We start from the raw sequence: 56302 nt of genomic DNA on the forward strand, positions 1-56302 counted from the left end.
CCCCCTCCCTCATGCCGTCAGGCCCTCACTGGCCGAGCAGCCCGTTGCCGCCGGGCCGTTCGCCCGGCCGGCCGTCGTCCTCCCCGGGCTGGGGCGGCAGCTCCGGGCTCGTGGGAGGCGTGGTGGGAGGCGGGCTGGTGGTCGGCGGTGCGGGCGTGGTCGGGGTCTCGCTCGGCGTCGTCTCGCTCGGCGTCTCGGAGGGCGTGTCGGAGGGAGTGGGCTCCTCGGACTCGCTGGGCTCCTCCGAGGGCGTCTCGGTGGGCGTCGGCGGGGCGGGGACCTCGCCGCGCTCCACGTCCTGGAGGTCGAACGTCTTGCCGGACCCGCCGCCGAGGGCGCCGAGGGTGTAGTCGGCCCAGATTCTCGCCGGGAAGCCGCTGCCGCTGGCGCGGCCGGAATTGGCCGTACCGGTCAGGGAGACCTGCTTGCGGCCGCCGTCGCCCTCGCCGAAGAGGGCCACGACCGTCGCTAGCTCCGGGGTGTATCCGGCGAACCAGGCCGACTTGTTGTCCTCGGAGGTGCCGGTCTTGGCCGCCGCGTCGTAAGCGGGACTGTTGGCCGCGCCGCCGGAACCGGCGTCGACGACCCCGGTGAGTCCCTTGGTCACGGTGTCGGCCGAGGCGCGGCTGATGACCTGCTCCCGCTTGGGCTTCTCGGCGTTGACCGTACGGTCGCGGTGCTCGGCGGACTGGACGATGTGCGGGGTGACCTTCTGGCCGTGGTTGTCGAGCGTGGCGTACACGCCGGCCATGTCCCAGGTCGAGGCGTTCATGGTGCCGAGGGTGACGGCGGGGCGTTCGGGGAAGTTCTTGTCCGGTACGCCGAGGTCGAGCGCGGTCTCCTTGACGGCGGAGGGCGTCACGTCGACGATCATCTGCGCGAAGACGGAGTTGACCGAGCTGTTCAAGGCCTTCTGGACGGAGACCGGACCGTAACTGCGGTCGTCCTGGTTCTGCGGGGCGAACGGGGTGTCGCTGCCGACGACGGGCCGCTTGCTGGTGCCGTCGTAGACGGTGTTGAGCCCGATGAGGCTGCCGTCCTGCGTCGTCGACTCGTTCTCCAGGGCGGAGGCGAGCACCAGCGGCTTGAAGGTGGAGGCGGGCTGGTAGTCCTGGCGGGTGGCGTTGCTGATGTAGTGCTTGATGTAGTCCTCGCCGCCGTACAGCGCGACGACCTTGCCGGTCTTCGGGTCGACGGAGGTGGCGCCGGCCTGGACGGTGGCGTCGACCTTGTTGCCCTCGCGGTCGAGCTTGGACTCCAGCTGGTCGTCCACCGACTTCTCCAGCGCCTGCTGGCGCTTCTTGTCGACGGTGAGGGTGAAGGTCCAGCCGCCCGCGTCGCGGTCCTCGGCGGAGACGCCCTGCTTCTCCAGCTCCTTGTTGGCCGCCTCGACGAGGTAGCCGGTCTGGCCCTCCATGCCCGCGGCGGGCTTCGGCTTCTGCGGGCGGGCGAACTCCAGCTTCGCCTTCTCGGACTCGGTCAGCCAGTCCATCTCGACCATGTTGCGCAGGGTGTAGGCCCAGCGCTCCTTGACCAGCTTCTTGCCGGTGTCGGTGGCGGTCGCCCAGTCGTACTGGCTGGGGGCCTGGAGGAGGGAGGCGAGGTAGGCGCCCTGGGAGACGTTCAGGTCCTTGGCGTCGATGCCGTAGTAGGCCTGGGCGGCGGCCTGGATGCCGCTGGCGCCGCGCCCGTAGTAGGCGGTGTTGATGTACCCGGCGAGGATCTCGTCCTTGGACTTCTTCTGGTCGACCTTGAGCGAGATCACCAGCTCCTTGAGCTTGCGGCTCACGGTGGCGTCCTGCGTCAGGTAGTAGTTCTTCACGTACTGCTGGGTGATGGTCGAGCCACCCTGCTTGCCCTTGCCGCTGAGCGTGTTGAGGAGACCGCGGGTGGTGCCCTTCAGGTCGACGCCCTGGTCCTTGTAGAAGGTCTTGTTCTCGGCGGCGACGAAGGCGTGCTGGACCTTCTTCGGCACCTCGTCCAGGTCGACGATCTGGCGGTTGACGCCCTTGCCGGTCCGGGCGAGGACGGTGCCGTCGCTGTACTGGTAGACGTTGCTCTGCCGCTCCGCCATGGAGTTGGCGGCGGGGACGTCGACGTACAGGTAGAGCGCGCCGAAGGCGCCCATGCCCAGCAGGACGATCCCGAAGAACGTGCCCAGCAGCTTCTTCCACGTGAAGAGTCTGCGTATGCCGCCGCTCTTCGGGGCCCGGCGCGACTCCTGCGCCTGGGCTCGTCGCGCATCCGCTCGACCCATTGGTGTGTTGCTCCCGCTTCTCTGCTCGACCGGTTCGCTCGGTTTCCTCAGTTCGCTCAGACCTGCCAGCTAACACCGACGACAGGGACAAAAGACAAGCGATCCGGTCTTTTACGGACGTGAGAATCAGCACCCGCTCCCTAGGAACCGACTCCCCAGGGGTGGACAAGGTTGCGAGAATCGATAATGTGTAAGCACATTGCTAGCGCGGTGCGATACCGCGCCGAACGGGGGACCCCATGACCGGACAGCACGAGAACCACCACCCGGACGCCCCGGCGGCGGATCTTTCCATCGACGCTCCCGACATGCCCGCACCGCAGGTCAGGGAGATACTCGCGCACGCGATCCCGGGCGGCCTGGGGCTGCTGGCCACGGTGCTCGGGGTGATCGCGGGGGTCGGCCTCGCCATCGTCGGCGGCGTGGTCGGGCCGGACGGGAACAATGCGGTCGGCGTCCCGCTCTTCATCTTCGGGGTGCTCCTCGTGATCATCTCGTTCTTCTGCATGAGCGGTGTGAAGATGGTCGCTCCGGGCGAGGCCCGGGTGATCCAGCTCTTCGGCCGGTACGTCGGCACCATCCGCGCCGACGGGCTCCGCTGGGTCAACCCGCTGACCTCCAGCCAGAAGATCTCCACCCGGGTCCGCAACCACGAGACCGCCGTCCTCAAGGTCAACGACGCCTACGGCAACCCGATCGAGCTGGCCGCGATCGTCGTGTGGAAGGTCGAGGACACCGCGCAGGCGCTTTTCGAGGTCGACGACTTCCTGGAGTTCGTCTCCACCCAGACCGAGGCGGCCGTCCGGCACATCGCCATCGAGTACCCGTACGACGCCCACGAGGAGGACGGCCTCTCGCTGCGCGGCAACGCGGAGGAGATCACCGAGAAGCTGGCCGCCGAGCTGACCGCCCGGGTGCAGGCCGCGGGCGTCCGCATCATCGAGTCCCGCTTCAGCCACCTCGCGTACGCCCCCGAGATCGCCTCCGCGATGCTCCAGCGCCAGCAGGCCGGCGCGGTCGTCGCGGCCCGCCAGCAGATCGTCGAGGGCGCGGTGGGCATGGTCGAGATGGCCCTGACCCGGATCGCCGAGCAGGACATCGTGGAGCTGGACTCCGAGCGGAAGGCCGCCATGGTCAGCAATCTCATGGTCGTGCTGTGCGGTGACCGCGCGGCCCAGCCGGTCCTCAACACGGGCTCCCTCTACCAGTGACCGACCGAACGCCTCCCCGGCGGACACCGGCGGCCCGGTCGCGGCAGCGCAAGCAGATGCTGCTGCGGCTGGACCCCGCGGTGCACGACGCACTCGCCCGCTGGGCCTCCGACGAACTGCGCAGCGCCAACGCGCAGATCGAGTTCCTGCTGCGGCGGGCGCTCGCGGAGGCGGGCCGGCTGCCGGGGTCCGCACGGCCGATCGCCCGGCGGGGGCGACCGCCCGGACAGCCGCCGGAGGAGCCGGAGACCCCGCCCACGGCGGGCGATCAGGACACCCCGTAGCCCTCTCTCCCACCCCGGCGACACAGCGACCCCGGCCCGCTCCATAGGCCGGGGTCGCCTTTCGGACGCGTATACATCAAGGGTATACACCCCGTGTACAGTGCTCCTCATGTCTATCGGTCACACCCTCCTCGGGCTCCTGGAGTCCGGCCCCCGACACGGCTACGACCTGAAGCGGACCTTCGACGAGAAGTTCGGCCAGGACCGCCCGCTCCACTACGGCCAGGTCTACTCGACGATGTCCCGGCTCCTGAAGAACGGGCTCGTCGAGGTCGACGGCGTCGAGAGCGAAGGAGGCCCCGAGCGCAAGCGGTACGCCATCACCGACGCCGGGATCACGGATGTCTCGCAGTGGCTGGCGCAGCCCGAGAAGCCCGAGCCCTACCTCCAGTCGACGCTCTACACCAAGGTCGTCCTCGCGCTGCTCACCGACCGCAGCGCGGCCGATCTGCTGGACACCCAGCGCTCGGCGCACCTGCGGATGATGCGCATCCTCACCGACCGCAAGCGCAAGGGCGATCTGGCCGACCAGCTGATCTGCGACCACGCCCTGTTCCACCTCGAAGCCGATCTGCGCTGGCTGGAACTGACCGCCGCCCGGCTCGACCAGCTCGCCAAGGTGGTGGCTCCGTGATTCCCGAAGGCTCCCTGCTCGCCGCGCACGAGCTGCGCAAGACCTACGGCTCCACGCCGGCCCTGGACGGCGCGTCGTTCTCCGTGCATCCCGGCGAGGTCGTCGCCGTGATGGGCCCCTCCGGCTCCGGCAAGTCGACCCTGCTGCACTGCCTGGCCGGGATCATCACGCCCGACTCCGGCACCATCACCTACGCGGGCCGCGAGCTGTCCGCGATGTCGGACGCCGAGCGCAGCGCCCTGCGGCGCAGCGACTTCGGCTTCGTCTTCCAGTTCGGCCAGCTCGTCCCGGAGCTGACCTGCGTGGAGAACGTCGCCCTGCCGTTGCGGCTGAACGGCGTGAAGCGCAAGGCCGCCGAGCGCACCGCCCGCGCGTGGATGGAGCGCCTGGAGGTCGACGACGTCGGGGCCAAGCGCCCCGGCGAGGTCTCCGGCGGCCAGGGCCAGCGGGTCGCCGTGGCCCGCGCCCTGGCCGCGTCGCCGAAGGTGATCTTCGCGGACGAGCCGACCGGCGCGCTGGACTCCCTCAACGGCGAGCGGGTCATGGAGCTGCTCACCGAGGCCGCCCGCTCCGCCAACGTCGCCGTGGTCCTGGTGACCCACGAGGCCCGGGTCGCCGCCTACTCCGACCGCGACGTCACCGTGCGCGACGGCCGGGCCCGCGATCTGGAGCACGCCGTATGACCCTGCTCGACGAGAAGCGGGCCGCGGCTCCCCCGCGTCCCGCGCCACCCTCGCGGGGCGCGGCGACCCTCCGCGATCTCGGCCTCGGCATCCGGTTCGCCGCCGCCGGCGGCCGCGAGGGCTGGATCCGTACGCTGCTGACCGCCGTCGGCGTCGGCCTCGGCGTCGCGCTGCTGCTGCTCGCCTCCTCCGTACCGCATCTGCTCGACGAGCAGAGCGCGCGCGAGCAGGCCCGCGGCGAGACCCGGATCTCCGACTCGCCCGACGCGAACGCCACGAAGACGGACACCTCGGTGGTGCGGATCAACGCCACCTCCGAGTACCGCGACCGGACCGTCGCGGGGTATCTGATGCGCCCGGACGGTTCACGTCCCGTCGTGCCGCCGGGAGTCGACCGCTTCCCCGGGGCGGACACGATGGTGGTCTCCCCCGCGCTGAAGGAGCTGCTCACCACCCCGGGCAACGAGCTGCTGCGCGAGCGGCTGCCGTACGAGATCACCGGCACGATTCGAGACGCCGGGCTGCGCTCCCCGGGCGAACTCCTCTACTACGCGGGCAGCGACACCCTGACGACCGCCAAGGGCGGCCACCGCCTCGCCGGGTACGGGGACGAGCGCGCGGGCGACCCCCTTCCGCCGCTGCTGATCGTGCTCGTCGTCATGGTCTGCGTCGTGCTGCTGGTGCCCGTCGCGATCTTCATCGCCACCGCCGTGCGCTTCGGCGGCGACCGCCGCGACCGCCGGCTGGCCGCACTGCGCCTGGTCGGCGCGGACATCCGGACGACCCGGCGGATCGCCGCCGGGGAGGCCCTGTTCGGGGCGGTGCTCGGGCTGCTGATCGGATGGATGCTCTTCCTGGTGGGCCGGGAGTTCGTCGGCTCGGTGGAGATCTGGGACGTCAGCGCGTTCCCCGCCGACCTGGTGCCCGCGCCCGCGCTGGCGCTGCTGATCGCCGTCGCGGTGCCGCTCACCGCCGTGCTCGTCACGCTGGTCGCGATGCGGTCCGTGGTGATCGAGCCGCTCGGCGTCGTACGCCGGGGGCGTGCGCGGGGCCGCCGGCTCTGGTGGCGGCTGCTGATGCCGGCGTCCGGTCTGGCGGTGCTCGCCTCGACCGGACGCACCAACGGGTACGAGCCGGTGAACCCGGTCGCCATAGCCTCGGGCGCGGTGCTCACGCTGGTCGGTCTCGCGCTGCTGCTGCCGTGGCTGGTCGAGGCCTGTGTGAACCGGCTGCGCGGCGGCCCGGTGCCCTGGCAGCTCGCCACCCGCCGGCTCCAGCTGAGCAGCGGGGCCGCGTCCCGCGCGGTCAGCGGTGTGACGGTCGCGGTGGCGGGGGCGATCGCTCTCCAGATGCTGTTCGCCGCGATGAACGCCGACTTCCACCGGGTGACGGGCCAGGACCCCTCGCGGGCCCAGTTCGCCGCGTACTCCGAGGACGTCACCGGCGAGGCCGCCACCTCCGCCATCGAGCGGTTCCGCGCCACTCGGGGCGTCGAGTTGGTGATCGGCTCGGTGGAGGCGTACGCGACGAAGCCCGGGACGTACACGGACGACGAGATCCAGCCCACCACCTCGCTGACCGTGGGCACCTGCGCGACCCTGCGCGAACTGGCCCGGATCGACGCCTGCGAGGACGGCGACGCCTTCGTCGTGCACCCCCCGGGCGACCAGGGGCAGGCCGACTGGGTGGACGAGACCGCGCGCAAGGGCAGGACGGTCCTGATCGGCGAGGGCATGGGCCGCAAGCCGTTCCGGTGGACGCTGCCCGCCGACACCCCGACCGTGACCGGCCGCGAGGACCCGACGGGCGAGGTCCACTGGGGGATCATGGCGACCACCGGGGCGCTGGACGCGGGCAAGCTGCCCGGCGCCACGATCGTCGCGCAGATCCGGGTCGACGAGAGCGTGCCGGACGTCGCCGAGCACGTACGCAACACGGCGATCGCGATCGATCCCGGGATGCGCTTCGTCGAGCTCAACTCGGTGGCGCGCGACCGCCAGTACGACAGCGTGCAGACCGGCCTCCGGGTCGGGGCGACCGTGGTGCTGCTGCTGATCGCCGCCTCGATGCTGGTCTCCCAGCTGGAGCAGTTGCGCGAGCGCAGACGGCTGCTGTCGGTGCTGGTCGCCTTCGGCACCCGGCGCTCCACGCTGGGCTGGTCGGTGCTGTGGCAGACCGCCGTGCCGGTGGCGCTCGGCCTCGCGGTCGCGGTCGCGGGCGGCCTGGGTCTCGGCGGGACGCTCGCCTGGATGATCGGCAAGTCGGTCGCCGACTGGTGGCTGTTCTGGCCGATGGTGGGCGCGGGGGGCGCGCTGATCGTGCTGGTCACCCTGCTGTCGCTGCCGCCGCTGTGGCGCATGATGCGCCCGGAGGGGCTGCGCACCGAGTGACACCCGCGTGATCCCCGTACGCGGCCGGGGCCCGGAAGGACCGGGTCCCGGCCGCGTACGTCTCAGTCCCCGTCGGGGTGGTCCATCACCCGCACCGGCAGCGGCTTCATCGCCTCGCGCAGGGCGGCCGCGAACTCCTCGAACTCGCCGCCCCGCGCCGACCCGGTCCGCATCGCCAGCGCAACCCGCCGGGTGGGCGCCGGGTCCGCGAAGTACCCGGTGGCCAGCGCCTCGTTGCGGCCGGTCTCCACCGTCACCGCGGTGCGCGGGAGCAGCGTCACCCCGAGCCCTCCGGCGACCAGCTGGACCAGGGTGGAGAGCCCGGCGGCGGTCGTGGTGACCGGCGCGCCCCGGGTGCGGCCGGCCTCGCGGCAGATGTCCAGGGCCTGGTCGCGCAGGCAGTGCCCCTCGTCGAGCAGCAGCAGCGGCAGCTCGCGCAACGCGTCGCGGGGGATGTCCGAGCGGCCGCCGAGCCAGTGGTCCTGCTCCATGACCAGCACGAAGTCCTCGTCGAAGAGCGGGATCTCGGTGACCCCCGGCATCCCGAGCGGCACGGCGAGCAGCAGCAGGTCCAGCCGCCCGGCGGCGAGCCCTTCGAGCAGCGAGGAGGTCTGCTCCTCGTGGACCTGGAGGTCGAGGTCCGGGTAGCGATCGTGGACGAGGCGGAGCACGGTGGGCAGCAGATACGGGGCGACGGTCGGGATCACGCCGAGCCGGAGGACCCCGGTGAACGGGGCCCGGAACGCCTCCGCCTCCTCCGTCAGCGCGGCGACGGCCTCCAGCACCGCTCCGGCCCGGACCGCGAGCCGCTCCCCCGCGGGCGAGAGCAGGACCTTGCGCGTCGTACGCTCGATGAGCTGGACACCCAGTGCCTCCTCCAGGGTGGAGACCGCTCCGGAGAGTGCGGGCTGACTCATCCCGATTGCTGCCGCGGCGTCCCGGAAGTGCAGATGCTCCGCCACGGCCGCGAAGGCGCGCAGCTGCGACAGGCTGGGCTGCTTGGCGGGCGACTTACCGGACTGCTTGGGGCGTAGGCCCTGATTTACCTGCACCACTGATAGGCACCTCCGATCATCTGGACCGAGTGTAGCTATTTCCGTGATCAATGCACTCTGTGCCAAGGTGGAGCCCGTCCAACCCTCAGGAAGACCCTCAAAAGGGGAATTCCAGACGTTGCAAGGAGAGCGCGTGCTCACTGTCGGTGACAAGTTCCCCGAGTTCGACCTGACTGCTTGTGTCTCGCTGGAGAGCGGCAAGGAGTTCGAGCAGATCAACCACAAGACCTACGAGGGCAAGTGGAAGATCGTCTTCGCGTGGCCGAAGGACTTCACCTTCGTGTGCCCCACCGAGATCGCCGCCTTCGGCAAGCTGAACGAGGAGTTCGCCGACCGCGACGCCCAGGTCCTCGGCTTCTCCGGTGACTCCGAGTTCGTGCACCACGCCTGGCGCAAGGACCACCCGGACCTGACCGACCTGCCCTTCCCGATGCTGGCCGACTCGAAGCACGAGCTCATGCGTGACCTCGGCATCGAGGGCGAGGACGGCTTCGCCCAGCGCGCCGTCTTCATCGTCGACCAGAACAACGAGATCCAGTTCACGATGGTGACCGCCGGTTCCGTGGGCCGTAACCCCAAGGAGGTCCTGCGGGTCCTCGACGCCCTGCAGACCGACGAGCTGTGCCCGTGCAACTGGACCAAGGGCGAGAACACCCTCGACCCGGTCGCGCTCCTCTCGGGCGAGTGAGCTGATACCGACATGGCTCTCGACGAACTGAAGTCCGCCGTACCCGACTTCGCCAAGGACCTGAAGCTGAACCTCGGCTCGGTCATCGGCAACAGCGACCTCCCGCAGCAGCAGCTGTGGGGCACCGTGCTGGCGTGCGCGATCGCCTCGCGCTCGCCGAAGGTGCTGCGCGAGCTGGAGCCCGAGGCGAAGGCCAACCTGTCGCCGGAGGCGTACACCGCGGCGAAGTCGGCGGCCGCCGTCATGGCGATGAACAACGTCTTCTACCGGACCCGGCACCTGCTGTCGGACCCGGAGTACGGCACGCTCCGCGCGGGCCTGCGGATGAACGTCATCGGCAACCCGGGCGTGGAGAAGGTCGACTTCGAGCTGTGGTCGCTCGCCGTCTCCGCGATCAACGGCTGCGGCCAGTGCCTGGACTCCCACGAGCAGGTGCTCCGCAAGGCCGGCGTGGACCGTGAGACCATTCAGGAAGCCGTCAAGGTCGCTTCGGTGATCCAGGCGGTCGGTGTGACCCTCGACGCCGAGGCCGTACTCGCCGAGCAGTGACACCGCGCCACCCCTGATACGAGAAGAGCCCCGAGGACGACCGACCGTCCCCGGGGCTCTTCTTTTTGTTCCGTTCCGTGCCGTGCCGGCCGTTCCGGCTACTCCTGCGGCGGCGGCCGGTTCTCCGGCGCGCGTTCGACCGGGGCGTCAGCGGGCCCCGCCGCCGGACCGGGTGGCGTCGGCGCGGGCCCGGCGTACGCCGGGGTCATCGACAGGGCGGTGGCCCCATGATGACCGCCCCGTTCGCCGGGCTCCCCGTACGACCGCAGATAGCCGACCACCGTGTTGATCACGGCGACCAGCGGTACGGCGACCACCGCGCCGCCGATGCCCGCGACCAGACCGCCGGTCGCCACCGCGAGGACCACCGCGAGCGGATGGACCCGGACGGCGCGGCCGAGGATGAACGGCTGCAGGATGTGGCCCTCGATCTGCTGCACCGCCAGGACCACCACCAGCGCCCACAGCGCGGTCCACACCCCCTCGGTGACCAGCGCGACGACCACCGCGAGCGCCCCGGAGACCACGGCGCCGACGAGCGGGATGAAGGCGAACAGGAAGATGAAGACGGCCAGCGGCACCGCGAGCGGCACATTGAGCACGTAGAGGCCGAAGCCGATGAAGATGGCGTCGATCAGGGCGACGAGCACCGTGCCGCGCACGTACGCGGTCAGGGTGCGCCAGGCGCGCGGTCCGGCTCCGGCGACGCCGGGGCGGGCGGCGGCGGGCACCAGCTTGAGCGACCACTCCCAGATGCGCCGGCCGTCGTAGAGCAGGAACAGCGTGGAGAACATCGCCAGCAGCAGCCCGGTGAGGAACTCCACCATCACGGTGACGCCCTGGAGCCCGGCGGAGGTGATCTCCTCGGTGTTGGTGCCGATGGTGTCGTTGAGGTTCTTGGCGAGGTCGTTGATCTGCGACTCGGTGACGTGGAAGGGACTGTCGAGCGCCCAGCGCTTCAACTCGTCGACGCCGTCACGGACGCGGTCGGAGAGCGTGTCGAGGTTCTCCATCACCTGCCACACCACGAACCAGCCGACCAGGCCGATGACGACGAACCCGAGAACGGCGGTCACGGCGGTCGCGAGCCCGTGCGGCAGCCCGAACCGCTTGAGCCGGACCACGGTCGGCTGGAGCATCGCGGTGACGAGCAGCGCGGCGGCGAAGGCCAGCACCACGAGTTCGACCGCGCTGATCACCCGCATCAGCACCCAGAGCGTCCCGGCGAGGACGAGCAGGCGCCAGCCGGCCTCCGCGGCGACCCGCATCCCCCACGGGATCGCCGCCACCGGATCCGGCTTGGCGGCGACCGAGGGGGCGTACGAGGGAGGCGCGGGCACCTGCCCGGGGTCGTCGGCCCCGGGGGCGGCCCCCTTCGCCGTGAAGGGCTCGTCATCGGCGGCGGCCCTCGCGCGGCGCTCGTCCAGTCGCGCGCCCAGCGCGGTCAGTTCGGACCCGAAGCGGCCCAGCCAGCCCGGTAGTTTCGACATGCCTGCTTTCCTTCCCCCATCTTCGCCTTCCAGCGCCCCGCGACGCTTCTCGGCGCCTTCTCTGCGCACCGCTCGACGTGCTCCGGGACCGCCGGGATGCGACCGTACACGCGCGAGGCCCCCCACCGTCTGGACGGTGGGGGGCCTCGCGAGGTTGAGAGGGCGGTCCGTGGACTTCCGCCCGCTCCCTCTAATACCAGTTGTTGGCCTGCCAGAAGGACCAGGCGCCGCACGGGCTGCCGTAACGGCCGTCCATGTAGCTGAGGCCCCACTTGATCTGGGTGGCCGGGTTGGTCTGCCAGTCGGCGCCGGCGGACGACATCTTGTGGCCGGGGAGCGCCTGCATCAGACCGTACGCCCCGGAGGACGGGTTGGTCGCGCGGTAGTTCCAGGTCGACTCGTGGTTCACGATGTTGCTGAAGCACTGGAACTGGTCCGCGGGGACCATCTGACGGGCCATCGCCTGGACTTCGGCCACGCTGTAGGAACCCTGCGCGGAGAACGAGGAGGCGTCGCGGACGGAGGAACGGCTGGCGCGCTCGGCGTCTTCCTTCTTCTCCTGCTCCGCCTTGCGCTCGGCCTCGATCCGGTCCTCGGCCGCCTGCTTCTTGGACTTGGCGTCCTTGGCGGCCTGGATGCGGGCCGATTCCTCGGCCGACTTCTTCGCGGAGGCGTCGGCTGCGGACGCCTGGGCGTCGGCCTGCTGCGTCAGCGAAGCGGTCTGGACCTGGGCCTGCTGGCCCGCGGGGATGTCTGCGAGCAGCGTGGTGTCGGCTGCGGCCGCCTCGAAGTTGTTGTCGTCGGCGGCAGGTGTGCCGCCCGCAGCAACGCCTACGACGGCGCCTACGGTGGTGACCGCGGTGGCGGATGCCACGGCGAACCCCCGGACCGAGATCCGGCTCACATGGTGTCCTTCCAGCATCGTCCGCTTAGGTGACCTCGCGGGCGCGTTCGTGCCCCTGGCACTGGCCTCCCTACTGCGTGGGTCACGGGAGGCACGGGCCCGATGGGCAACCCCGGTGAGGAGGCTGCCGCGTGGTGCTCGCGGGCGGCATACGGGCGTCTCGTGTTGAGTTGTGTGGTGCGTGGCGCCTCTGGAGGTGCCCAAGTGCCGTATGCGGGGCCTGACGGAAGCAAGACTCTGCCGGACGGGGACACCGCGAGGCAATTCTGTGTTGCGTGGGAAAGGTCACACCCCGTTTGGCCCTCCGGTTTTGCGGAAATGACGGCGCAGCACAATGCCGCCCGGCTAAGCTCCTTGGCTCGCCGGGCGGCATCAATGGGGCATGCAGGTCAGATGTGGCCTTCCTCCAGCATTTCGGTCACCAGCGCGGCGATCTGCGAACGCTCCGACCGCGTGAGCGTGACGTGCGCGAACAGCGGATGGCCCTTCAGTTTCTCGACGACGGCGACGACTCCGTCGTACCGGCCGACCCGGAGGTTGTCCCGCTGGGCCACGTCGTGGGTGAGCACGACACGCGAATTCGCCCCGATGCGGGACAACACGGTCAGCAGGACGTTCCGTTCGAGCGACTGCGCCTCGTCGACGATCACGAAGGCGTCGTGCAGCGACCGGCCGCGGATGTGGGTGAGCGGCAGGACCTCCAGCATCCCGCGCCCGAGCACCTCCTCGATGACCTCGCGCCCGGCGACCGCCGAGAGCGTGTCGAAGACCGCCTGCGCCCAGGGGCTCATCTTCTCGGCCTCGCTGCCGGGGAGATAGCCGAGCTCCTGCCCGCCCACCGCGTACAGCGGGCGGAAGACCATCACCTTCTTGTGCTGCCGGCGCTCCAGCACCGCCTCCAGGCCCGCGCAGAGGGCCAGCGCCGACTTGCCGGTGCCCGCGCGTCCGCCGAGCGACACGATGCCGACGTCCGCGTCCAGGAGGAGGTCGAGCGCGATGCGCTGCTCGGCGCTGCGCCCGTGGATGCCGAACGCCTCCCGGTCGCCCCGCACGAGCCGCACGTTGCCCTCGGCCGTCACCCGGCCGAGCGCCTTGCCGCGCTCCGACTGGAGGACCAGGCCGGTGTGGACGGGCAGCTCGGCGGCTTCGGGGACGTACAGCGTCTCCTCGCTGAACAGCAGGTCGATCTGTTCCCCGGCGAGGGACAGTTCGCTCATACCGGTCCAGCCGGAGTCCGTGATGGCCAGCTCCGCGCGGTACTCCTCGGCGAGGAGGCCGACGGAGGACGCCTTGATGCGGAGCGGCAGGTCCTTGGAGACGACCGTGACGTCGTACCCCTCGGCCTGGAGACTGCGGGCGACCGCGAGGATCCGTGAGTCGTTGTCCCCCAACCGGTAGCCGGCGGGCAGGACGCCGGGATCGGAGTGGTTCAGCTCGACGCGGAGCGTCCCGCCCAGATCCCCGAGCGGGATCGGGGCGTCCAGCCGGCCGTACCGGACCCGGAAGTCGTCCAGCAGGCGCAGGGCCTGCCGGGCGAAGTAGCCGAGCTCGGGATGGTGCCGTTTGGCCTCCAGCTCCGTGACCACGACGATCGGCAGCACGACTTCGTGCTCGTCGAAGCGGGCCATGGCACCGGGATCGGCCAGCAGGACGCTGGTGTCGAGAACGTATGTGCGCCGGTCGGGCATGCGGCGCTTGCTACTGGTCACCACGGAAGGACGTACCCCCTCGGACGAGGTCGGGGAGTGCGACAGACGGTCGCGGAGCTTCCCGAAGGGAGAGGACGGACCGGGATCGGGCCCCGTGCACGGGCCGGACCACGGCCACCGCGTCGGCCGCAGACTGTCTACGGTCCTTCGTGTGCAAAGGGCCTCCCGGGCGAGCGGTCTTGGCACCGCTCACTTGGATGCGACATCCGCCTGGTTGATGACCGGACGTCGACCTGACAGGGGTATTCCCTTTTCCGTGCGAAGCCATGCCGCTGCATATGACACGGTGCGGCGAAGTCCCGGTGGACGCGCGATGACCCCGGACATACGCGATGGCCCCCCTATAAGAGGGGAGCCATCGGGCAACACGTGCGACAGGGGCGCTCAGGCCCCGTAGCGGCGGTGGCGGGCGGCGTAGTCGCGCAGCGCCCGGAGGAAGTCGACCTTCCGGAAGGCCGGCCAGAAAACTTCGCAGAAGTAGTACTCCGAATGGGCGCTCTGCCACAGCATGAAGCCCGAGAGCCGCTGCTCGCCGCTCGTCCGGATCACCAGGTCGGGATCGGGCTGGCCCCGGGTGTAGAGGTGCTCGGAGATCAGGTCGGTGGAGACGACCTCGGCCAGCTCCTCGAAGGTCGTGCCCTTCTCCGAGTGCTCCAGGAGCAGGGAGCGCACCGCGTCCGCGATCTCCTGACGGCCGCCGTAGCCGACCGCGACGTTGACGATTATCCCGTCGATGCCGGACGTCGACTCCTCGGCCTCCTTCAGCACCGTCTGCGTCTCCGCCGGGAGCAGGTCGAGCGTGCCGACGTGGTGGACGCGCCAGCGCCCGTCCGCGGCCAGGTTGCGCACGGTGTTCTCGATGATGCCGAGCAGCGGCTTCAGCTCGTGCTCGGGCCGGTCGAAGTTGTCCGTGGACAGCATCCACAGGGTGACGACCTCGACATCGGTCTCGTCGCACCAGCCGAGCAGCTCGGAGATCTTGTCCGCACCGGCCTGGTGGCCCTGCACGGCCGATCCGCCGGACGCCTTGGCCCACCGCCGGTTGCCGTCGAGGATGACCCCGATGTGCTTCGGCACCTGGTCGTGGTCCAGGCGGCCTTCCACCCGGCGCGCGTAGAGCCTGTACACCAGGTCGCGGAAGTTCACTGCGTTCACCCTCTCGGTTCCGTACGGGCCCGGGGCCCGCCCTCCCCGTCGCCGGGGGTCCGGGGGCCGTCCCCCGCAGGGGATCGCCACACGGCCTGCGCCGCCCGCACGACCCCTCGGCGGTCCGCACCCCTACCACTGGTACGGGCCGCGCGGGCCATCGCCGCGCCGCACACCGGCATTCCCCGAAGCGGCCACATTACTGCGACCGGGTCACGGGGGCCCAACCCGGTCTGTCACAACTCCGTGATAAGGAGTGAAACGTGACTGATTACCTCTCCCCCGACCTGTACCACCGCGCCGCCGATTCGCGCTACGACTCCATGGAGTACCGCCGGACCGGGCGCAGCGGCCTCAAGCTGCCCGCCCTCTCGCTGGGCCTGTGGCACAACTTCGGCGACGACCGGGCCCTGGACTCCCAGCGGGCGATCCTGCGCCGGGCCTTCGACCTCGGCGTCACCCACTTCGATCTGGCCAATAACTACGGTCCGCCGCCCGGCTCGGCCGAGCTGAACTTCGGCAAGCTCTTCGCCCAGGACTTCGCTCCGTACCGTGACGAACTGGTCATTTCCACCAAGGCCGGTTATCTGATGCACCCCGGCCCGTACGGCGAGTGGGGCTCGCGGAAGTACCTGCTGTCCTCGCTCGACGCCTCCCTGAAGCGGATGGGCCTCGACCACGTCGACGTCTTCTACTCGCACCGCTTCGACCCGCACACCCCGCTGGAGGAGACGATGGGCGCCCTCGCGTCGGCCGTCCAGCAGGGCAAGGCGCTGTACGTGGGCGTCTCCTCGTACAACGCGGAGCAGACCGCCGAGGCGGCCGGGCTGCTCAAGGAGATGGGCGTGCCGGCGCTGATCCACCAGCCGTCCTACTCCATGATCAACCGCTGGATCGAGGACGACGGGCTGCTCGACACCCTGGAGGCGGCCGGCATGGGCTGCATCTCCTTCGTGCCGCTCGCCCAGGGCCTGCTCACGAACAAGTACCTGCAGGGCATCCCGGAGGGCTCGCGCGCCACCCAGGGCAAGTCGCTGGACCCGGGTCTCCTCTCCGACGAGGTGGTCCGCCGGCTCAACGGGCTCAACGACATCGCGCGGGGCCGCGGCCAGTCGCTGGCCCAGCTCGCCATCGCGTGGGTGCTGCGCGACAGCCGCATGACCTCGGCACTGATCGGCGCGTCGAGCGTGAAGCAGCTGGAGGAGAACGTGGCCGCCCTCGCGGGTCCCGCGCTGACCGCCGAGGAACTGAAGGAGATCGACGCCTTCGCCGTGGACACGGCGGGCACCAACATCTGGGCCGGCCGCAGCTGACGTCGGCTCAACGGGGCCCGCGCACAAGATTCAGCGGGGGCGCACCGGGGCCGAACGGCAGCGCCCGCGCCGGCCCATAAAAAACGGGCCGGTCCGTGGGGGGGGATACGGACCGGCCCGAGGGGGGGGTTCCACCATAACCCTTCGTAAGCGCCGACGCGTGCCACGCCACTCCACCATTACTCTCCGGATGCGCCGGACTGCGTTCCGAGCAGGACGCGCCCCCCATCCGCGCTCTCTTCGGAGCCCCTCCGCGGCCCTTGCGCGGCCCGATATCGACCTCCGTATCGAGGGGTCGCCGGGCGCCGCCGCCTTGACGCCAGGGTCCGGAAGAGGACAGAAGCTGACCTCAAAGGGCTCTAGGTTCGGGGCATGACGACACGATCCCCTGTGCCCGCACCTGCGACGGCAACCGTGACCTGGGCCGGGGCGAACGCCCGGCGGCTGGTCCGCCAGCACCTCCACCCGGATGCCGCCGCCACCGCGTCGCCCTTCGCGTCCGCCGGCGACGCGGTGGCCGCGATGCTCGGGGCGCACGCCCAGGTGCTGTCGGCGGCCGAGCTGTCCGTGGGGCTGCGCGGGGACGGGCTGACCCGCGAGGACGTCCGTACGGCCCTGTGGACCGACCGGACCCTGGTGAAGACGTTCGGACCGCGCGGCACGGTCCACCTGCTGCCCGCGGCGGACCTGCCCCTGTGGACCGGGGCCCTGTCCGCCGTGCCGACGGGCCCGAACCCCTTCACCAAGGACGCCCGGATGACCCCGGACCAGGTGGAGGCGGTCGTCGCAGCCGTCGGGGAGGCGCTGACCGGGGCGGAGCTGACGATCGACGAGCTCTCCGACGAGGTCGTCGCACGGACCGGGCCGTGGGCCGGGGACCTGGTGATGCCCGGGTTCCAGGCGATGTGGCCGCGCTGGCGTCAGGTCCTGCACCTGGCGGGCCACCGGGGCGTCCTCGCCTACGCCCCGAACCGGGGCCGGAAGGCGACGTACACCAACCCCGGGTGCACGGCGCTGCCCGGCGCCGACGCCCTGGCGGCCCTCATCGAGCGGTACCTGCACGCCTACGGGCCGGCCACCCCCGCGCATTTCGCCCGGTGGCTCGCGGCACCGAAGCGCTGGGCGGCCGAGCAGTTCGCCGCCCTGGCCGAGGCGGGGGCGATCGAGGAGGTGGCGTTCGCGGAGGAGGGCCCGGCGTGGGTGGTCGCGGGCGACACGGACTTCCCGGCGGCGAAGGTGCGGGGCGTGCGCCTGCTTCCGTACTTCGACGCGTTCGCCATCGCCTCCTGGCCCCGGGAGCGGCTGTTCCCGGGGGCGGCGGAGGAGCGGGCTCTCGCGGGCGGGCAGGCGGGGAACTTCCCGGTGCTGCTGGTGGACGGCACGGTGGCCGGCGTCTGGCACCAGCGCCGCTCGGGCCGCCGGATCGCGGTGACGGTGGAACCGCTGAAGCCGCTGTCCGCGACCCGGCTGCGGGCGCTGGAGGAGCAGGTGGAGCGGGTCGCCGCGATCATGGAGGGTTCGGCGGAACTGACGGTCGGCCCGGTGACGGTGGGGCCGCACGCGTAGGCACGGAGGTGCGTGCGGATAAGGCGCGGGCGTACCGGGTGGCGGGGAGCGTACGGGCAGGGCGCGCCGCGCACGGGTCAGGGCACGTACCAGGCAGGACTTGGCGTACGGGTCAGGGGCGGGGGCCGTACCAGGCAGGACAGGGCGTACGGGTCAGGGGCGGGGGGCGAAGCGGATCGTCATCGTGTCCCCGGCGACCACCACGAAGTCCCCTTCCTCGCACCGGATGACGGCTTGGAGCACCTCCCCGTCGGCGTCCCTGAGCTCCTGGGTGCCCACGACCGTCCACGCTCCCCCGTACGGCACCGGCGGCAGGAGGGCGGGCGGGGCCTGCTGCCACTGGCTCGCCGGTACGCACCAGTCGGGCAGCCTCGGCCAGGTGCCCGCGGTGACCCGCAGCGTCCGGTCGGAGGCGCAGGTCAGCAGGACCGACTGGTCCTCGGCGAGGACGAACTCGACGGCCTCCGGCTCGCCAGCCCGGCCCTCGGGCCGGTAGTAGACGCCGAGAACGGCGGTGATCCTGGCCCCCGTGAGCCAGTCGGCGTTGCCGTGCCGCGCGCGCCCGGTGGGCCCCGCACAGTCTTCCCTCTCCACGGTCATGACCGCTCCCACTCCTTCACTGTGCGTGCCTCCCGAGGGATAGGACGGCCGCCCGCGCGATCCCGTTGCCTCCGAGACGGGGCTGAACGGGCGTACGGAGTAAGCAGGTTGACGGACAGGGCGAGATCCGGCCACCGTCACCGGGGCTTGCGGGCCTCGATCAGGAAGCGGGCCGTGCGGGCGAGGAACGGCCCTTCCGCCTCGATCTGCCGGTGCAGCGCGGCCAGCTGGGGCCGGTACTGCTCGACGGTGAATCCGGGCACCATCCAGATCACCTTGCGCAGGAAGTAGACGACCGCGCCGATGTCGCGGAACTCGGTGCGCAGGGTCTCGGAGCGCAGGTCCACCACATCCAGACCCGCCGCCGTCGCGGCTGCCCGCGCGTCCTCGGGGTGCCGCCCCCGGCGGACCTCGGGCGGCTGCGGACCGAGGAAGTACTCCACGAGTTCGAAGACGCTGGCCGGTCCGACCTGCTGGGAGAAGTACGTACCGCCGGGGGCGAGCACGCGCGCGATCTCCTCCCACCACGTGGTGACGGGATGACGGCTGACCACGAGGTCGAAGGCGGCGTCGCCGAAGGGCAGCGGCGGCTCGTCCTCGTCGGCGACGACGACCGCCCCGAGCGGGTGCAGGAGGGCGGTGGCGCGGGCGATGTTGGGCGGCCAGGCCTCCGTGGCCACGGTCACCGGCGGGAGCTTCGGCGCGGCGGCCAGCACCTCGCCGCCCCCGGTCTGGAGGTCGAGCGCGGCGCGGGCCCGGCCGAGCCGGTCGGCCATCGCGCGGGCGTACCCCCAGGAGGGGCGCTCCTCGGTCGCGCGGCCCTCCAGCCAGGAGAAGTCCCACCCGTCCACGGAAACGGCGTCGGCCTCGGCCACGAGGGCCTCGAACCGGTCGCGGGAGGCCGCGGAGTCGAAGGGGAGGTCGGCGGAGGTGGATGGTTCGGGCATACCGGAATCGTGTCAGGCGGGCCCGGTGCGCGCGAATGGATTCCGGCCCGGCCCCTGGGGAAGGGCACCCCTCCCCACGGGACGGGGCGTCTCCTCACCCGGCGGCCAGGGCCCCCAGCAGCAGACCGGTCAGCGCCCCGGCGATCATGAACGGGCCGAACGGGATACCGGTCCTGCGCCCCGCCCGGCGCAGGAGCACCAGGCCGAGTCCGTACGCCGCCCCGAACAGGAACCCGGCGAACCCGCCCAGGAACAGCACGGTCCAGCCGTACCAGCCGAGGGCCACGCCCAGGGCGAGGGCGAGCTTCACATCGCCGAAGCCCATGCCGTTCGGGTTGATCAGGAAGAGCAGGAAGTAGAAACCGCCCAGGGCCAGGCCGCCCAGCAGCCCGGAGGTCCAGGATCCGGCGTGCCCGGGGAGCAGCGCGGCCCCGCCGAGCAACAGGACGGCCGCGGCCGCGAGCGGCAGGGTCAGCGGGTCGGGCAGCCGGTGCACCCGCCGGTCGACGACGGCGAGGAGCACGGCGACGGGCGCCAGCGCCAGCCAGCCGATCAGCTCGGGCCGGGTCCCGGTGGCGGCGGCGAGCGCGACACAGGCGGCCACGGTGACCAGGGGGGCGAGGACGCGGGGGGCGTACGAGGGCGGACCGGAGACGGGAGCCACGAGGTCGGGCGAGCCGGAGACGGGAGCCACGAGGTCGGGCGAGCCGGAGACGGGAGCCACGAGGTCGGGCGAGCCGGAGACGGGAGCCACGAGGTCGGGCGGGCCGGAGGCGGGAGCGCTGAGGTCGGGCGGGTCCGGGGTGTGGCTCGGGGCGGTGCGGGGCTCGCGTTCGGCGCCCGGTCGGGCGGCGGTGGTGTCGGCCCCGGGTACGGCGAGCGCTCCCGGTCCGGCGGCGCAGGGCGCGCACCGGGCCGGGCCGAGCCAGCCGCGGACCGGGCCGGTGAGCGGGTGACCGGCGGGGCACGCAGTACGCCAGGACTCCTCCGGCTCGACGGCGAACCGGTAGGCGGCACGCGGGATCAGCAGTCCGGTGACGGCACCCCAGACCGCGGCGGCGACGAGCAGCGCGGCGTCCACAGGACGACCCTAACGGGCTCCAAGAGCAGGGGTCTTGGGTCCGGGGGCCCAGAGCGGTCGACCAGGGCCCAAGCGTCGCCGTTCGGGGTCCGGGCGCGTCCCCCGGGGGCTACGGTCGGTGCCCATGAGGACATGGCGCGATGGCGACGGGACGCTGACGGTCGGCACGGATTCCGGGGGCGGGGCCACGGACGCCGGGGGCGGGGCCGGGGCCACGGAGGTGCCGCTGCGGATCGCGGCCTCGTACCGGGCCCGTTCCAGGGGGCTGCTCGGGCGGGACGGGATCGAGGGGGCGATGCTGCTCACCCCGTGCGGGAGCGTGCACACCTTCCGGATGCGGTTCCCCATCGATGTGGCGTACCTGGACCGGAGGTTCACCGTCCTGGCGGTGACGACGATGCGCCCCGGCCGCCTCGGGCTGCCCCGGCTGCGGGCCCGGCACGTGGTGGAGGCGGAGGCCGGGGCGATGGAGCGGTGGGGGGTGCGGCCGGGCGTACGCGTGGAGCCGAGGGCGGCGTCGGCCACCGCGTCCGGGACGTCCGGGGCGTCCTGGGACCGGTAGGGGCAGGGTGCCTCGTCCGGGGACCGGTGGTGGCAGGGTGCCCTACGGCGGGCCGGCGCCCAGCAGGGTCCAGGCCCCGTAACCGGCGGACGCACAGGCGAGGACGGCGAGCACGGCGACCGTGCGTCCCGTGGTGCGCAGCCGCAGCAGGGCGACGGCGGGCGGGAGCAGCAGCGGGAACGCGGGCATCATCAGGCGCGGCCGGGAGCCGAAGTATCCGGCGCCGATCAGCGAGATGACGACGATCGTGAGGGCGTAGACGAGGACCGGGAGCGGCTGCCGCTGCCGTACGCAGAGCACGACCAGCCACCCGAGCAGTCCGATCGCCGCGCACAGGCCGAGGGCGGCGGGCCACGGGAGTCCGGCGATGAAGGCGGCGAGCGCGCGACCGCCGTCGATGTTGTTGCCCCACTGCGCCTGGACGTCGAAGTAGGCGAACGGGCTGCCTTCGCGGACGGCCACGAACACCACGTACGCCAGCCAGCCGAGCGGGGCCAGCGCCACGCCCGCGACCATCCGGGCGTTGCGGCGCAGAACCGGGCCGGCGCGGCGCTCGTCGCGGTACTCGCGTACGAGGGTGACGGCGGCGGTGATCGCCAGGGCCGCGATGAGGGCGGCCGCCGTGGGCCGGGTGAGCCCCGCCAGGACGGACAGCGCGCCCGCGACGATCCAGCGGCCCTTGAGGACGGCGTACAGCGCCCAGGCGGCGAGCGCGGTGAACAGGGTCTCCGTGTACGCCATCGACTGGACGAACGCCGTCGGGTACACGCCCCAGAGCGCGGCCAGCACCACCCCCGTACGCCGTCCCCGGAGGTGGGACCCGACGGCGAAGATGCCCCAGGCGGCGAGCAGCCCGGCCGTCCAGGCGACCAGGAGGCCGGCACCGCCCAGGGTGAGCGGGGTCACCTCGGAGATGCCGCGTTCGAGGCCCGGGAGCAGGGGGAAGAACGCCAGGTCGGAGTGGACGGACCCGTCCGGGAGGGTGGCGGTGTAGCGGTAGCCGTTCTCGGCGATGCGCTGGTACCAGACGGAGTCCCAGCGCCCGCTGAGCGGCCCCAGGGGATCCTTCCCCGCGGCGGACGCGGCTGCCCAGAAGACCAGGAGCCCCAGGGCCCGCACGGCGGCGTAGACCGCGAGCGCGGGCGCGGCGACCCGGAACGCGGCGGCGACCCGGGACCCGCCGGACATGCGGGGGGCGGGGGCCGGAGCGGCGGGCGTCCGGGTGCGGAGCTGGTGATCGGACATACGGCCGATTATGACGTCGACGGGGGCCCGACCGTGCCACGGGCACCCTGGGCCGGGAGTCCGGCGGGGGGCCGGGCGGCCGGGTGGTCCGGGCCGGCTGCCCCTCTCGGGCACCGACCGGGCGGGCCGGCTCAGACGCCGTCGAGTACCTCGTTCCCGAACACCTTCCACGGGGACATATCCGCCGCGTCCATGAATGCCAGCTGCGGGTGCCGGGCCGCCGTCTCGTCGCGTACGGCGACGGTGTCCGGCCAGGCGTCGAGGTGCGCGGCGCCCTCGATGACGACACCGTCCCAGTCGGTGGCGGCCGTCGCGCCGCTCCGGTCGACGACGAAGCCGATGCACGGCACGGAGGCCCGCCCGACGGTCCGCCGGATGGCGCTCACCGCGTGGTCCCGCTCCGGCTCGGGCAGCTCCCCGACGGAGAACTCGACGGCGACGACACCGGCCCGGGCCCGCCGGATGCGCACCAGGAGGTCGAGGCCCCCGTCGGTCCACAAGCGGAATCCGACCTCGTGCAGCCTCTGGAGGCCGGCGAGGGACAGCAACTGCTCCCGGGTGACGGGCGAACGAGCCCCCAGGGAGGCGGAGTCGAGGCTGACGAGCACCGTGCTGCCGGTCACCGGGTGCGCCGGGCGGAGCCCTTCGGCCTCCAGGTCTCCCAGCAGGGTGCGGGCGTCCAGCCGGGTCCAGCCCAGGTGGTACGCGTAGAAGAATCCGGCACCCATCGACGCCCACCCCCATCGCTCACTTCATCGCGCGGCGTCGTGGTCGGCGACCCCCGGCACCTTTGAGCGTACCGAGCGACGGCCGGGGCTGCGTGGGCCCACGGACCCACGGGCGGCCCCAAGCGGAACGGCGACCGCCCGCCGGAGCAACACCGCCGCCTCGCAGCGCACTTGGGCCCGGGTTTGGGACCGGGTTTGGGACCGGGGACCCGGGCGGGGACGGCTTTTCGGCCGTACGCTCTCGGCCGTCGGGCAACACGCGCTGGGTCGAGGAGAGGTGCACCGTGAGCGGTGGCGGGGGCTGGGGAGACCGGAGCGCGGGCCACATACCGCCGGGGCGCCACGGCATCGCGGGGTCCGGCGCACCGCGCCACGGCCAACAGGGTGGCCGGTTCTTCGCGTTGACCCGTAGCTGGGTGACGGGCGCCCTCGTCTACCTCGCCGCCGGATTCCTCACGAACCGGGCGTTGTTCGAACTGCTGGGCACCGAGGCGCGGTTGGAGACCTTCGGCTGGCGGCTGGCCCTGATCCACCTGCCCGCGCTCGTCGTGACGCTCCTGACCGTCCTGGCGGCGGCCCGCATCCTCCCCGACGAGTACCGCGAGTCCTCCCGCACGGTGTATCTGCTCGCCGCCCTGGCCGTACCGTCGGCCGGGCTGCTGTACGGCTTCGCCGTGGCGGGGGACGTCGTCGGGATCGAGGGCGTCCTCATGCCCGCCGCCTCGCTGGCGGCCGGCGCGGCGTCGGGGGTGGCGGTCGACCGGCTCCTGGAGGAGCGCGCCACCCGGCCGCCGCCCCCGCCGCAGTACGCGTACAACTGGCGTGACAGCGGCGCGACGGCGACGGAGTACCTGGGCGTCGTCGTCCTCGTCGTCATGCTGATCGGCGCGATGGCGATGGCCGGGGTCGGCGGGAAGATCGGGGAGCGGCTGCGGTGCGCGATCAGCTCGCTGGCCGGTGGCGGCGGCTCGTGTTCCACCGGCGGCCAGGATCCCGGGGCGAAGCCGAAGACGGACGCCGACTACGAGCCCAAGATGTGCCAGGTCTCCAGCATCTCGGACACGGCGGGCGGCAAGGTCAAGATCGGCTGGTTCGAGTGGGGCGAGGAGTACGGCTTCCAGCAGAAGGTCTCCCAGGCGAGCACCGACGTGAACGGCGACGGCACGGTCGACGGCGAGGACAAGGTCGTCTCCATGACGTTCACCGACGCCGCCTCCGCCGGGGCCACGGCCAGCACCCCGGGTGTGAAGCTCGGGAGCCTCGGCAAGGCGGATGTCGACATCGGTGGCGGTATCAAGATCACCCATGGTGACACCTGGATCTTCGCGAGCGAGGAGGAGGCGCAGAAGATGCGGGACGACATCGAGGAAATGAAGATGTGGGAGACCTCCACCAAGCACAGCGGCGGCTACGGCGGCGGCTGGTACTCCGCCATGAAGTGGGCGGAGAAGAAGGAGGACATCGAGAAGAAGATCGGCGACAAGAAGATCTCCTACTCGACCGTCGGCCTCAACGCCTACGCGGACGGCGGCCTCGCCGTCACGGGTGGGGACGAGGGCGAACTCGGCGCGAAGCTCGGCGGCAAGGCGACGTTCTCGCCCGAGGTGACGATCACCAAGGACGACGTGAACGGCAACGAGTCGTACACGTACACCGCCAAGCTCGAACTGGAGGGCAAGGCCGGCGGCGACGTGGGGCCCGTCAAGGGCACGGTGGGCGGCAAGCAGAACCGCACCGGCGCGATCACCGTCACCCGCGACCAGAAGACCGGGAAGATCGTCCGCATCGACATGACGCAGACGGTGGAGAGCGGTTCGACGTCCGGCAAGGTCGAGGTCGGCGGTGACAACGGCGAGAGCGGCCAGGACAAGCGCGGCGGCAAGGGCAGCGCGTCGGACTCGTCGGGCGAGACCGGTATCGACGTGGTGACGAACTCGATCGTCTTCGGCAAGGACACGGACGCGGCGACCGAGGCCAAGCGGGGCGTCGCCGAACAGTGGCTCGACGGCTCGGGGAACAACACCGCCCCGTTCGCGTACCTCTTCGGCGACCAGGGCATGGAGACCCGCCCGGAGGGCAACGACCCGTTCCAGCAACTGATGTTCGAGGACGGACTGTCCAGCTCGATGCGGTACACCGGCGAGAGCGACGCCCAGGAGTTCGGCTTCGAGATCTCGCTGGGTATGAGCCTCGGGTTCTCCCTCTCCACGGAGGAGAAGAGGGAGACACTGGCGGACGCGCGGTTCCTCGGGGCCCCGCAGGGCGACGCGCGCACGTATCTTCCGTACAGCTACTGCGCGAACTGAACGGGCGGTGACACGAGGGATGAGTACCAGGACGCGGAAGGCACGCGGGACGCGGAGCACGCCGTGCACGCGAAGCACGCGGAACTCCCGGCGGCGGGTGACGGCGGCCGCGGTGGCCGTCGCGGCAGCGGCCGTGCTGCTGACCGGATGCGGCGGCGATCAGGACACCGCCTCCGTGCCCGAGGGCTGGGGGACGCTGGAGACCGGGAGCCTGAGCGTCGGCTACCCGAAGAGCGAGGGGTACGCGGAACAGCCCGCGGCCGAGCGGGCGAAGAGCAACGCGGCCGTGGCTCTCCAGGAGAAGGACGGCATCCGCACCGGCATGGTCTCGGTCCAGCTGGACTTCGCCACGGGCGTGGACGACGCGGCCGGGGCGGCGGCAGCGGCGGGGGCGGGCATCGGCCTGAACTCCACCCGCAAGGCGACGGAGGACGTACGCCTCGCGGGTCCGGACGACGCGGGTGAGGCCCGCGAAGCCCGCCGGATCGACTACGACTTCACGGCGGACGGCCGGGAGGACACCCCGAACAGGGGAACGCCGATGACCGGGGTGCTGGTCGCGGGCGTGGACACGAAGGGCGTTCCGTTCGTGGTGCGGCTGAACGCGGTGAAGGACGCGGTCGATGCGGAGGACCTGGACGCGTTCGTGGAGTCGGTCACGGTCAAGTAGGGCATGCGGAGCAGGACTTGGGCGTTGACGCATGTGCAGTCCGCAGCCTCCTCCCTTACGCCGTTCACTTCTCGGAGACCCCGCCATGGCAGAGCTGACGATCGACGCTCTCGTTTTCGACGTACTCGGCACGCTCGTCGACGAACCCGCCGGACTCCGCGCCGGCATCAGCGCACTTGCCTCCTCCCCTGGGGTCCCGGAGGTCCCGGAGGTCGAGCGGCTTCTGCTGCTGTGGCAGCGGCACATCGAGCGCGAGCAGCGCCGTATCGTCGACGGCGACCGGCCCTACCTCCCCAGCGATCACGTCGACCGGGAGGCCGCCGGGCTCGTAGCGGAGGCCGCCGGGGTCGACGATCCGGCCGCCGTGGAGACGTTGGCACGATCGGCCCGCCGCCTCCCGCCGTGGCCCGACACCCTGGCGGGCCTGACCCGGCTCGCCGCGCGCTTCCCGCTGATCGGCCTCTCCAACGCGAGCAGGACGGCGCTGCTGGAGCTGAACGCCCACGCCGGACTGCGCTGGCACCAGGCCCTGTCCGCCGAGGACGCCCGCACCTACAAGCCGGACCCGGCGGTCTACCGGCTGGCGGTCACCGTCGCCGGGAGGCCGCCGGAGCGCCTGTTGATGGTCGCCGCGCACGCCTGGGACCTGCGCGGCGCCCAGGCGCTGGGCCTGCGCACGGCCTATGTGGCCCGCCCGGTCGGGGACCCGCCCACCTCCTTCGACCGGTTCGACGTGTACGCGGAGGACTTGGCGGACCTGGCGGCGCAGCTGGGGGTGTCGTAGGGGGTCGAAGGGGCGTACGGGGAGGGGTGTTGCAGCGGGATCGACGCATCCGCGAGGCCCGTCCGTTCCTCCCCCGGGCGGGGGAGGCGGATGGCCCGTGCGTGGGATGCGTCTGAGCGCGGGCCCGGGGGAGCCTTGATCGTCAGCACCGCAGAGCTGGAGGTCACGGTGGTTGTTTCTAGGAAATCGCAGCTGGATACGGGCGCCGGGCAGCCGTCGGAGGACATGGGGTGGACGGGGTGGTCGCGGCGCTGGCCGGTGTGGATTCCGTACGCCGCGGCGGTGTGGGGCCTGCTGTTCGCCGCGATCCAGGTCACGTGGGCGGCGACGGGCACGACCGTGCCCTGGTCGCCGGATGTGGCGTACGCGCCGGCGGTCCTGTTCCTCCTGGCCGCCCTTGCCGTCGTGGCCGCCGGAGCCTGCCTCGCCACCGGCCGGCCGCTCGCCGGGCGTGGCCGAGTGACGGTGGCGGCGTCGCTGATCCTGACCGTACCGGTGTTCGTGATGGGGATGGCGGGCCTGCCGGCGTACTTCGTGACGCTGGCGTCGTTCTCCGGGGTGGAAAGCGCCACCGGCCTGGTGCACACGCTGTTGAGCGCGGTGGGCGCCGCTCTTCTGATCCTCGTCGCGGTGTCGGGCCGCCGCCGGCAGCTCGGCAGATGCCCGCGCTGCGGACACACGCACGCGGAAGCAGGGGATTTCCGTGGGCCGCTCGCCCACCCCGGCCCCTCCTCGGCCTCGAAGCGAACCAGGCGCACGGTGTACCTGCTCCTGTGCGGGATCCTGCCGTGGGCGGGCGTCAAGACCGTCTGGACGCTGGGCGGTGATGCGATCGGCGTGACGGCGGAGGGGTGGCGGGAGGCGAACGCGGGCGCGTCGGGAGTCGCGAAGGCCCTCGAATCGGTGGGGATCGACGTCACCGTGCTGGCCGCGGCCGCGGCGGTCTTCCTGCTCCTGGGACTGCTCCACCCGTGGGGGCAGGTCTTCCCCCGCTGGACGCTGCTCCTCTCCGGCCGGCGGGTACCGCGTCTCCTGCCCCTGTTCCCGGCCTGGTCGTGCGCGGTCGGCCTGTCCGTGTACGGAGTCGTCCTGCTGGTCTACGCCCCGCTCAGTGCTGCCGGAGTGCTGCCGAGGATGGAGGCGTCCGGTGCGTTCACCACCGGTTCCGGGGTGACCTGGATGGTCGCGTTCGGCGGGCTGGCCTTCGGCGGCCTGGGCTTCGGCCTCCTGGCGGCCGCCCGCTCCTACGCCGCCCGGACCCGGCCCGTCTGCGCCCGTGCCGCCACGCCGGCGGCAGCGACGCCGTAGGCATGGGTCCTCGGTCCTCAGGTCAGCGGGCAACCGAGCGGGAGGACACGTTCGGTCAGCCGGCCGGTGAGGAGGGTGCCGGTGACGACCGTCTCGGCCAGCCAGTCCGCCGCGGTCAGCCGGTCCACGAGGTCCGGCAGGTCGCCGGGGTCGACGGCGCACCAGGAGGACAGGGTTTCCAGACCGATGCCCTGCCCCTCGTGCCCCAGGTGTCCCTCGCCGTCGGCTCCGGTGGCCAGGGCCAGGGCAAGCAGCCGTGCGTCGGCCTCGGTCTTGCCCTTGCGGAGCTTCTTCTCCCCGACGACTCGCTGGGCCCAGCCGCTGAGCTTGGGGCGCATCTTCCTGCCGAACGTGAACGGCCCCGGGTCACTGTCGTCGGGCGTCAGGGACGGCACGCTGATCTGGGTGGGGCTCTCCGGGCGGGAGGCGATCAGTTCCTCGACGGTCCCGGAGATATCCAGCCAGCCGCACTCCAGCAGCTGCCCCACCAGATGCTCGGGATCGCGCAGGGGCAGCCCCTTGAGGTCCTGCCCGACGAGGTTGCCGACGCCGGCCTGCGCGGTGCGCAACGTCAGCATCACCACCAGCAGGCGTGCCTCCGCGCCCGGCAGGGGTGCGTGGTCGCCCACGTGCGCGAGAACGGCTCGTGCGTGATTCCACTGTGCCGGGGCGGTCAGCAGCCGTGCCACAGCGGGCCCTTCGCCTTCCGGGGCCTGGCCGATGCGGTGCAGATGCTGGAGACGGGCGGTGGCGGCGGCCTGTTCGGCTCGCTGGGCGTCGAGCCGCAGTGCTGTGTCGGCGGTGACGTCGGCCCAGGCGAAGAAGGCCTCGGCCTTGCGGGCGTGGAGGTCGGCGAGGATCGCGAGGTCGGGTTCGGGGCGCTTCTGGTAGGCGCGGAAGGCCTCTCCGAGCGCGGTGAGTTCGTCGCGCAGGGCGATGGGCCGGAGGTCGTGCGGGACCAGGCGCTGCGCGATCCGCCCCCGCCGGGGGCGCTTTCGCGGCGGCCTCGTCGTGGACCGGGGAGCCGACGCCTGGTGCGGGACGGCGGTCCCGGGGGCGCTGTGCGAGAAGTGCGGGCCGACGGCCGACATGGCCGGCACGGGGGTGGCGGAGGCCGACGCGGGTGCGGCGCCGCCGGCCCGGAAGGCGCCGGCCTGAGCCGGCGCCCCGGGGGACGGGGCGGTGGCGACGATCTTCGCGGTGGGGTGGGCGGCCGCGCACCGCGAGCAGCACTCCATGACCTGCCACCAGCGCCCTTCCCGGTCCGTGATGACGGTCAGGACGACCGCTCCCCCGCACCTCCAGGGCGCGGGGCGCTCACGCGGTCCGACGGGGCGGATGTGTGTGTGGCATTCCTCGGCCCGGCAAGCGCAGTGCGCCGAGGGGCGGGGGGCCGGGCCCGCGCGCAGGTGGGCCTTGAGATGCCCGACCGCCGCCGTGCGGCCGGCGGCCGCGGAGGGCAGCACCTGCGCGGCGCAGGCCGGGCGGCTGCACGAGACGCGGACGTCCGCACGGCCCCGGCCGACGGGGTCGAGCCGCACCGTCCACCTGCGTCCCGTCACGCGTTCGTTCGTCGCGTGGGCCTCCACACCCATCACACCTTCCGCCCGTTCTCGACGCCTGTTCGTCCGTGCACCTCGGCGCCCCACCCAAGGAACCCACAACGCAAACGACGGTCCGCTGTTCGGGTGACGGGGTCGGCGGGGATATGGCCGGATTCCTGCGGTCACGGCAGACGGCCCGGCCCGGCGCGCGAAGTCGTCGCGTGCCGGGCCGGGCCGTCGTGAGGAGGTACGGAGAGGTCAAGAACCCTCGCCGCGCGGGAAGGAGACCTCCACGCGGCGGTTCTTCTTCCGGCCCTCTTCGTTGCTGTTGCTGGCGATCGGGTACTGCTCTCCGTAGCCCCGGATCTCGTACGTGATCGTGGGCCCGAGCTCCTTCGACAGGACCCCGTGCACGGCGTCGGCGCGCTTCTTGGAGAGGACGTCTCCGTGGGCCGAGGAGCCGAGGTCGTCGGTGAAGCCGAAGACGCGGACCTTGGTCGCGTTCTGCTTCTTGATCTCCTCCGCGATGGCGGCGATGCGGGCGTTGGCCGCGGAGCCGAGTTTCGCGCTGTCCTTGCCGAAGAGGACTTCCGCCTGGAGCGCGAACTTGATGTCGGCGTTGCTGTCCTCGCGGCGTTCTTCGCCGCCCTGGTCCTCGACCACTTGGACGATGTCGAGAACCTTGCCAGGTGCGAGCGTCCCGCCCTCGGGCATCTTCAGATCAGGATCGCTTGCGTCGATGGGAACAGGCGCCTCGGATGTCGCTTCCGTACCCGGCGGAACACTGGGGCCGTCGTCGGCGTGGGAAACGGAAACGCCCAGGACTGCGCTGCTCATCACCAGTGCGACGACAGCCACCGCGCGGCCGGCGCTACCCGTGGTCTTGACACGTCGGGTGATCTTCATGTCTGCGGTCACCCGGAGATCTTGAGTGAGGTAGTGGCGAAAGTCGGCAAGGTGAAGTCGACTTCCATCGTCTCCTGCGGAGGAGCCGGGAACTGCATGAAGACCGACGCGGACTCTCCGGGAGACAGCGGAACAATGGCGGTCGTGCAGAGGCATCTACCGTCGGTGTCCCGAAGCACGTAGTAGTTCTTCTTGCCCGTCTTGTCCACCAGCGTCGCACCTGCGACCGAGTTGGGGTTCTTCGCTACCAGCGCGGACTCCTGTCCGACCCAGTTGGACGTGTTCTGGGTGCTGTCGCCGCCATTCTTGATTTCACCCTGCACGGTCACGAAACCGCCGGAGTCACGCTTGACCTGGTTGATGACCAGCGTCAGCCCATTCTGACCGCGAGCTTCCGCCAGCTTGGCGTCCGGGTCCACGTTCTCGCCCGCAGCCGTGTCCTGCTGCGACTCACCCTTGTCCTCCCCGGAGGGGCTGGCCGGGGCTGACGGCGCGCTGGAGCCCTCATCCCCGGGCTCGTCGCCTCCGTCACCGCCACAGCCGGCGAGCGCAAGGGCCAGGGCGGCCGTCACCGTGACAGCCGTCATCGCCCTTCTGGTCGTCCTGGTCCGTCGCATGCTCATGGTCCGATTCCTCTACTCGTCGTTCGCTTCGCTGTCACTGGTCGACCAACCGCACGTCGAAGAGAGTCCTGCTCACGGTCTCCCACAGACCAGGGGTGATCTCCGCCGTCGTGATCTTGACGATCTCGCCGGTCCGGCACGTGAAGACGAAGAGGTCCTGGACTCCGTCACTGTTGAAATCAAAAGCCTTCGGATTGGGGCAGTTGAACTCGATCACCGCCGTGGCCTTGGCCTCGGCCTTCCTGTTCTCCGAACCAGGAATCACCGGCGAGTCCACCGGCTTGCGCCCCTCCACCTCGACCGTGATCCGGTCACGCAGGTATCCCGGGGTCGGATAGCAGAGCTTCTCGTCCGCCTCGTTGGCGGCAGCCAGACGTGCCGCCTCGGCGCAGGGCGCGGCGAAAGGCGCGTTGAGGAAGATATCCAACGTGTTGAGTGGCAGCGAGCCGAGGAATCCGGGCCCGAAGTTGTCCCGAGCCTTCTGAGCGGCGGCCAGCGCGGCGGCGTCGGCCGCACCCTGGGATCCGTTACGCAGGGCCGAAGCCTTGCCGACAGCGAAGAACGCCAACGCAAGGAAGAGCAGGCCCGCCACCATCATGATGTAGATGGGGAAGGCCTGCCCTCGGTCCCTGCGCAGGAAGCGAATCACTTCGCCGTGATCGAGTTCACCAGACCCTCGATGCGCTTCGAGATCGCACCGCCGATGCCCGTCGCCACGATCGCCCCGATGATCGCCACGACCACCAGAATGATCCCCAGGTACTCGAACGCCGTCTGACCCCGGTCCTTCGCCGCGTAGCGCTTCTGGATGGCGCTGACGGCGGTGTTGGCCCAGCCGTTGACGCGGACGGCGGTCTTCAGGGTGATGTCCGACATGGTGTTCCCCTCCGGGTTCGGCCGACCGGTTGCCGGCCGGCTCGCATGCATCTGCGGTGCCGTCATCGGTACCGGCTTCCTCCTGGCCGGTGCCGCTGGCGACGTGAGAAACATAGGAGGGAACCAGCGCTCGCACAGAGGGCCCGTGGGCCCATTCCCGGGCCCAAAAAGCCTTCTGGGTCTCCTCGTTGCCGGATCTCTCGGTCATGGCTGCCGCCCGGGGGTCCGGGACGCGGTACCCAGCCAGCGGGCGATGGCCTCACTGCGGGTGGCGCTGTGGAGCTTCGTGAAGATGCGATTGATGTGGTTCTTGACCGTCTTCTCACTGATGAAGCAGGTGGCGGCGATCTGCTGATTACTCATTCCGGACGCAATCAGGTCCATGACCTCCACCTCCCGCGAACTCAGCCCGTACTGCTGCCTGTTGGGGGTGGATACCGACCCCCCGGATACAGACGACTGTCCCACAACAGGTTGCAGTTGCGAAAGACTTTCCGAAGGTTCGGCGATGTGTGGGGGCGGTGGGGCCGGTGCCGTCGCCAGTGCCGAGCCCAGGCCTTCGGGGAGGGGACCCCGGTGGGGCGGCGTGCCGTGGCGCATGTGGGCCAGGAGGGCGTCCGCGGCGGTGACGGTGAAGTTGGCCCGGCCGTCCTTCGTGTCGCGTACCGCCTGGACCAGTTGGTCCGCCGTGAACTCGCCGTGTACCAGATAGCCGCCCGCCCCCAGGCGCAGGGCTTCGTGGACGATCTCGCTCTCCCTGCTGTACGTCAGCATCAGCACGGGCGCGATGCCCACCAGGTGCGGCAGGGCCGAGATGCCGTCCACGCCGGGCATGCGGACGTCGAGCAGGACCACGTCAGGGCGGTGCTGGAGCGTCTTCTCGTAGGCTTCGCGGCCGTCCGCCGCCTCCGCCACGACCTGGATGTCGGCACGGCCCGAGAGCAGGACGCCCAGGCCGGCCCGGACCACCGGGTTGTCGTCCGCGACCACCACCCGGAGACGTTCGACGGCCGGGGCGGTGGGGCCCGGCGGGAAGGGGGACGGGGACTGGATCGCAGTGTGCTGGGGCCCGGGGTGTGCGGCGGGGCCGGGGGCCGGGGTGAGCGGGATGTGCGACGCCGAGTGCTGGGGGGCGTGGGGGTGAGCCGTGGCCCCGTGGTGGTTCGGCGTGGGGAAGACATCGTCCGGCATGCTGCGACCTCCTCTCAGGGTCGAGGGTTGCGGGTAGGGGTCGTGGCCTTCTCAGGCGCTGGAGTTCGGGAAGCGGGTGCTGGTGATGGTGCAGACGGCAGCGCGGAGGCGGATGCGGGTGCCGGCGCGAACGACGGGCCCGGCGTGACGGTGCCCCCGGCCGCCGGGCCCGTCAGCGCCGCCAGCGGGAGCTCCACCCGTACCTCCGTCCCCTTCTCCGCCTTGCCCCGGCCGATCCTGATGCGGGCCCCGATCGAGGCGGCCCGCTCGACCATGCCGACCAGGCCGAAGTGGCCCGCCCGGCGCAGCCCTTCCAGCGTGGTTCCGGTGGGCAGGCCGCGGCCGTCGTCGTACACGCTGAGGCGGAGCATGTCGCCCTTCACGCCCGCGAGGACGATCAGGTACGTCGGGGCCGCGTGGCGGTGCGCGTTCTCCATGGCCTCCGAGGCGACGGTGAGGAGCTGCCGGGCCACCGCCTGCGGGACCGGGGGCACCGGGGTCTCCTCGGACAGGCGGCGGAACGTGGCCGTGATCGGGTGGCGCGCGGTGAAGTCCTCGGCCTGGGCGGACAGTTCCGCGACCAGGTCGACGCCGCCCTCCAGGCCCTGTTCCCGGCGCAGGTCCGTGAGCAGTTCCCGGGACTCGGCGGCGGCCCGGCGGGCGGCTCGGGCGACCAACTCCGCCTGGAGTTTCACGGTGGGCGGGTCCATGCGGTCGGCCGAGCCCGCCAGTCCGTCGGCGGCCAGCGCCAGACCGTGCAGGGTCTTGGCGACCGAGTCATGCATCTCCCGCGCCAGGCGGGTGCGTTCGCCCTCCACCGCCTCGTTCACCGCCAGGCGCGCCCGGGTCTCGGTGAGCGCCTGGGTGGCCGTTCCGAAGCGCAGGAGCAGGTTGCGCAGGGTGACCCCGACCGCCCCGGCGATCACGCAGAAGCCGGGGAGCAGGAGGGCCGTCGCGCCGCCCGCCTCCAGTTTCGGGACGCTGGCGTACACGCCGATGACGATGACCACCTGGAGGGCGGCGAAGACCGCCGCGCCGCGCCAGCCGTGGACCAGGCCCGCCAGCAGCGGGGTGCAGACGGTGACGTACGCGAGGGTCGACTCCGGCGTCGCCGTGATCAGCAGCAGGGCGCCGAAGGACGCGTCGACGGCCAGGAGCCAGGGATGGCGCAGGAGGACCGGGCCGAAGCGCTCCCAGTCCCGGAACAGGACGTACGAGCCCATGAAGGTGACCAGGATCGCCGAGCCGATGAACCAGGTGGGCAGGCCGGGGGCGGTGTGGCTGATGGCGTACGGGGTCGCTATCGCGATCATCGCCAGCCGGAAGCCGAAGACCTGGCGGCACATCGCCTGAAGCGCGTTGACCTGGATGGCGAAGGCCGGGCGGGCCGGAGTGCCGGTGTGGACGCGGGTCAGTTCCGCGGTCAGTCCGGGCTGCGCGCCGCTGAGTTGGTATGCCATGCGCCTGTCACCTCCATCTCACGTCCCGTAAGGCCCCGGTGAGTCCCCGCGTCCTCCTTCGTTCCCGTCGTCCCCATCCCGCCCGCCGTTCATGTCATCCGCCCGTGAGGAACGCGAAGTCGACATCGGCTCCGTACACGAATCCGACCGTCAGGAGAACGAGCGTGCCGGGCAGCAGGAACGTGGTCACCGCGAACGTCGCCTTCGGGACCGCCCTGGCCGCCTTGCGGCGGGCGTTCTGGGCGTCGGTGCGGCGCATGTCGTTCGCGATCTGGATCAGCGTCTCGACGATCGGCGCGCCCAGTTCCTCGCCCTGCTGGAGCGTCGTGACGAACATGGCGACCTGTTCGGAGTCGTTGCGTCTGCGCAGTTCCTCGAAGGCCTGGCGGCGGCTGACGCCCATGTCCATCTGGCGGAGCGTGATGCGCAGTTCGTCGGACCACGGGCCCTCGTACTTCTCCGCGACCCGGTCCAGCGCCTGCCGGAAGCCGAGCCCGGCGGAGACGACGACGGCCAGCACGTCGAGGAAGTCCGGCAGGGTGCGTTCGATGTGCTCGCGGCGGACGCGGATCGCCGACCAGATCCCGGCCTCCACCCAGAACAGGCCGAAGGCGATCATCAGGAGGGCGAGGAAGAGCTGGCCCCGGAGGAGCATGGAGAAGGCTCCGAGGAGGCCCAGCGCCCCGTAGACCGCGCGGCGGGCAGCGTAACGGTCGATGGTGAGGCCGCCGGGGTTGCCGGCCAGGTCGATCTGGCGGCGCTTCTTGTTGACGGCCTTGGGGCCCATCATCCGCAGGACCGCGGGGGCCCAGCGGATGCCGAGGCGGTCGATGCCGGAGCCGACCGCGCTCGTGCGGGAGGAGCCGGATTCCAGGGCGACGGCCAGGTCGCCGGGGAGTTTGGCGTCGGCCCGGTACATCCGGATGCCGTGGATGGCCCCGTAGACGGCGAGGCCGACGACCAGGGCTAGCAGCAGGTCCATGGCGGTTCTTCCCCTCAGCTCGTCAGACGTCGATACGGGACAGGCGGCGGATGACGACGAAGCCGACGGCGTACAGCACGATGGCCACGACCACCGCCGCCTGGCCGATGAAGGCGCCCGTCATCCGGTCCAGCGCACCGGGCATGACCGCGTTCATCAGGAGCATCGCGCCGATGCCGAAGACGGGCACGGCGTAGGCGGTGACGGTGACCTGGGAGAGCTGGGTCTTGACCTCGCGGCGGGTCTCCTTGCGCTCCTCCAGGGTCTCGGTGAGGTTGCGCAGCGAGCTGACGACCGTACCTCCGGCCCGGTTGGAGAGGACCAATGTGGTGACCAGGACGACGAGTTCGCGGGAGGGGAGCCGGTCGGTCAGCTCGCTCAGGGCGTCCTCCAGGGGTTCGCCGACAGCCAGTCGCCTCGCCACCCGGGCCAGTTCCTCGCCGGCCGGGTCCTCCATCTCCTCGGCGGCCATCGACAGCGAGGTGCGCAGGGCCAGGCCCGCCTGGGTGGCGTTGGCGAGGATGCGGGAGAGCTCGGGGAGCTGGTTGATGAAGCGCTCGGTGCGCTTGACCCGCTGCCAGTTGAGGAACGCGTTGGTGCCCCACAGCCCGACCAGTGCGGCGACCGGGCCGAAGAACGCGGCGAGCATGGACGAGGCGATCATCCACAGCCCGGCCATGGCGACGAGGGCGTAGACGAAGAACTCGCCGGGGGTGACGTCCAGACCGGTCGCGGCGAGCTTCAGCTCCAGCCTGCGGCCGAGCGCGGTGGCGCGCAGCCTGCGGTCGAGGCCCTTGAAGCGGCGGACGCGGCCCGTCTCGGGGATCTGCCCGACGTGCGAGAGCCGCTCGACGAGCGCGTCGCGGTCGGCCTTGCCACCGGAGTAGGCGTGCAGGCCCATCACGCCGAGCACGCAGCACAGCAGGGTGACGCCGACGGTGACCAGGGGGAGGTTGACGTTGTCCATGGCTCGGTACCTAGTTGGCCTCTCGGGTGGCGAGCTGTTCGGCGGACTGGGCGACGCCGAACGCCTGCGGGATGGGCTGGCTGGCCAGGTAGAGGCGCTCGGCGACCCTCCGGGGCAGCGGGAGGTACTGGAAGTCGCCGTGGACGCGGCCGTCGGGGGCCATCGGCCGGGCGTTGAACCGGGCGACCGTGACGATGCGGTAGGGGTCGCGGCCGTGGCTGTCCAGGACGGCGATCTCGGTGACCTTCCTGGCGCCGTCGGCGTGCCGGGTGAGCTGGACGATCACGTCGACGGCGCTGTTGATCTGGTCGTGCAGCGCCTCGAAGGGGATCTCGACCTCCGACATGGAGGCGAGGGTCTGGAGCCGCATCAGCGCGTCCTCGGCGCTGTTGGCGTGGACGGTGGCCAGCGAGCCGTCGTGACCGGTGGACATCGCCTGGAGCATGTCGAGGGACTCGCCGCCTCGGACCTCACCGACGACGATCCGGTCGGGGCGCATACGCAGCGAGTTGCGGACCAGGTCGCGGATGGTGATCTGGCCCTTTCCCTCGACGTTCGCCGGGCGGGACTCCAGCCGGATCACGTGGCTCTGCTGGAGCTGGAGTTCGGCGGAGTCCTCGATGGTCACGATGCGCTCCGCGTTCGGAATCAGTCCGGAGAGCGCGTTGAGGAGGGTCGTCTTGCCGGTGCCGGTGGCTCCCGAGACGATGATGTTGAACTTGGCCTGGACGAGCCCGGCGAGCAGGACCAGCATCTGTTCGTCCAGCGAACCGAAGCCGATCATCTCCTGGAGCGTGAAGGAGCGCGGGAAGCGGCGGATGGTGAGCGTCGCGCCGGTCAGCGACAGCGGCGGGATGATCACGTTGACACGTTCCCCGCTGGGCAGGCGGGCGTCGACCATCGGGTTGGACTCGTCGACGCGGCGGTTGACGGTCGACACGATCCGCTCGATGGTCTGCATCAGCTGCTCGTGGGAGGCGAAGCGCATGGGGAGCTGTTCGACCTTGCCGTTGCGCTCGACGAAGATCTGGTCGGGGCCGTTGACCATGATCTCCGTGATGGACGCGTCCTCCAGGAGCGGTTCCAGGATGCCGAGGCCGAGCGCCTCGTCGACGACGCGGCGGATGAGCTGCGAGCGCTCGACGGTGGAGAGGACCGGGCCCTCGCGGCTGATGATGTGGCCGAGGACGCGTTCCAGCCGGGCCCGCCGGTCGGCGGCGGCCAGCGAGGACATCTCCGCGAGGTCGATCTCCTCCAGCAGCTTGGCCCGGTAGGTGGCCACCATGTGGCTGTCCTCCCGCGCCCCGCCCTGCTCCTCCGGAGCGGTCATGCGTGCCCGCAGGCTCATGTGCGTAACTCTCCTCGTCGGGGTCGGAATCTCTGGCGGGGCCGGTTCAGAAGGGGGATCTCTCGTTGGGCATGGTCGCGCTCCGCTTCGCCCACCAGCCGTCCAGACCCGGAACGACGGAGGGCACCTTCACCTCGACCGTGACCGTGATGTCCCGGCCACCGCTCTCGTCGTAGCGGAATCCGCCGCTCTCCACCCAGTCGCTGACCGCGTCGCGGGCGTTGGACTGGCCGCTGCCCCGGGCGTCGACACTGGCTGCCGTACGGGCTCCGGCGCGGGCCGCCGTGCCCGCCTGGTTGGCGGCGTACGCGGCGAGGCCGAGCTGAATGGCCCCCATCGCGACGAGGAGGAGCAGGGGGAGGAAGCCGAGGTACTCGATGGCGACCTGGCCCCGGTCGCGCTCGTTCTCCCGGTGCGGGCGCCTCGTCATCACTGGTCCTCCCTCGGCGATCCGGCCGTGCCCTCGATCTTGGTGTCGAGGTCGAACAGGCCCGGCACCAGGACCGGGACCTTCAGTTCCACCGTGGCCTCGTACAGGCCGCTGCCGCCGCCGCAGTCCACGTCCGCCGCCTTGCGCCAGGCGTCGGGCAGGTCCTTCATCGCCCCCGCCTCGCACGCCGCCCGCGGTGCGAACTCCGCTCCGCTCCCCTTGCGCGCGCCCACGTCCGCCGCGTTGCCCGCGAGGCTGAAGGTGTAGCCGATCAGGGCGCATTCCCAGAGCACCAGCATGATCAGGATGATGAAGGGGGTCATGCCCAGGAACTCGACGGCCGTCTGGCCCCGATCCCGGCGATCGCGGTCACGTAGGGCGGTGATCCGCCCCCGTATGCCGCTGCGAACTGTCCTCGTGGTGGTCATCGCTCAACGTGTCCCCTCGGAGTCTCCGGCGCCGCGGCCGGAGCCGCCGCGCCGGCGGCGCGGGCGTCCGATCGAGCCCCGGTCGTTCTTGAAGGCGCCGCTGTTCCGCTTGACCAGGGCGCTGCCGCTCTTCTTCGCCGTCGCGCTCTCCTTGACGATGCCCAGCTCTCCGGCCAGGCCCCAGAGCGCTTGCTTGACCGTGCTCTTGGCGTCCAGTTCGTGCAGGCGTCCGGAGTCGATGGACGCCTGGAGCTCCTTGAAGTTCGCGGGGACCGCCGCCGAGGCGACCCGGGTGCCGGTGATCTTCTGGATCAGCGGCGGCTGGATCTCGGTGTTGCGGGTGAAGCGGTTGACGAGGGTGACGGTCTCCTCCGCCTTGCGGATCTGGAGCCGTTCCCACATCCGTACGATGCGTTTCGCGCCGCGCACCGCGACCACGTCGGGGGTCGTCACCAGCAGGGCCACGTCCGCCATCTCGATGGCCGCCGCGTTGGCCCCGTTCATCTGGCCGCCGCAGTCGATGACGACGATCTCGTAGCGGGTGCGGAGCGCGCTGACGATCTGGCGGGCCGAACGGTCGCTGACCTCCTCGCCGCGTTCGCCCTCGCCCGGGGCGAGCAGCAGGGCGAGGCCGGTGGAATGGGAGAACACCGCGTCGGACAGCACCCGGGGCGATATGTCGGCGATCAGGGCGAGGTCGACGAGGGAGCGCCGGAACTGGACGTCGAGGAACGAGGCGATGTCCCCGGTCTGGAGGTCCATGTCCACCAGCGCGACGGTGTTGCCGGACGCCTGTGCGGCCAGGGCGAGTTGGATGGCGGTGACGGTCGCGCCGACGCCGCCCTTGGCACCGGTGACCGTGACCACCGTGCCGCCGGGGCCGGTGAAGACGTCGTTCCCGGAGGTGAGGTGGCGGCGGACACCGGCGGACCACTGGGCGGCCGCCTGGACGCGGTTGGCCAGTTCCTCGTAGCTCAGCGGCAGGGTGACGAGGCCGCGCGCCCCGGAGTCCATGGCGTCGGCGAAGAGGTTCGGGCTGGCGTCCGCGGTGATCATGACGACGCCGACGGAGGGGAAGCGCAGCGACACCTCCCGGATCAGCTCCAGGGCAGGTACCGGGCCGATCCGCTCGTGGACCAGCACCACCTCGGGCAGTTCGTCGAGCGCCTCGCCCGCGAGGCGGGCCAGGGTGTCGATGAGCTGGGTGGAGTCGCCGACGGGGGTCGCCGGCTCGGCGTCGGGCAGCTGGCTGAGCAGGGTGGTGACGGAGCGGGCCGCGTCGAGGTCGCCGACCGCCGGGAGGATTCTGGTGGTCATCCCATCCTCACTTGTCCTTGTCGAGCGTGTAGGTGCGGTCCCCCGGGCGGATGGTGCCGTCGCTGCCCGGGGCGACGAGTGCGAGGCGGACGTGCTCCGCGAAGGACTCGGCGTAGGCGACGCGCTGGGTGTCCAGCGTGTTCAGGGCGAAGGTGATCGGCACGGCCTCGGTGGCCTGGGTGCCCCGGTCGTCGGCGCTCGGGTCCAGGGCGGTGAGTTCGCCGACGTCCAGCACCTTGGCGTTGGAGACGATGACCTTCGACTGGGCCGCGGCGCCCTGCTGTTCACCGGCGAACGTGGCGTAGATGTTGACCGTCGCGCCCGGCGTGATCTTGCCCGCGACACCGGTGGAGGCGTCGATCATGATGGCGATCTCCTGCTCACCGGCGCGGAGTTCGGGTTTGCGGACCATCATGTCCGACTGCAACAGCGAGCCTTGGCGGAGTTCGGTGACCGCGATCTTCGACTCGACCTCCCGCAGGTCGGTCACGGCGTTCTCCGAGAGCCACCGTTTGGGCATCGTGATCTTCTCGAACTGGCCGCTGTTCAGGGCGGTGTACGGAGCCACGTTGGTCTTCAGCTGGTACGCCGTCACCTCGGGTCCGACCTTCGAGTTGACGTCGCTGATCACCGAGAGCACGCCGGCGAAGGCCGCGAAGGCGCACAGGACCGACAGGAGCAGGAGTATCACGCCGCGGCGCTGGCGGGAGTTCATGGTCCGGACAACCTCGTTCGAGTCGGATGCGTGCAGCGGATGCGTGAAGCGGACAGCGGACGGAGCGGGCGGTGCAGTGGCGCGATGGCGCGCTGTGGAGCGGTTCGTGCCGTGGAGCGGTTATGGGCTGTGGAGCGGTTACGCGCTTACATCTACGGCCGCGTTGTCGCCGCGGAGGAAGCGGCGGTTCGCGGTCCGGCGGGTGGGGCGGGGACGGTGGCGCTGGACGGTCTGCGTGCGCGGGAGCGGTGCGGCCCGGCGCGGGCGGCGAAGGGCGTACGGGGAGCGGTCGTACTACGGGCCCGGCGATTTTTCGGTCCCAGGGTGTTGGACACCGGCGGGGAGCATGCGGTTCTCCGAAACCGCGAGAGGAGCGGAACAGAATGCGCAGCGGTCACCGATGAGTTCCATGGCGCACCAGTGACACTTTTCCCGGCGTACGGAGGAGACCAGCTGGTAGAGCACGGAGAGGTCGGGGAGATGGGCGGCGAACTCCACCAGCTTTCCCGTGCCCCACCAGCGCGGTGAGTCGGCCGGGACAGCGGTGTCGTGAATGGCCTGGACCTTCCAGGCGGGTGCAAGGGTCTCCTGTACCCACTCCGACTGCAGATTCCCTTTGGCCACCAGGAGTTGCGTACCGAAATCGGGCCCCGCCGGCGGTTCGGCGGTCGGACCGAGTTTCACCAGCTGCGGCTCGGGTCCGGCGAGCACGGCGAACTGGGACCCGGGGACCCAGGACTTGGCGTGGCTCTTGAGGCTGACCGGGACCCGGTCGAGCCGGGCGACGGAGTTGAGGAGGGCGCCCGCGTAGATGTAGTGCGAGAGCAGCCGGGCGGCGGAGGCGACCACCCCGGGGCTGAAGTCGCAGATGGACAACTGCCGCAGCTGGCGCACCAGTACGGCGACACCGAGGGGCGGGAGATCCACCTTGACCAGGGCGATCCGGTCGCTTTCCAGCACCGAGCGGATGGAGTGGAGGCGGCGTTCGTGCGCGGGCCGGATGCCCGAGGGGTAGAGGGCGATCACATACCCGTGCTGTTCCAGCAGCAGGTGCATGTCCCCGATCGCCAGCTCCAGCGCCTGGGCCTCGGGGGCCTGGAGCAGGGCGGCGGTCGGCGTCTGCTGGTCGGTGGGCGGCAGCACCAGGTCTGCGCTCGTCACTGCTATCGCGGTCGGCACGCTCTCCCCGTTTCGGCTCCGGTCGACGTGGGGACGTCGGCCGCAATCGCTCCTGCTCCGTGCTTCTGCCCCAGCACTTTAGCCACGTCTCACCAGGCAGAGAACAGTTATCGGAGACCAGTACGACACCATGCGAACACCGTTCCAACGAGGGCCGGGTGCTAAACGGGATGAAATCGATTTCTGCCAACTTCGTTATCACTGCGGAGCGTTACCGAATCCGGCGTCCGGCTTTCGATCAGGTATCCATTCGCGCACGTCAGCCTGGATTCCGAGGCGACCGGCTCCCTTTTCGTAAGGGCGTTTCGGTGACCGTCCGAAGATCTGCCGCAAGATCACTCGTGCGGGGGGCGGAGCGTGGTCGCGGGGTCGCTCCCGGACCGGGAATCCGCGGTCCGCCACCCCCGTACGGGGGTGGCCACGGCCCCTCGCGCCCGAACGGGCGGACGGCCTTTCCCTGCCAGAGGCCTTGACAACTTGATTGGTCTGGACCAGTTTATGCGCACCGCCCATCCCCGGCACCCCCAACTCCCCCCGGAGGCACCAGTGGAACGCTCCACAGGCCGCAGTCGCAGAAGGCGTCGCTCCCGGCCCGTACTCGGTGGCACCCTGGCCGTCGTCGCGGCCGCCGCCCTGACCGTCACCGGACTCGTCGGCACCGCCCAGGCCGCCGACGTCAACAACGCCAAGAACGCGGGCTTCGAGTCCGGCCTCGCCAACTGGACCTGTTCCGGGGGCAGCGGCGCCGCCGTCTCCAGCCCCGTGCGCAGCGGTACGTCCGCGCTGAAGGCCACCCCGGCCGGCCAGGACAACGCCAAGTGCTCGCAGTCGGTCAAGGTGAAGCCCAACTCGACCTACGCGCTCAGCTCCTGGGTGCAGGGCGGTTACGCCTACCTCGGGGTGACCGGCAGCGGAACGACCGACGTCTCCACCTGGACGCCGGGCTCAACCACCTGGACCAAGCTGTCCACCAGCTTCAGGACCGGCGCGAACACCACCTCGGTGACCGTCTACACCCACGGCTGGTACGGGCAGGCAGCCTACTTCGCCGACGACGTCGAGGTGACCGGCCCCGACGGCGGGGGCGGCGGCGAGGAGCCCCCGGTCGTCCCGGCCACCCCGGCGGGCCTCACGGCGGGCGCCACCACCACGTCCTCCGTCGCCCTGTCCTGGAACGCGGTCTCCGGCGCCACGGGCTACCGCGTGTACCGCAACGGTACGCAGGCCACCACCGCCACCGGGACCTCCGCGACCGTCACCGGGCTGACCGCGGACACCGCCTACCAGTTCTCGGTGAGCGCCACCAACGCGGCGGGCGAGTCCGCCAAGTCGGCCGCGATCACCGCCCGTACGGCCAAGCAGGGCACCGGTCCCGGCCCCGGTCCCGCCGTGCCCAAGCACGCGGTGACGGGCTACTGGCAGAACTTCAACAACGGCGCGGCCGTCCAGAAGCTCACCGACGTCCCGGCCGACTACGACATCATCGCGGTCTCCTTCGCGGACGCCACGCCGACGCAGGGCGCGGTCACCTTCAACCTGGACACCGCCGGGCTTGGCGGCTACACCGACGCCCAGTTCCGCTCCGACATCAAGACGAAGCAGGCCCAGGGCAAGAACGTCATCATCTCCATCGGCGGCGAGCTGGGCACGGTCCGGGTCGACAACGACGCCTCCGCCACCGCGTTCGCCAACTCGGTGTACGCGCTGATGCAGGACTACGGCTTCAACGGGGTCGACATCGACCTGGAGAACGGCCTCAACGCCACCTACATGACGAAGGCGCTGCGCCAGCTGTCGGCGAAGGCCGGCTCCGGGCTGGTCATCACGATGGCCCCGCAGACGCTCGACATGCAGTCGACGTCGGGTGAGTACTTCAAGACGGCGCTGAACGTCAAGGACATCCTGACCGTCGTCAACATGCAGTACTACAACAGCGGTTCGATGCTCGGCTGCGATGGCAAGGTCTACTCGCAGGGCTCGGTGGACTTCCTCACCGCGCTCGCCTGCATCCAGCTGGAGGGCGGTCTCGACCCGTCCCAGGTCGGCATCGGCGTCCCCGCCTCCACCCGCGGCGCGGGCAGCGGCTACGTCGCCCCGTCGATCGTGAACGCGGCGCTGGACTGCCTGACCAAGGGCACCAACTGCGGTTCGTTCAAGCCCTCGAAGACCTACCCGTCGCTGCGCGGCGCGATGACCTGGTCGACGAACTGGGACGCGACGGCCGGGTTCGCCTGGTCGAAGGCGGTCGGCCCGCACGTCCGCGGCCTGCCGTAACCCGTATCGCTCAGCGATCCTCGCAACCCGCAGCGCCGCCGCTCCCCCGGCGGCGCTGCGGCGTTCCGGCGTTTCGGATTTCCGGCCTCGGACCGGTTCGCGCGTCACCAGGGCAGGTCGCGCACCTGCTGGACGCACAGCACGACGAACAGCAGCCCGGACAGGGCGAGCATCCCGTTGCTGAGCCATCCGTTGCGCCACTCCCCGGGCGTGCGGGAGGAGTTGAGCAGCCAGATCAGGGTCAGCGCGAGGAACGGCATGAAGAACGCGCCGAGCACCCCGTACGCGATGACCAGGCCGAAGGGCTCGTCCAGCCAGAGCAGCGTCATCGGCGGGAAGGTCAGCCACAGGAGGTAGGCGCGGAAGGGCAGCGAGCGCTGCTGCCGTTCGGCGACGGCGGGGCCGGCCTTCTCCTCGCCCCCGGCCGCCGGGGCCCGGAACCGCTCCACGAAGTCGGCGAACATCAGGCTCACCCCGTGCCAGACGCCGATCAGCGACGAGAACGACGTGGCGAAGAAGCCCACCAGGAAGAGCTTGGCGGTGCCCGCGCCGAACCGGTCCTCCAGCACCTTGCCCAGGTCGATCAGCCCGCGGTCGCCCGAGGTCAGGGCGATCTGCGAGGCGTGCAGCAGCTCGGCGCCCACGATGAGCATCGCGACGACGAAGAGCCCGGTGGTGATGTAGGCGACCCGGTTGTCGAGCCGCATGACCTTCATCCAGGAGGAGTTGCTCCAGCCCTTGGCGTTGACCCAGTAGCCGTACGCGGCCATCGTGATCGTGCCGCCGACGCCGCCGATCAGCCCGAGGGTGTAGAGGAGGGAGCCGTCGGGCAGCACGGGCAGCAGCCCGGCGAACGAGGCCCCGACGTCCGGCACGACGCGGATCGCCACGTACACGACCACCACGAACATGATGCCGATCAGGACCGTCATGACCTTCTCGAAGACGGCGTACCGGTTGAACCAGACGAAGACCAGCCCGATCAGCCCGGTCACGATCGCCCAGAACTTCAGCCCCGGCCCGTCGGGGAACAGCGCCACGATGGGCAGGGCGCTGGAGGACATGGCCGTCGCCCCGTAGATGAAGCCCCAGACCACGACGTAGATCGCGAAGTAGACCGTGGTCCAGGGGCCCAGGCTGCGCCAGCCGTCGAAGAGCGTGCGGCCGGTCGCCAGGTGCCAGCGGCCGGCCGCCTCGGCGAGCGAGATCTTGACGACGCAGCCGATCACCGCCGCCCACATCAGGGTGTAGCCGAACTTGCTGCCCGCGATCAGCGTCGCGACCAGGTCCCCGGCCCCGACCCCGGTCGCCGCGACGACGATGCCGGGGCCGATGTACTTCCAGCTGGACTTACGTGGTCGGGAGGCCGGCTCCCCTGTCTCTGTGGTTGCGCTTGTCTCCGCCATGCTGATCAAGGAAGCGCAGTCGGCGGGGACAGCACAAGGGGTGTGCGGGGATCGGGCGGCCGGAGGCGCCTGGGACGTCCCGGTGTGTGCCGGTTCGCTAGATGACCAGGCTGAGCAGCGCCGCGACCACGAAGCCCGCGACCGACAGCACCGTCTCCAGGACCGTCCAGGACTTCAGCGTGTCGCGTTCGCTGATGCCGAAGTACTTCGACACCATCCAGAAGCCGCCGTCGTTCACGTGCGAGGCGAAGATGGAGCCCGCCGAGATCGCCATGATGATCAGCGCGAGGTGGGCCTGGGACAGGTCCTGGCCCTCGACCAGCGGGACCACGATCCCGGCCGTGGTGACGATCGCGACGGTGGCCGAGCCCTGGGCGACGCGCAGGACGACCGAGATCAGCCAGGCGAGCAGGATGACGGGCAGGCCCACGTCGTTGAAGGTGTCGGCGAGCGCGTCCGCGATGCCGCTGCCCTTGAGGACCGCGCCGAAGATGCCGCCCGCGCCGACCACCAGCAGGATGTTGCCGACGGGCTTCAGCGAGGACGTGGAGACGGACTCCAGGGACTTGCGGGACCAGCCGCGGCGGATGCCCAGCAGGTAGTACGCGAGGAACAGGGCGATCGTCAGGGCGACGAACGGGTTGCCGAAGAACTCGATCACCGAGCGGAGCGTGGAGGGGTCCAGGGCGATGGAGGAGAACGTCGCGGCGAGGATCAGGATCAGCGGGGTGCCGATGATCGCGAGGACCGTGAGGAGCGGCACCGGCTTCTCGTGCGGGGTGACCCCGGCGGCGCGCTGTTCGGCGGCGACGGCGGCCTTGGCCTCCTCGGCGGCCTCCACCATGTCCTGGGGTACGTCGACGAAGACACGCTTGCCGATCCAGGCGGAGTAGCCCCAGGCAGCGATGACGGACGGGATGCCGACGACGACGCCCATCAGGATGACCCAGCCGAGCGACACGTTGAAGAGTCCGGCGGCGGCCACCGGGCCCGGGTGCGGCGGCAGGAACGCGTGGGTCATCGACAGGCCCGCCAGCAGCGGCATCGCGTAGAGCAGAATCGATTTTCCGGAGCGCTTGGCCGCGGCGTACACGATCGGCGCCAGCACGAAGATGCCCACGTCGAAGAAGACCGGGATGCCGAAGACGAGGCCCGTCATCCCCATGGCGAGCGGGGCGCGCTTCTCGCCGAAGGCGTTCAGCAGCCGGGTGCTCAGCACCTCGGCCCCGCCGGACACTTCGAGGATCGCCCCGAGCATGGTGCCGAGTCCGATGATGATCGCGACATGGCCGAGGATGCCGCCCATGCCGGATTCGATGACCGAGACGGCGGCGGATTTCTGGACGGTGCCGAAGAGTTCGGTGACCGAGAGCCCGGCACCGAGGCCGACGGCTATGGAGACCGCGAGCAGGGCGACGAAGGGCTGGAGCCTGACCTTGATGATCAGGAAGAGCAGGAGGGCGATGCCGAGGGTGGCAACGGTCAGCAGACCGGCGGTGCCGTCGATCAGGAGGAGCAGACCACCGGTGTGCGGTGGTGTCTCGACCGGCGCCGGTGTGGCGGCGAGCAGCATGGGGACTCCGATGGTGCTGGAGGGCAGGGGGGAGCGCGGCACGGCGCCCCCGGGGGGCGGGGCGCCGTGCCGTACGGCGTGCGGGAGGGGTTACGCGGGTGGGGCAAAGCGATCCGTGGGGCGCGGCGTTCGGGGGGAAGGAACGGTCGGCGGGCCGGAACGGGTCAGCTGAGCACCGCGAGCGCGTCGATCTCGATCAGCAGGCCCTTGGGCAGGCCGACGTAGACCGTGGTGCGGGCCGAGGGGGCCTCCTTGAGGTTCTGCTCCGCGAAGTAGGTGTTGTAGATCTCGTTCATCTCCGCGAAGTGGTCCACGTCCGTGAGGTAGACGCGCATCATCATCACGTCGTCCCAGCTCGCGCCGCCCTCCTCCAGGATCGCCTTGACGTTGGCGAAGATCTGGAGGGTCTGCTCGCGCAGGGTGGGGCCGGCCGGGGTCGGGGCCTGGCCCTCCACGGCGGGGAGGAAGCCGACCTGGCCGGCGACCTGGAGGATGTTCCCCTTCTTCACGCCGTGCGAGAACTTCGCGGGCGGCGTGGTGTGGGTGGAGGGGGTGAGGGCGGTCTTCTCGGTCATGGCTGATCAGACTTTCTTGGGTCGGTTGATGCCGGAGTACTCCCGGCTGATGGTCTCGGCGGTGCGCCGGACCAGCGGGAGCAGGGTGAGGAGTTCCTCGGCCGTGACGACCACATTGGGTGCGGACACCGACATGGCCGCGACGACCCGCCCGTCCGCGCCGCGGATGGGGGCGCCGACGCAGTTGATGGACTCCTCGTGGCCACCGAGGTCGGTGGCCCATCCCTGTTCGCGCACGACGGCCAGCTCCTTGAGGAAGGCGGCCGCGTTGGGCGTCGAACGGGACGTGTACATGGGGTAGTCGAGCTTCTCGGCGATGACGCGCCGCTCGGGCTCGGTGAGGTCGGCCAGCAGCAGCTTGGCGACGGCCGCGACGGTGATCGCGACGGGCTTCCCGATCCGGGAGTACATCCGGACCGGGTAGCGGCTCTCGACCTTGTCGATGTAGAGGACTTCCTGCTCCTCGTACACGGCGAGGTGGACGGTGTGCCCGCACCGGTCGTTCAGGGCGACCAGGTGGGAGTGGGCGATCTCGCGGACGTCGAGGTTCTCGACGGCTTCCTGCGCGAGCGCGAAGAGGCGGGCGCCGAGGCGGTAGCGCTGGTCCTGCTGGCGGTAGACGAGGCCGTGCTCGTGGAGCGTACGCAGCAGGCGCAGCGCCGTGGACTTGTGGACGCCGAGCCGCTCGGCGACCTGGCCGAGGTCGGCGGGTCCCTGGGCGAGCAGCGGCAGGATGCTCAGTGCCCGGTCGACGGTCTGGCTCATGGTGTGCGTACCTCCTCGGGGGCCCGGTCGGCTGCGGTCCAGCCGGGGCCGAGACGAAGTGTGCCCCAGGCGTCGTCGCCGAGGGCGACGAGGCGGTCGGCGTGCTCACGGGCGGGCGGTTCGGTGAGGTCGCCGGGGACGGTGAGGACGGCGGCGGCCATGAGATGCCCGTGCCGGACCCGGTCGCGGACGGGCAGCCCGCGCAGGGTGGCGGAGAGGAACCCGGCGGCGAACGCGTCGCCCGCTCCGACGGCGGCGACGACGTCGACCCGGAGTGCGGGCACGTGGGTGACGGTGTCACCGCTTCCGGCCGCGGCGCTGTCCGCCCCTCCGCCCACCGTGGAGCGCGAGCCCGGGGCACTCTCAGCGCCTGCGGCGTCGGAGGAGCGGGGTCCGGCGGCACTTTCCGCCCCTCCCGCACCCGACGAGCGGGCTCCGGCGGCAGAATCAGCCCCTCCGGCGTTTGAGGAGCGGGGTCCGGGGCGGAGCCCCGAGGCGAACACCGTCGCGCCCGCACTCCCCTGCTTCACGACTACGACGGACGGCTCCGGCAGCGCAGCGCGGATCGCCTCCGGGCCCACGATCCCCCACGCCTCCTCCGCCTCGTCCTCCCCGACGAACACCAGGTCGGACCGGCGGGCCAGCTCCAGCAGCACGGAAGCGTCGCCGCCCCGCCACAGATGCGGCCGGTGGTTCACGTCGAAGGACACCAGCGGCCGCCCGGCACGCGGAGCCGTCAGCTCCCGCAGCAGCGCCAGGCAGTCGCCGGACAGCGCCGCCGTGATCCCGGACAGATGCAGGATGCGCCCCGCGAACAGCTCCGCGTACGGCACGTTCGCCGGGGACATCGCGGACGCCGCCGACCCGGCCCGGTAGTACGCGACCTCGTGCGTGTCGGTCCCCCGGTCCGTGGCCGTACGGAAGTAGATGCCGGTCGGCCGGACCGGGTCGCGGCGGACGGCCGACGTGTCTACCCCGTACGACGCGATCGTCTCGACGAGGTGGTCGCCGAAGCCGTCCGCGCCGACCCGGCCGACCCAGGCCGCCCGGTGCCCGGCGGCGGCGAGCGCGCAGGCCACGTTGGACTCGGCTCCCCCGATACCGCGCCCGAAGGAGGGCACGTCGGCGAGGCGGCCGGGCTGCGAGGGCAGGAACGTCACCATGGACTCACCGAGACAGACGACGTCGGTGGTCGTGGCGGCGTGGGCCGTCCCTGCTGCGGGTCCGGGCACTGAGGGCTCCTCGCTGATCGGCGTGCGGGCCGGTGGTCACCATTGACCGGGCATCGGCTCGGATGTTAGACAGCGTTGAGCGATATACGCAATGGGTGTTGCATATGTTGCAACGAACTTCGAGGAGCTCCCCTTGGCAGCCGAACGCCCCACCGGCCACACCGCCGCCCCCGCGCCTTCCGCCCCCGGCGTCTCCCCCGCGTCCCTGGCGTCCGGCCTTGCCGACGAACGCGTCGACCACCGCTTCAAGGCCCTGCCGCCGGACGCGGAGGGCCTGACCGTCAAGGACCTGGCCGCCGAGCGCCGCAACCTCTTCACCGGCGGGTTCACCACCCCCGTCCTCGCGCTCTCCGCCGAGTCGGTGGCGCACAACCTCGACCTCCTGGAGACGTACGCCGAGCGCCACGGCCTCGCGTTCGCGCCGCACGGCAAGACGTCCATGTCCCCGCAGCTCTTCGTGGACCAGCTGAAGCGCGGCGCGTGGGGCATCACGGCCGCCGTGCCGCACCAGGCGCGGGTCTACCGGGCGTACGGCATCGGGCGGATCTTCCTCGCCAACGAGCTGGTCGACGCGGTCGCCCTGCGCTGGCTGGCCGGCGAGATGACGGCCGACCCGTCGTTCCGCTTCGTCTGTTACGCCGACTCCGTGCGCGGCGTCGAGCTGATGGACGAGGCCCTCGGCGCGGCGGGCGCCACCCGTCCGGTCGACGTGGTGGTGGAGCTGGGCGCGGGCGAGGGCGCGCGCACCGGGGCCCGCACGGACGCCGACTGCGCGGCCGTGGCCGACGCGGTGGCGGCGGCCGGGTCGCTGCGCCTGGTGGGCGTCGCCGGGTACGAGGGCGAGGTGCCGGACGCCGACCCCGAGCGGGTACGGGCGTGGCTCCGGCGGCTCGTCGCACTCGCGGCCTCCTTCGACGGCGAGAAGCGGTTCGCCGGGGCCGAGGAGATCGTGATCAGCGCGGGCGGCAGCGCCTGGTTCGACGCGGTCGCCGACGTCTTCGACGGGATTCCCGAACTGAGCCTGCCCGTCCTGAAGTTGCTGCGCTCCGGCGCGTACGTCTCGCACGACGACGGGCACTACAAGCACCTCACCCCGTTCAACCGCGTCCCCGAGGAGGGGGCCCTTGAGCCCGCCTTCCGGCTCTGGGCGCAGGTCGTCTCCCGCCCGACCGGCGAGCAGGCGTTCCTGAACGCGGGCAAGCGGGACGCGGCGTACGACCTCGACCTGCCCGAGGCGCAGGTGGTCCGCTCCGGCCGGGACGGCTCGGTGCGGCCCGCCACCGGGATCACGGTCACCGGCCTCTCCGACCAGCACACCTGGGTGCGCACGGAGGAAGGGGCCGGGCTGGAGGTGGGCGACTGGGTCGGCATGGGTCTCTCGCACCCCTGCACCAGCTTCGACAAGTGGCAGCTGATCCCGCTGGTCACGGCGGACGGCACGGTCACCGACTACATCCGCACGTTCTTCTAGAGGCGCAGGCCCCACCCCGATCGGAAAGGTGACCCATGGACCTGGTCCTGCGTGACGCGCTCGTCGTCGACGGCACCGGCGAGCCCTCCTACCGCGCCGATGTGGCCCTCGACGGCGGCCGCATAGCCGAGATCCACCCCGAGGGCTCTCCCGGCCCCCGCCCCACCGCCACCCGGACCGTGGACGCGGACGGCCTCGCGCTCGCCCCCGGCTTCATCGACATGCACGCCCACAGCGACCTGGCGCTGCTGCGCGACCCGGACCACAGCGCGAAGGCGGCGCAGGGCGTCACGCTCGAAGTGCTGGGCCAGGACGGCCTTTCGTACGCCCCGGCCGACGACCGCACGCTGGCCGAGGTCCGCCGCTCCATCACCGGCTGGAACGGCGACGGCTCCGACATCGACTTCGACTGGCGCACGGTCGACGGCTATCTGGACCGCCTGGACCGCAACTTCGGCGGCCAGGGCATCGCCGTCAACGCCGCCTACCTCGTCCCGCAGGGCACGGTCCGGATGTACGCGGTGGGCTGGGACGACCGCCCCGCCACCGACGCCGAACTGGCCCGGATGAAGGAGCTGGTGGACCAGGGCATGCGGGAGGGCGCGGTCGGCATGTCGTCCGGGCTGACCTACACCCCCGGCATGTACGCGGACGACGCCGAACTCACCGAACTCTGCCGGGTGGTGGCCCGCCATGGCGGCTACTACTGCCCGCACCACCGCAGTTACGGAGCGGGCGCCCTGGGGGCGTACGAGGAGATGGTGCAGCTGACCCGCAACGCCGGCTGCGCCCTCCATCTCGCCCACGCCACCATGAACTTCGGCGTGAACGAGGGCAGGGCCCCCGACCTGCTGGCCCTCCTCGACGGCGCGCTCGCCGCCGGGGCCGACATCTCGCTCGACACCTATCCGTACACCCCCGGCTGCACCACGCTGGTCGCCATGCTGCCCAGCTGGGCGAGCGAGGGCGGCCCGGAGTCGGTCCTGACCCGGCTCGCGGACCCTTCGAGCGCGGAGCGGATCCGGCACCACCTGGAGGTGCTGGGCTCGGACGGCTGTCACGGGGTGCCGATCGAGTGGGACACCATCGAGATCTCCGGCGTCAGCGCGCCCCACCTGGCCGCGTACGTGGGCCGTACGGTGGCGGAGTCGGCGGCACTGCGGGGCGAGGAGCCCTGGGTGACCGCGCGGCGGCTGCTCACCGAGGACCGGCTCGGCACGACGATCCTCCAGCACGTGGGCCACGAGGAGAACGTACGGCAGATCATGCGCCACCCGGTGCACACCGGCGGCAGCGACGGCATCCTCCAGGGCGACAAGCCGCATCCGCGCGCGTACGGCACGTTCCCGCAGTATCTCGGACGGTACGCCCGGGAGTTGGGCATCCTCTCGCTGGAGGAGTGCGTCGCCCACCTGACCTCGCGCCCGGCCGCCCGGCTGCGGCTCGCCGACCGGGGCCTGGTGCGCGAGGGCTACCGCGCGGACCTGGTGCTGTTCGACCCGGAGACGGTGGCGGCGGGCTCCACGTTCGAGGAGCCGCGCACGCTGCCGGTGGGCATCCCGCACGTCCTGATCGACGGCCGGTTCGTCATCGAGGACGGCAAGCGGACGTCGGTGCTGGCGGGCAAGGCGGTCAGGGGAGCCGGGGCCGCCTGAGGGCTCACCGGGAAGCGTCCGCCGCGCGCTCGGCCGCCCAGGCGAGGTCCTCCTCCGTGGGGGCGTCGTCCTGGGTGAGGGCCCGCCGCCAGTAGCCGCTGAACTCGACCGCTTGCTTGGGCAGTTCGCGGTCCTCGACCAGGTGGCGGCGGAGCGCCCGGACGGCGGACGCCTCGCCCGCCACCCAGGCCGCGTCCACCCCGTCGAGGGCCGCTCCGGCGTCCCGTACGGCTGCCGCCAGCGAGCCGCCACGGTCGCGGTGCACCCAGCGGACCTCGGCCCCTCCGGCGGCGGGCGGCAGCTCCCGCTCCTCCGCCACGTCCGCGACCTCGGCGAACACCACGGCCCCGGTCCCGGCCGGCAGCGCCTCCAGCAGCGTGGCGATGGCCGGGAGCGCGGTCTCGTCCCCGGCCAGGAGCATCCGCCGGGCGGCGGGCAGCGGGCGGGCGTAGAGGGACGACGGGCCGACCATGCCGAGGACGTCGCCGGCCCGGGCCGTGGCACCCCAGCGGGCGGCGGGGCCGCCACCGGCTTCCGCGCCTCCGTGCAGCACGAAGTCCACGGCCATCACGTTGCGTTCGCGGTCGTAGGAGCGGACGGTGAAGCTGCGCATCCAGGGCCGCTCCGCCTCCGGGATCGCGAGGTAGGCCTCGTACCAGCGCATGCCGTCCGGGTCGTCGGCGTCCCGCTCCGGCAGTCGGGGCTCCGCCTGCCCGGCGCGCGGCAGGCAGAGCTTCAGCTGCTGGTCGGGGCGGTCCTCCAGGAGCCCGGGCAGCTCGTCGGCGGTGAAGCCGATCCTCGCCGTGCCGGGAGTGACCCGCTCGACGTCCACGACCCGTACGTACGTGACCGGCAGCGCCTGCCCCATCGCGACCCGACCCCTCTCCTGCCGAAAACCACCGAAGGCCACTGAAGGCCACTGAAGGCCACTGAAGACCGCCGAAGAGCACTGATACCTTACGGCGTAATGAATTACCCGCCGGATGTTACTTTACGACGTAAGGAGTTGCAAGTGGTGGTCTTCGCCGGGCAGGGCGACCCCCGCCGTTCCCTCTCCCTTCTGTGGCGCGCGGACGCCCCGCCACCGGCCCGCGGCGGACCGGGACCCAAGCCCCGGCTGAGCGTGGACGCGATCGTGGCGGCCGCCGTGGCGCTCGCCGACGAGGAGGGGATGGGAGCCCTGTCCATGCGCGCGGTCGGCGAGCGGCTGGGGCGCACGGCGATGGCGCTCTACACCTACGTCCCCGGCAAGAGCGAGCTGCTGGACCTGATGTACGACGCCGTCCACGCCGAACTCCCGTCCGCGTATCCGGAGTCGGACGACTGGCGGACCGCGCTCACCGCCTGGGCCGGGGAGGTCCTGGAGTTCTACGTCCGCCACCCCTGGGTGCTCCAGGTCTCACAGGCGCGGCCGGTGCTGGGACCGCACGAGTACGCGGGCCTGGACACGCTGGTCGCCCTGTTGCGGACGACCGGCCTGGAGGCGGGGGTGCTGCGGCGGCTGGTGGGGACCGTGTTCCCGTATCTACGGGGCTCGGCGCAGGCGGTGGCGGACGCGCGGCTGGCCGCGGCGGCGACCGGGAGTTCCGACGAGGAGTGGTGGGCGGCGCGCTCGGCGGCCCTGCTGGAGCTGGTCCCCGACTTCGCGGAGCGCTTCCCCGCCATGAGCCGGCTGGAGGCGGAGGGGCCGGTGGAGCCGTACCCGGCGGCGGGCCCGGAGGGCGCCGAGGCGCTGCCGTACCTGGAGCGGGAGGCCCGCGAGACGTTCCGGGTGGGGCTCGGGGTACTGCTGGACGGGATCGAGGCGGCGCGCGCCCGGCGGCCCTGAGGGTGGTCAGGACCGCCGGGCGCGCGGCTCGTGCGGCTACGGCTTGGGCAGCGCGCAGCCCTCACGGTCGAGGTCGATCTTGTTGCCGGTCGCGATGCACGGGACCATGGTGTACGTCTGCTGGGCGTAGTTGATGCCCTCGCGGACGGTCACCTCGCCGTTCTCGTCGACCTCGCACGGGTTGTTGTCCGTGCACTCCTGGCCGCTCTCGTTTCCGGTGTTGTTGACGGCGACCACCTTGCCGGTGGCGTCGTCGATCACCGGCGAGCCGGACGTCCCGCCGATGGTCTGGCACTCGGGGGTGTAGCGGACCGAGTCCTTCCAGGTCCACCGGCCCTCCTTGAGCTGGTGGACGAAGCCGTCGATGTCGCAGCTGTAGGTGCGCTTCCAGTAGCCGGAGGCGACGGTGATCGCGGTGCCCGCCGTCGGGTGGGCGGTCTCCAGCTCCAGCGCCTGGATGCCGTAGCTGTCCTCGATCTGCTGGTAGGTGCTGGTGAGTTCGTAGAGCGAGAGATCGGTGTCGGTCATCGTGCCGTATGCGATCTTGCTCGCCTTCAGGGTGCCGACGCCGTCTCCCGAGGCGTTGAGCAGGGTGAACGTACGGGAGGACGGCTGGTCGACGACGACCTCACCGGGGCCCGGGAAGCCGGACTCCAGGCAGTGCCCGTTGGAGAGCACGAGGGCGGGGTCGGTGGGGGCGGAGTCGGGCGAACGGACTACGGAGCCCGAACAGTTGCTGAGTGCGACGGTCCCGGCGAAGGTCACGGCCTTCGCGGCGGGTACGGCGTCCGGTGCGGCGTACGTCGTCCGCGGTGCGGTTTCGGCCGAAACCTCGCTCGCGTTCCCGGCGGGTCCGGCTGCCGCGACGGGCGCGGCACCCGCTCCCAGGAGCAGGGCAGCAAGAAACGCACCGACGAGAGGCTTGTTCATGTGGGGGGTACCTCCAGTGATGCCAAGGGCCGGAGATCTTCCGGCTTTTGACATGCGCATGTTGGCGCAGATGTCAGGCCATCACAAGGGGTCGATTCCGGCCGCGGCCGCGGCTACCCCTGACTCAGCCCCGCCACGGGCTCGGCGGCGGCCTCCGTCCCGGACGCGTCCCGGTAGATGTGGTCGCGCCCCCACTCCCCCAGCGGTTCCAGCGCCGCGTTCAGCGAGAGGCCCAGCGGGGTGAGCGAATACTCCACGCGCGGCGGCACCTCGGCATACACCTCGCGGTGCACGATGCCGTCGTCCTCCAGCTCCCTGAGATGGGAGCTGAGCACCTTCTCGGTCACCCCGGGCACGGCCCGGCGCAGCTCACCGAACCGGCAGGTCCGCTCGTTCAGCGCCCACAGGATGAGCACTTTCCACTTGCCGCCGATCACGTCCATCGCCGCGTCGATCCCGCAGACGAACGCCCCCGGCCTCCGTACGACCCGCTTCATCGGACCGCCCCTCCCCACCT

General features: G+C 71.4%; 52 protein-coding genes. 18 read left to right on the forward strand and 34 right to left on the reverse strand.

What is annotated here, in order from left to right; all coding sequences use genetic code 11:
- Window positions 1–25 precede the first annotated feature (25 nt).
- Window positions 26–2257: a transglycosylase domain-containing protein gene (locus tag ACFWRV_RS16310; protein WP_384334512.1), complete on the reverse strand. Its 2232-nt coding sequence runs from the start codon at window positions 2255–2257 to the stop codon at window positions 26–28.
- Window positions 2258–2496: 239 nt separating this feature from the next.
- Here ACFWRV_RS16310 and ACFWRV_RS16315 point away from each other — a divergent pair, with 239 nt between their 5' ends.
- From ACFWRV_RS16315 to ACFWRV_RS16335, 5 genes are all read left to right on the forward strand, one after another.
- Window positions 2497–3468: an SPFH domain-containing protein gene (locus ACFWRV_RS16315; RefSeq protein ID WP_384334515.1), complete on the forward strand. Its 972-nt coding sequence runs from the start codon at window positions 2497–2499 to the stop codon at window positions 3466–3468.
- Window positions 3465–3752: a hypothetical protein gene (locus ACFWRV_RS16320; RefSeq protein ID WP_384334518.1), complete on the forward strand. Its 288-nt coding sequence runs from the start codon at window positions 3465–3467 to the stop codon at window positions 3750–3752. Before ACFWRV_RS16315 ends, ACFWRV_RS16320 begins: the two co-directional genes overlap by 4 nt.
- A 109-nt stretch (window positions 3753–3861) precedes the next feature.
- Window positions 3862–4386, forward strand: coding sequence for a PadR family transcriptional regulator (locus ACFWRV_RS16325; protein ID WP_006127228.1), 525 nt, complete (start codon window positions 3862–3864; stop codon window positions 4384–4386).
- Window positions 4383–5069 (forward strand): ABC transporter ATP-binding protein, encoded by a 687-nt coding sequence (locus tag ACFWRV_RS16330; protein ID WP_384334521.1) that lies wholly within the window; start codon window positions 4383–4385, stop codon window positions 5067–5069. The genes ACFWRV_RS16325 and ACFWRV_RS16330 overlap by 4 nt, the downstream gene beginning before the upstream one ends.
- Entirely contained in the window at window positions 5066–7459 is a 2394-nt protein-coding gene (locus tag ACFWRV_RS16335) for an ABC transporter permease (protein WP_384334524.1), read from the forward strand. Before ACFWRV_RS16330 ends, ACFWRV_RS16335 begins: the two co-directional genes overlap by 4 nt.
- 62 nt (window positions 7460–7521) lie before the next feature.
- Here ACFWRV_RS16335 and ACFWRV_RS16340 read toward each other — a convergent pair whose 3' ends face one another.
- Window positions 7522–8514 (reverse strand): hydrogen peroxide-inducible genes activator, encoded by a 993-nt coding sequence (locus ACFWRV_RS16340; protein ID WP_384334527.1) that lies wholly within the window; start codon window positions 8512–8514, stop codon window positions 7522–7524.
- 133 nt (window positions 8515–8647) lie between these two features.
- Here ACFWRV_RS16340 and ACFWRV_RS16345 point away from each other — a divergent pair, with 133 nt between their 5' ends.
- Together ACFWRV_RS16345 and ACFWRV_RS16350 are read left to right on the forward strand one after the other, a co-directional pair.
- Complete coding sequence (locus tag ACFWRV_RS16345) at window positions 8648–9202, forward strand: peroxiredoxin (protein ID WP_007452441.1); 555 nt, start codon at window positions 8648–8650, stop codon at window positions 9200–9202.
- Window positions 9203–9214: 12 nt separating this feature from the next.
- Window positions 9215–9751, forward strand: a complete 537-nt coding sequence (locus ACFWRV_RS16350) for an alkyl hydroperoxide reductase (protein ID WP_384334530.1) — start codon at window positions 9215–9217, stop codon at window positions 9749–9751.
- Window positions 9752–9849: 98 nt separating this feature from the next.
- On the opposite strand, the gene ACFWRV_RS16355 is transcribed toward ACFWRV_RS16350, so the two are convergent.
- The 4 genes from ACFWRV_RS16355 to ACFWRV_RS16370 all read right to left on the reverse strand — a co-directional run bounded on the left by ACFWRV_RS16355 (window position 9850) and on the right by ACFWRV_RS16370 (window position 15000).
- Complete coding sequence (locus tag ACFWRV_RS16355; protein ID WP_384334533.1) at window positions 9850–11241, reverse strand: AI-2E family transporter; 1392 nt, start codon at window positions 11239–11241, stop codon at window positions 9850–9852.
- Between the two features lie 190 nt (window positions 11242–11431).
- Complete coding sequence (locus ACFWRV_RS16360; protein WP_384334536.1) at window positions 11432–12145, reverse strand: transglycosylase SLT domain-containing protein; 714 nt, start codon at window positions 12143–12145, stop codon at window positions 11432–11434.
- A gap of 389 nt (window positions 12146–12534) precedes the next feature.
- Entirely contained in the window at window positions 12535–13857 is a 1323-nt protein-coding gene (locus ACFWRV_RS16365; protein WP_384334539.1) for a PhoH family protein, read from the reverse strand.
- 381 nt (window positions 13858–14238) lie between these two features.
- Window positions 14239–15000 (reverse strand): isoprenyl transferase, encoded by a 762-nt coding sequence (locus ACFWRV_RS16370; protein WP_384334802.1) that lies wholly within the window; start codon window positions 14998–15000, stop codon window positions 14239–14241.
- A 263-nt stretch (window positions 15001–15263) separates the two neighbouring features.
- Here ACFWRV_RS16370 and mgrA point away from each other — a divergent pair, with 263 nt between their 5' ends.
- Together mgrA and ACFWRV_RS16380 are read left to right on the forward strand one after the other, a co-directional pair.
- Window positions 15264–16313 (forward strand): L-glyceraldehyde 3-phosphate reductase, encoded by a 1050-nt coding sequence (gene mgrA, locus ACFWRV_RS16375; RefSeq protein ID WP_384334542.1) that lies wholly within the window; start codon window positions 15264–15266, stop codon window positions 16311–16313.
- A 372-nt stretch (window positions 16314–16685) separates the two neighbouring features.
- Window positions 16686–17879, forward strand: coding sequence for a winged helix DNA-binding domain-containing protein (locus ACFWRV_RS16380; RefSeq protein WP_384334545.1), 1194 nt, complete (start codon window positions 16686–16688; stop codon window positions 17877–17879).
- A gap of 153 nt (window positions 17880–18032) precedes the next feature.
- On the opposite strand, the gene ACFWRV_RS16385 is transcribed toward ACFWRV_RS16380, so the two are convergent.
- From ACFWRV_RS16385 to ACFWRV_RS16395, 3 genes are all read right to left on the reverse strand, one after another.
- Window positions 18033–18479: a hypothetical protein gene (locus ACFWRV_RS16385; RefSeq protein WP_384334548.1), complete on the reverse strand. Its 447-nt coding sequence runs from the start codon at window positions 18477–18479 to the stop codon at window positions 18033–18035.
- A 137-nt stretch (window positions 18480–18616) separates the two neighbouring features.
- On the reverse strand, window positions 18617–19426 hold the full coding sequence (locus tag ACFWRV_RS16390; protein WP_384334550.1) for a class I SAM-dependent methyltransferase: 810 nt from the start codon (window positions 19424–19426) through the stop codon (window positions 18617–18619).
- A 94-nt stretch (window positions 19427–19520) separates the two neighbouring features.
- A complete protein-coding gene (locus ACFWRV_RS16395) occupies window positions 19521–20507 on the reverse strand; it encodes a prepilin peptidase (protein ID WP_384334553.1) in 987 nt (328 codons plus the stop codon).
- Between the two features lie 124 nt (window positions 20508–20631).
- Between ACFWRV_RS16395 and ACFWRV_RS16400 the strand changes: the two genes are divergently transcribed.
- Complete coding sequence (locus ACFWRV_RS16400; protein WP_384334556.1) at window positions 20632–21069, forward strand: DUF192 domain-containing protein; 438 nt, start codon at window positions 20632–20634, stop codon at window positions 21067–21069.
- A 42-nt stretch (window positions 21070–21111) separates the two neighbouring features.
- Here ACFWRV_RS16400 and ACFWRV_RS16405 read toward each other — a convergent pair whose 3' ends face one another.
- Window positions 21112–22314: a hypothetical protein gene (locus ACFWRV_RS16405; protein ID WP_384334559.1), complete on the reverse strand. Its 1203-nt coding sequence runs from the start codon at window positions 22312–22314 to the stop codon at window positions 21112–21114.
- A 131-nt stretch (window positions 22315–22445) separates the two neighbouring features.
- Window positions 22446–23042, reverse strand: coding sequence for a hypothetical protein (locus tag ACFWRV_RS16410; protein ID WP_384334562.1), 597 nt, complete (start codon window positions 23040–23042; stop codon window positions 22446–22448).
- A gap of 284 nt (window positions 23043–23326) precedes the next feature.
- On the opposite strand from ACFWRV_RS16410, the gene ACFWRV_RS16415 reads away from it, so the two are divergent.
- The 4 genes from ACFWRV_RS16415 to ACFWRV_RS16430 all read left to right on the forward strand — a co-directional run bounded on the left by ACFWRV_RS16415 (window position 23327) and on the right by ACFWRV_RS16430 (window position 28110).
- Window positions 23327–25348 (forward strand): hypothetical protein, encoded by a 2022-nt coding sequence (locus ACFWRV_RS16415; RefSeq protein WP_384334565.1) that lies wholly within the window; start codon window positions 23327–23329, stop codon window positions 25346–25348.
- A 112-nt stretch (window positions 25349–25460) separates the two neighbouring features.
- The gene (locus tag ACFWRV_RS16420) at window positions 25461–26018 is read left to right on the forward strand and encodes a hypothetical protein (protein WP_384334568.1); all 558 of its coding nucleotides are present in this window, start codon (window positions 25461–25463) and stop codon (window positions 26016–26018) included.
- Window positions 26019–26103: 85 nt separating this feature from the next.
- Window positions 26104–26802: a haloacid dehalogenase type II gene (locus tag ACFWRV_RS16425; protein ID WP_384334571.1), complete on the forward strand. Its 699-nt coding sequence runs from the start codon at window positions 26104–26106 to the stop codon at window positions 26800–26802.
- Between the two features lie 135 nt (window positions 26803–26937).
- Complete coding sequence (locus tag ACFWRV_RS16430; RefSeq protein WP_384334574.1) at window positions 26938–28110, forward strand: hypothetical protein; 1173 nt, start codon at window positions 26938–26940, stop codon at window positions 28108–28110.
- 17 nt (window positions 28111–28127) lie between these two features.
- On the opposite strand, the gene ACFWRV_RS16435 is transcribed toward ACFWRV_RS16430, so the two are convergent.
- The 15 genes from ACFWRV_RS16435 to ACFWRV_RS16505 form a co-directional block, all read right to left on the reverse strand.
- Window positions 28128–29705 carry a hypothetical protein gene (locus ACFWRV_RS16435; protein WP_384334577.1) on the reverse strand — a complete coding sequence of 526 codons (1578 nt, stop codon included), beginning with the start codon at window positions 29703–29705 and terminating at the stop codon, window positions 28128–28130.
- 207 nt (window positions 29706–29912) lie between these two features.
- Window positions 29913–30560 carry an OmpA family protein gene (locus tag ACFWRV_RS16440; protein ID WP_384334805.1) on the reverse strand — a complete coding sequence of 216 codons (648 nt, stop codon included), beginning with the start codon at window positions 30558–30560 and terminating at the stop codon, window positions 29913–29915.
- 8 nt (window positions 30561–30568) lie between these two features.
- Complete coding sequence (locus ACFWRV_RS16445) at window positions 30569–31183, reverse strand: hypothetical protein (protein WP_384334580.1); 615 nt, start codon at window positions 31181–31183, stop codon at window positions 30569–30571.
- Between the two features lie 34 nt (window positions 31184–31217).
- Window positions 31218–31832, reverse strand: coding sequence for a pilus assembly protein TadG-related protein (locus ACFWRV_RS16450; protein WP_384334583.1), 615 nt, complete (start codon window positions 31830–31832; stop codon window positions 31218–31220).
- The gene (locus ACFWRV_RS16455) at window positions 31829–32059 is read right to left on the reverse strand and encodes a hypothetical protein (protein ID WP_384334586.1); all 231 of its coding nucleotides are present in this window, start codon (window positions 32057–32059) and stop codon (window positions 31829–31831) included. Before ACFWRV_RS16455 ends, ACFWRV_RS16450 begins: the two co-directional genes overlap by 4 nt.
- A 204-nt stretch (window positions 32060–32263) precedes the next feature.
- Entirely contained in the window at window positions 32264–33250 is a 987-nt protein-coding gene (locus ACFWRV_RS16460) for a response regulator (protein WP_384334589.1), read from the reverse strand.
- A gap of 14 nt (window positions 33251–33264) precedes the next feature.
- Window positions 33265–34710 carry a sensor histidine kinase gene (locus ACFWRV_RS16465; RefSeq protein WP_384334591.1) on the reverse strand — a complete coding sequence of 482 codons (1446 nt, stop codon included), beginning with the start codon at window positions 34708–34710 and terminating at the stop codon, window positions 33265–33267.
- A gap of 94 nt (window positions 34711–34804) precedes the next feature.
- Window positions 34805–35692 (reverse strand): DUF5936 domain-containing protein, encoded by an 888-nt coding sequence (locus tag ACFWRV_RS16470; protein ID WP_384334594.1) that lies wholly within the window; start codon window positions 35690–35692, stop codon window positions 34805–34807.
- A gap of 22 nt (window positions 35693–35714) precedes the next feature.
- Window positions 35715–36659 carry a type II secretion system F family protein gene (locus ACFWRV_RS16475; protein WP_384334597.1) on the reverse strand — a complete coding sequence of 315 codons (945 nt, stop codon included), beginning with the start codon at window positions 36657–36659 and terminating at the stop codon, window positions 35715–35717.
- 10 nt (window positions 36660–36669) lie between these two features.
- Window positions 36670–38007: a CpaF family protein gene (locus tag ACFWRV_RS16480; RefSeq protein ID WP_384334599.1), complete on the reverse strand. Its 1338-nt coding sequence runs from the start codon at window positions 38005–38007 to the stop codon at window positions 36670–36672.
- A gap of 46 nt (window positions 38008–38053) precedes the next feature.
- Window positions 38054–38437 carry a TadE/TadG family type IV pilus assembly protein gene (locus ACFWRV_RS16485; protein WP_384334602.1) on the reverse strand — a complete coding sequence of 128 codons (384 nt, stop codon included), beginning with the start codon at window positions 38435–38437 and terminating at the stop codon, window positions 38054–38056.
- Window positions 38437–38865, reverse strand: a complete 429-nt coding sequence (locus tag ACFWRV_RS16490) for a TadE family protein (protein WP_384334605.1) — start codon at window positions 38863–38865, stop codon at window positions 38437–38439. Before ACFWRV_RS16490 ends, ACFWRV_RS16485 begins: the two co-directional genes overlap by 1 nt.
- 3 nt (window positions 38866–38868) lie before the next feature.
- On the reverse strand, window positions 38869–40182 hold the full coding sequence (locus ACFWRV_RS16495; RefSeq protein ID WP_384334608.1) for a CpaE family protein: 1314 nt from the start codon (window positions 40180–40182) through the stop codon (window positions 38869–38871).
- A 7-nt stretch (window positions 40183–40189) separates the two neighbouring features.
- Window positions 40190–40897, reverse strand: coding sequence for a Flp pilus assembly protein CpaB (gene cpaB, locus ACFWRV_RS16500; protein WP_384334611.1), 708 nt, complete (start codon window positions 40895–40897; stop codon window positions 40190–40192).
- Window positions 40898–41191: 294 nt separating this feature from the next.
- The gene (locus ACFWRV_RS16505; RefSeq protein ID WP_384334614.1) at window positions 41192–42058 is read right to left on the reverse strand and encodes a hypothetical protein; all 867 of its coding nucleotides are present in this window, start codon (window positions 42056–42058) and stop codon (window positions 41192–41194) included.
- Window positions 42059–42622: 564 nt separating this feature from the next.
- Here ACFWRV_RS16505 and ACFWRV_RS16510 point away from each other — a divergent pair.
- Complete coding sequence (locus ACFWRV_RS16510; protein WP_384334617.1) at window positions 42623–44350, forward strand: chitinase; 1728 nt, start codon at window positions 42623–42625, stop codon at window positions 44348–44350.
- Window positions 44351–44454: 104 nt separating this feature from the next.
- Here ACFWRV_RS16510 and ACFWRV_RS16515 read toward each other — a convergent pair whose 3' ends face one another.
- The 5 genes from ACFWRV_RS16515 to ACFWRV_RS16535 form a co-directional block, all read right to left on the reverse strand.
- Complete coding sequence (locus tag ACFWRV_RS16515; protein WP_384334620.1) at window positions 44455–45756, reverse strand: Nramp family divalent metal transporter; 1302 nt, start codon at window positions 45754–45756, stop codon at window positions 44455–44457.
- 97 nt (window positions 45757–45853) lie between these two features.
- The gene (locus ACFWRV_RS16520) at window positions 45854–47329 is read right to left on the reverse strand and encodes a GntP family permease (RefSeq protein WP_384334623.1); all 1476 of its coding nucleotides are present in this window, start codon (window positions 47327–47329) and stop codon (window positions 45854–45856) included.
- A gap of 164 nt (window positions 47330–47493) precedes the next feature.
- Window positions 47494–47904, reverse strand: a complete 411-nt coding sequence (locus tag ACFWRV_RS16525) for a RidA family protein (protein WP_384334626.1) — start codon at window positions 47902–47904, stop codon at window positions 47494–47496.
- A 6-nt stretch (window positions 47905–47910) separates the two neighbouring features.
- The gene (locus ACFWRV_RS16530) at window positions 47911–48669 is read right to left on the reverse strand and encodes an IclR family transcriptional regulator (RefSeq protein ID WP_384334629.1); all 759 of its coding nucleotides are present in this window, start codon (window positions 48667–48669) and stop codon (window positions 47911–47913) included.
- A complete protein-coding gene (locus ACFWRV_RS16535) occupies window positions 48666–49901 on the reverse strand; it encodes a sugar kinase (protein ID WP_384334632.1) in 1236 nt (411 codons plus the stop codon). Before ACFWRV_RS16535 ends, ACFWRV_RS16530 begins: the two co-directional genes overlap by 4 nt.
- Before the next feature lie 133 nt (window positions 49902–50034).
- On the opposite strand from ACFWRV_RS16535, the gene ACFWRV_RS16540 reads away from it, so the two are divergent.
- Window positions 50035–51372: an amino acid deaminase gene (locus tag ACFWRV_RS16540; protein ID WP_384334635.1), complete on the forward strand. Its 1338-nt coding sequence runs from the start codon at window positions 50035–50037 to the stop codon at window positions 51370–51372.
- Window positions 51373–51407: 35 nt separating this feature from the next.
- Complete coding sequence (locus tag ACFWRV_RS16545; RefSeq protein WP_384334638.1) at window positions 51408–53027, forward strand: amidohydrolase family protein; 1620 nt, start codon at window positions 51408–51410, stop codon at window positions 53025–53027.
- Window positions 53028–53031: 4 nt separating this feature from the next.
- Here ACFWRV_RS16545 and ACFWRV_RS16550 read toward each other — a convergent pair whose 3' ends face one another.
- Complete coding sequence (locus tag ACFWRV_RS16550) at window positions 53032–53895, reverse strand: siderophore-interacting protein (RefSeq protein WP_384334641.1); 864 nt, start codon at window positions 53893–53895, stop codon at window positions 53032–53034.
- Window positions 53896–54039: 144 nt separating this feature from the next.
- Here ACFWRV_RS16550 and ACFWRV_RS16555 point away from each other — a divergent pair, with 144 nt between their 5' ends.
- The gene (locus ACFWRV_RS16555; RefSeq protein WP_384334644.1) at window positions 54040–54855 is read left to right on the forward strand and encodes a TetR/AcrR family transcriptional regulator C-terminal domain-containing protein; all 816 of its coding nucleotides are present in this window, start codon (window positions 54040–54042) and stop codon (window positions 54853–54855) included.
- 36 nt (window positions 54856–54891) lie between these two features.
- Here ACFWRV_RS16555 and ACFWRV_RS16560 read toward each other — a convergent pair whose 3' ends face one another.
- Window positions 54892–55785, reverse strand: coding sequence for a serine protease (locus ACFWRV_RS16560; RefSeq protein ID WP_384334647.1), 894 nt, complete (start codon window positions 55783–55785; stop codon window positions 54892–54894).
- 113 nt (window positions 55786–55898) lie between these two features.
- Window positions 55899–56282, reverse strand: coding sequence for a winged helix-turn-helix transcriptional regulator (locus ACFWRV_RS16565; RefSeq protein WP_384334650.1), 384 nt, complete (start codon window positions 56280–56282; stop codon window positions 55899–55901).
- Window positions 56283–56302 lie beyond the last annotated feature (20 nt).

Origin of the sequence: Streptomyces sp. NPDC058576 (genome assembly GCF_042718715.1) — a bacterium.
Classification (GTDB): Bacteria; Actinomycetota; Actinomycetes; order Streptomycetales; family Streptomycetaceae; genus Streptomyces.

Bases quoted from the DNA above. Each gene is read 5' to 3' on its own strand.
- cpaB (WP_384334611.1), bottom strand. From the start codon at position 40,897: ATGAACTCCCGCCAGCGCCGCGGCGTGATACTCCTGCTCCTGTCGGTC.
- ACFWRV_RS16480 (WP_384334599.1), bottom strand. From the start codon at position 38,007: ATGAGCCTGCGGGCACGCATGACCGCTCCGGAGGAGCAGGGCGGGGCG.
- ACFWRV_RS16515 (WP_384334620.1), bottom strand. From the start codon at position 45,756: ATGGCGGAGACAAGCGCAACCACAGAGACAGGGGAGCCGGCCTCCCGA.
- ACFWRV_RS16560 (WP_384334647.1), bottom strand. From the start codon at position 55,785: ATGAACAAGCCTCTCGTCGGTGCGTTTCTTGCTGCCCTGCTCCTGGGA.
- ACFWRV_RS16400 (WP_384334556.1), top strand. From the start codon at position 20,632: ATGAGGACATGGCGCGATGGCGACGGGACGCTGACGGTCGGCACGGAT.
- ACFWRV_RS16455 (WP_384334586.1), bottom strand. From the start codon at position 32,059: ATGTCGGACATCACCCTGAAGACCGCCGTCCGCGTCAACGGCTGGGCC.
- ACFWRV_RS16315 (WP_384334515.1), top strand. From the start codon at position 2,497: ATGACCGGACAGCACGAGAACCACCACCCGGACGCCCCGGCGGCGGAT.
- ACFWRV_RS16350 (WP_384334530.1), top strand. From the start codon at position 9,215: ATGGCTCTCGACGAACTGAAGTCCGCCGTACCCGACTTCGCCAAGGAC.
- ACFWRV_RS16435 (WP_384334577.1), bottom strand. From the start codon at position 29,705: ATGGGTGTGGAGGCCCACGCGACGAACGAACGCGTGACGGGACGCAGG.
- ACFWRV_RS16525 (WP_384334626.1), bottom strand. From the start codon at position 47,904: ATGACCGAGAAGACCGCCCTCACCCCCTCCACCCACACCACGCCGCCC.
- ACFWRV_RS16490 (WP_384334605.1), bottom strand. From the start codon at position 38,865: ATGACCACCACGAGGACAGTTCGCAGCGGCATACGGGGGCGGATCACC.
- ACFWRV_RS16390 (WP_384334550.1), bottom strand. From the start codon at position 19,426: ATGCCCGAACCATCCACCTCCGCCGACCTCCCCTTCGACTCCGCGGCC.
- ACFWRV_RS16335 (WP_384334524.1), top strand. From the start codon at position 5,066: ATGACCCTGCTCGACGAGAAGCGGGCCGCGGCTCCCCCGCGTCCCGCG.
- ACFWRV_RS16485 (WP_384334602.1), bottom strand. From the start codon at position 38,437: ATGACGAGGCGCCCGCACCGGGAGAACGAGCGCGACCGGGGCCAGGTC.
- ACFWRV_RS16310 (WP_384334512.1), bottom strand. From the start codon at position 2,257: ATGGGTCGAGCGGATGCGCGACGAGCCCAGGCGCAGGAGTCGCGCCGG.
- ACFWRV_RS16460 (WP_384334589.1), bottom strand. From the start codon at position 33,250: ATGCCGGACGATGTCTTCCCCACGCCGAACCACCACGGGGCCACGGCT.
- ACFWRV_RS16550 (WP_384334641.1), bottom strand. From the start codon at position 53,895: ATGGGGCAGGCGCTGCCGGTCACGTACGTACGGGTCGTGGACGTCGAG.
- ACFWRV_RS16355 (WP_384334533.1), bottom strand. From the start codon at position 11,241: ATGTCGAAACTACCGGGCTGGCTGGGCCGCTTCGGGTCCGAACTGACC.
- ACFWRV_RS16530 (WP_384334629.1), bottom strand. From the start codon at position 48,669: ATGAGCCAGACCGTCGACCGGGCACTGAGCATCCTGCCGCTGCTCGCC.
- ACFWRV_RS16410 (WP_384334562.1), bottom strand. From the start codon at position 23,042: ATGGGTGCCGGATTCTTCTACGCGTACCACCTGGGCTGGACCCGGCTG.
- ACFWRV_RS16385 (WP_384334548.1), bottom strand. From the start codon at position 18,479: ATGACCGTGGAGAGGGAAGACTGTGCGGGGCCCACCGGGCGCGCGCGG.
- ACFWRV_RS16380 (WP_384334545.1), top strand. From the start codon at position 16,686: ATGACGACACGATCCCCTGTGCCCGCACCTGCGACGGCAACCGTGACC.
- ACFWRV_RS16565 (WP_384334650.1), bottom strand. From the start codon at position 56,282: ATGAAGCGGGTCGTACGGAGGCCGGGGGCGTTCGTCTGCGGGATCGAC.
- ACFWRV_RS16495 (WP_384334608.1), bottom strand. From the start codon at position 40,182: ATGACCACCAGAATCCTCCCGGCGGTCGGCGACCTCGACGCGGCCCGC.
- ACFWRV_RS16465 (WP_384334591.1), bottom strand. From the start codon at position 34,710: ATGGCATACCAACTCAGCGGCGCGCAGCCCGGACTGACCGCGGAACTG.
- ACFWRV_RS16520 (WP_384334623.1), bottom strand. From the start codon at position 47,329: ATGCTGCTCGCCGCCACACCGGCGCCGGTCGAGACACCACCGCACACC.
- ACFWRV_RS16440 (WP_384334805.1), bottom strand. From the start codon at position 30,560: ATGAAGATCACCCGACGTGTCAAGACCACGGGTAGCGCCGGCCGCGCG.
- ACFWRV_RS16325 (WP_006127228.1), top strand. From the start codon at position 3,862: ATGTCTATCGGTCACACCCTCCTCGGGCTCCTGGAGTCCGGCCCCCGA.
- ACFWRV_RS16445 (WP_384334580.1), bottom strand. From the start codon at position 31,183: ATGAGCATGCGACGGACCAGGACGACCAGAAGGGCGATGACGGCTGTC.
- ACFWRV_RS16475 (WP_384334597.1), bottom strand. From the start codon at position 36,659: ATGGACAACGTCAACCTCCCCCTGGTCACCGTCGGCGTCACCCTGCTG.
- ACFWRV_RS16405 (WP_384334559.1), bottom strand. From the start codon at position 22,314: ATGTCCGATCACCAGCTCCGCACCCGGACGCCCGCCGCTCCGGCCCCC.
- ACFWRV_RS16470 (WP_384334594.1), bottom strand. From the start codon at position 35,692: ATGGACCTGCTGCTAGCCCTGGTCGTCGGCCTCGCCGTCTACGGGGCC.
- ACFWRV_RS16425 (WP_384334571.1), top strand. From the start codon at position 26,104: ATGGCAGAGCTGACGATCGACGCTCTCGTTTTCGACGTACTCGGCACG.
- ACFWRV_RS16545 (WP_384334638.1), top strand. From the start codon at position 51,408: ATGGACCTGGTCCTGCGTGACGCGCTCGTCGTCGACGGCACCGGCGAG.